The following is a 57,671-nucleotide window of genomic DNA, read 5'->3' on the forward strand; positions in this document are numbered from 1 at the left end:
GCAGGCGCTACCGTTGCTGGTGCTGGCGCTGGTGATGACGGCGGCGCTCGGCCCCTCGCTGCCGAACGTGATCATCGCGATTGCGATTCCGCTCATCCCGACGGTCGCCCGCGTGATCCGCGCCAATACGCTGGCGCTGCGCGAGCAACCGTTCGTCGAGGCTGCCAAATCGATCGGCATGAGCGAGATGCGCATTGCGCTGCGCCACGTGCTGCCCAACACGCTGGCGCCGCTGATCGTGCTGGCAACCGCACAGCTCGGTTCGACCATCCTGACCGAGGCCTCGCTGTCGTTCCTCGGTCTCGGCATTCCCGAACCTTATCCGTCATGGGGCCGCATGCTCTCGGAATCGGCGGCGGAATATGTCCGCGTTGCCCCGTGGCTCGTGATCTTCCCGGGCGTTGCCATCAGCCTGGCGGTGTTCGGCACCAATCTGTTCGGCGATGCGCTTCGCGACATCCTCGATCCGAGGCAGCGCGGCTGATGAGGGAGGGCAAGGACGAGACTATTCTCGAGGTAAAGAACCTGCAGACGGTGTTCTTCACCAATTCGGGACTGTTCCGCGCGGTCGACGATGTGTCGTTCACCGTGCGCCGCGGCGAGACGCTGGCCATCGTCGGCGAGTCCGGCTGCGGCAAGAGCGTGACCGCATTGTCGGTGATGCGGCTGGTGCCAGATCCGCCGGGCCGGGTGGTCGGCGGTTCGGTGACGCTGGAGGGAACCGATCTGCTCGGTCTCGACGATGCCAAGATGCGTGACATCCGCGGCAACCGGATTTCGATGATCTTTCAGGAGCCGATGACCTCGCTCAATCCGGTGATGCGGATCGGCGACCAGATTACCGAAGTGCTTCGCCTGCATCAGGAAATGACGTCAAAGGAAGCCTGGGCGAAAGCGGTCGAGATGCTGCGCCTCGTGCGCATCCCCGAACCGCAGCGGCGGGCGCAGGAATATCCGCACCAGCTCTCCGGCGGGATGCGGCAACGCGCGATGATCGCGATGGCGCTCGCCTGCCGGCCGGCGCTCTTGATCGCGGACGAGCCGACCACCGCGCTCGACGTAACGATTCAGGCGCAAATTCTGGCGCTGATCGTCGATCTGCAGAAGACGCTCGGCACCGGCCTGATCCTGATCACGCATGATCTCGGCGTGGTTGCCCAAACCGCACAGCGCGTCATCGTGATGTATGCTGGCAAGAAGGTCGAGGAAGCGACTGTGGAGGACCTGTTCGAGAATCCGAAGCATCCCTACACCCGCGGGCTGATGGCCTCGATGCCGGCGGTAATCTCGTTTGGCGCCAAGACCGATGCACGGCTGAACGAGATTCCGGGCATGGTGCCGTCGCTGACCAACCTGCCGCCCGGCTGCGCCTTTGCGCCGCGCTGCCGCCTCGCCATCGACCGCTGCCGCGCCGAATATCCGCCGCTGCAGGAAGTCGATGCCAATCATCTCGCAGCGTGCTGGCGCGCGACGGAATTGGTGGGCGCGCCATGACCGATCAACGCCCGCTGCTGGAAGTCACCGACCTCGTCAAGCATTACGCTGTGCGCGGCGGCGTCTTGCGACGTCGGGTCGGCACCGTGCACGCCGTCGATGGCGTCAGCTTCTCGGTCGGCAGAGGCGAAACGCTTGGCCTCGTCGGCGAATCGGGTTGCGGCAAATCGACGGTCGCGCGCAGCGTGCTCCGGCTGGTCGAGCCGTCCAGCGGCGCCATCAGGTTGAACGGCACCGATATTACCGGCCTCAGCAAGGCCGAGATGCGGCCGTATCGCCGCTCGATGCAGATCGTATTTCAGGATCCGTTCGCCTCGCTCAATCCGCGCATGACCGCAGGCGATATCGTCGGCGAGCCGCTTGGCGTGCATGGGCTTGCGACCGGGCGCGCGCAGCAGGAACGCGTCGCGGAGTTGTTCGCGCAGGTAGGCCTGCGGCCCGACCAGATGAAGAATTATCCGCATCAGTTCTCCGGCGGCCAGCGGCAGCGCATCTGCATCGCACGCGCGCTGTCGCTCGGGCCGAGCCTGATCGTGTGCGACGAGCCGGTATCGGCGCTCGACGTCTCGATCCAGGCGCAGGTGATCAACCTGTTGATCGACCTGCAGCGCAAGAACGATTTCTCCTACCTGTTCATCGCCCACGACCTTGCCGTCGTCGCCCATATCAGCCACCGCGTCGCCGTGATGTATCTCGGGCGCATTGTCGAGATCGCCGACAAGACCGAACTGTTCGCCAACCCGCGCCATCCCTACACGCAAGCCTTGCTGGCGTCGGTCCCAATCGCCGATCCCAAGGCCAAACGCCTCGCGCCGATGGTCGACGGCGACGTCCCGAGCCCGATCAATCCGCCCTCGGGCTGCGCCTTCCACACCCGCTGCCGCTACGTGATGGACCGCTGCAAGGTGGAGCGGCCGGCGCTGGAGGAAGCAGGCGAGCGGCACGAAGTGGCGTGCTGGTTGAATGACGGAACGGGGCGGGCAGAGTGACTCATTCGTCGTCCCAGCGAACGAGGGACCCAGAACCACAGGCGATCGAATTGAAGCGAGCTGTGGCTCCAGCTTTCGCAAGACCAGCATTGGTGGTTGTGGGTCCCGGCTCGCGCTTCGCTTGGCCGGGACGACGCGTCAGGCCGCCGCGATCTCCACGACGATCCTGCCCGTCGTCACCTGCTCGCCCTCAGCAACATCGATGGCCGACACCGTGCCGGCAACGCCTGCCGTATGCACGTGCTCCATCTTCATTGCCTCCAGCGTCATCACGGGCTGGCCGGCCGTAACCTGCTCGCCTGGCGTGACCAGCACGGCGACCACGCGACCATTCATCGCCGCGCGCACCTTGCCGTCGCCGCCGCTGCCCGCCGCGGAAACCGGCGATGCTAACGTCAGATCACGCGCGGCGATCGTGGCGCCACGATGCAGGATATGAAGCCGGTCGTCGTCGCGCAGGAACCTGGCTGACTCCATGATGCCGTCGGTACGGAAGCGGATCGTATCGGAGCCGAGCTGCTCGATCTCGAAACGATGCTCGCCGCCGTTGAGGCTCGCCAGGTAACTTCCGTCGCGATTCCGAACGATATCAACGTCGGTCGCACCATGCCCAAGGTCGATCCGCATCGTCAGCGGAAACGTCGCTGCCAGACTACGTCCGCTGCGCCAGGGTGGCGCATGCGGGTTGGTGACGTAAAGCAGCAATGCCGCCAGCCCAGCTTCCGCCTTGTCGTTCGCCCGCCGAGCCAGCAGTTCATCGCGATGACTGCCGATGAAAGAAGTGGTCGCTTCGCCCTTCGCAAAAGCAGGATGGCGCAAACAGGAAATCAGAAATCCCTGATTTGTGGTGACGCCGAATGCGGCAGCCTGCTCCAATCCACAGATCAGCCGGCCCCGCGCCTCGTTGCGGTCGGCACCATGGCTGATGATCTTGGCGATCATCGAATCGTAGAACGGCGAAATCTCCGAACCCGATTGCAGCGCGTGCTCGACGCGGATGCCATCCGGCATCTGCCACAACGCCATTCGCCCCGATTGCGGCATGAAGTCATGGTGCGCGTCTTCCGAGCACAGCCGTACCTCGATGGCATGGCCGGAGAATCTGACATCTTCCTGCCTGAGCCCAAGCGGTTCACCCGCGGCGATGCGCAATTGCAGCTCGACCAGATCGAGCCCGGTAATCGCTTCGGTGACGGGATGCTCGACCTGAAGCCGTGTGTTCATTTCCATGAAATAGAACTCACCGCGCTCATCGAGCAGAAATTCCAGCGTACCGGCGCCTTCATAGCCGATCGATTTGACTGCTGCGACGGCGACGGCACCCATCCGCGCCCGCAGTTCCGACGTCACCTTCGGCGACGGCGCTTCCTCGATCAGCTTCTGGTGCCGGCGCTGCACGGAGCAATCGCGCTCGCCGAGATGGATGGCATTGCCGTAACGGTCGCCGAACACCTGGATCTCGATATGGCGGGGATCGAGAATGGCGCGCTCCAGGATGACGGTTGGGTCGCCGAACGCGCCCTGCGCCTCCGACCTTGCGTTGCGCAGCGCATCGGGAAATGCTGCGGCGTCCTCGACCAGCCGCATGCCGCGGCCGCCGCCGCCGGCGACCGCCTTGATCATTACGGGGAAGCCGATCTTCCTGGCCTCCGCCAGCATCACTGCGTCGTCCCGGTCCGCGCCCTGATAGCCGGGCACCACAGGTACTCCGGCCTTCCGCATGATGTCCTTGGCGCCGGCCTTGTTGCCCATCGCCCGGATCGCCTCCGGCGACGGGCCGATGAAGACCAGCCCGGCATCGCGGCAGGCCTGCGCAAAATCCTCGTTCTCGGCGAGGAAGCCGTAGCCTGGATGCACCGCGGTCGCGCCGCTGGCCTTGGCCGCAGCAATGATCGCATCGATTCGCAAGTAGGACTGCGTCGGCAGTGCCTCCCCAATCCGCACGGCAGAATCCGCCTCGCGCACGTGCAAGGCGTCGCAGTCGGCGTCGGAATACACCGCGACGACCCCATAGCCGAGACGGCGCGCGGTGCGCATGATCCGCAGCGCGATTTCGCCGCGGTTGGCGATGAGGATCTTGAAGAACGGCGTTCGTTTCATCTCAGTCCCGCTCATGGCCGCGCGACCGAGAATTGCATGCGCTGCGGCGAGCGGGCCTCGGCCTCACGGCAGATCGCCAGCACTTCCGCAAGCACGCTGCGGGTATCGCGGGGATCGATCACGCCGTCGTCCAGCACGCGCGCGCTGGTCGAGAACACGTCCATCTGGCCGTCGAACACACCCGTGATCTGCGCCTTCATCGCCTCCAGCTTGTCCTTCTCGATCGGCTTGCCCCGCCGCGCCGCCGCAGCCTCGGTCACGATCGCCATGGTTTCGGCGGCCTGCTCGCCGCCCATCACGGCGGTCTTGGCATTGGGCCAGGAGAAGCAGAACCGCGGATGGAAGCCGCGCCCGCACATGCCATAATTGCCGGCGCCGAAGGAAGCGCCGCAGTAGATCGTGATCTGCGGCACGGTCGCCGACGTCACTGCCTGGATCATCTTGGAGCCGTGCTTGATCATGCCGGCTTCCTCATAGGCCTTGCCGACCATATAGCCGGTGGTGTTGTTCATGTAGAGCAGCGGCGTGCGCGACTGGCAGCAGGCCTGGATGAAATGCGTCGCCTTGTTGGCGCCGGGCACGTCAAGCGGGCCGTTGTTGGTGATGATCCCGATCGCCTGTCCTTCGATCCGGGCGTGGCCACACACGGTGGCGGGACCGTAATTGGCGCCGAACTCGGTGAAATCGGAATCATCGACGAAGCGCGCGATGGCCTGGCGCATGTCGACCGGGCGCTTGTGGTCCATCGGCATGATGCCGAGCAGCTCGTCGGCGTCATAGCGCGGTGGCTTGAATGATACTTGCGCCTGCTTCGGCCGATCCCATTCCAGATTGGCCATGATGTCGCGTGCGATACGAAGCGCGTCGCGATCGTCCTCAGCCAGATAGTCGCCGAGGCCCGAAATGGAGGTATGCATCTCGGCGCCGCCGAGCTCCTCCTCGGTCGCGATCTCGCCCGTTGCAGCCTTCAGCAGCGGCGGTCCGGCCAGAAACGCGCGGGTGCGGCCGCGGACCATGACGATGTAGTCGGAGAGCCCAGTCTGGTAGGCGCCGCCAGCCGTGGACGATCCATGTGTGACGGTAACGACCGGCAAGCCGGCCGCCGAGAGCAGCGCGAGATTGCGAAAGATGTTTCCGCCCCGGATAAAATCCTCGACGCGGTAGCGCAGCAGATTGGCGCCGGCGCTTTCGACCAGCTGCACGTAAGGCAGCTTGTTCTCCAGCGCCAGTTCCTGCACGCGCAACGTCTTGTCGAGGCCGTAGGGCTGCAATGCGCCGGCGTCGATGCCGGAATCATTGGCGCTGACCATGCAGCGGATGCCGGAGACGAAGCCGATGCCCGCGATCACGCCGCCCCCGGGCACGCTCTTCTCCGCATCCGGCACGTCGAACATGTAGCCGGCGAGTGTCGACAGTTCGATGAAGGGCGAGCCGGGGTCGAGCACCAGCGCCACGCGCTCGCGCGGCAGCAGTTGGCCGCGCCTGTGGAACCGATCTTTGGCCGCGGCCGATGCCGTCCGCGTACGATCTTCCAGCGAGCGCATCCGCGCGATCAACGCCAGCATGCCATCGCGGTTGGCCTTGTACCCGGGGCTGCCAGTTGCGATCGTCGATTCGATGACGGCCATCTGCGATCTACTTTCCAGTGAAATGTTCGCTGAAGGCCTGCCGCAATTCGACCTTGCGCAGCTTGCCGGTCGCTGTCATCGGCATTTCGTCGAGGATACGCACCAGCTTCGGGACCTGGAAGCCGCCGAGATGCTTGCGGCAATGTTCGGCAATTCCGGCTTCATCGGCTTGCGCCCCCGGCTTCAACTTGACAAAGGCAGACACTGCCTCGCCCCATTGCGGATGCGGCAGACCGACCACTGCGGCGTTCTGCACGGCAGGGTGGGCAAGCAGCGTCTCCTCGATCTTGACGGAGGCGACGTTCTCCCCGCCGGACTTGATCATGTCCTTCTTGCGGTCCAGGAACAGCACTTCGCCGTGCTCATCGATCAGTGCGAGATCGCCGGTGTGGTGCCAGCCGAACTTGCGCGCCTCTTCGGTCGCCTTGGGATCCTTGTAATACCCCATCATCACGTTCGGCCCGCGATGCACGAGTTCGCCCACCTCGCCACGCGGCAACAGATTTCCGTTGTCGTCCATGATAGCGGTCTCGTTGACGATCAACGATTCGCCCCAATAATTGCCGAAGCGTTGGAGCTGGCGGTCCGGCTGCGACATCGTGGTGGCCGGATACATTTCGGTCTGGCCTGATGTCAGCACGAAGTTCTGACACATGTCGGCCATAGCGCGCTCGAGCAGCGGCCGGCCCATCGGCGCCATGGTATAGATGCAGGTCCGCAAGCCCGAAAGATCGAACTCCTTCCGGCGCGGGTGATCGAGGATCGCCTGGTACATCAGCGACAGGCCGACGAAGACCGTCAGCTTGTCGCGCACGATGGCTTCCATGCAGACCACGGGATCGAAGCCGCGCATCAGCGCCATGCGGCCGCCGACCGACAGATAGCTCAACAGCAGCACATGGCCGGCGCAGTGGAACAGCGGAAACTGCCCGGTGATGCCGTCCTCCCGGCCAAGCTTCATTTCGATGGCGTTGCTCATCACGGCCATGACAACGGCAAGATGACAGTGCATCGCCCCCTTGGGCCGCGACGTCGTGCCTGACGTGTAGATGATCATCGCCAAATCGCGATCGTCGAACTCGATATCGGGCTCGATCTCGGATTGGCCTTTCAGCAGGTCGTTGAAATTCTCCAGGCCCGTCGCAGCGACCTTGCCGGCCAGGTCGATCGCGATCATCTGCATGCCGCGCTTTTCCAGTACAGCGCGGCGGTCGGCCTGCGCATGCATGACGTCGTCGATCAGCGCAAAACGCACCTCGGCATGATCGAGGATGTAATCCATATCAGCCGGGCCGAGCATGGTGTTGATGGGCACCCAGACGAGGCCTGCGCGGTGGATGCCGAACAGCGCTTTGACGAATTCGACCGAATTGTTGCAGATGGTCGAAATCTTCTCACCCGGCTTCAGGCCACGCTGGACGAGATAGTTCGCAAACCGGTTGGCGTCCCGTTCGAGCTCGGTGAAGGTCACGCGACGCGCACCGTCGGTGAGCGCGATGCGGTCGGGAAAGCGCGCCGCGGCGCGCTTCAGGAGATCGCCGATCGCCACCCGCCCGATGCGCCCGGGACCGGGTACGCCGCCGGTCGCTGTCAGATTGGTCATGTGATTCGCCCCTTAGACGACTTGAATGTGACCGGAAGCGCCTGACACGTCGTCATTGCGAGCGAAGCAATCCATGCTTCCTTGCAGTGAAATGGATTGCTTCGCCGCGCTCACAATGACGCGAGACATCAGACGCTCAGTGTTTCGTTCCGAAAATCTTTCGCGCTTCCGCCGGGCTGGCGATCTCACGGCCCGCGCGCCGTGCGCAGGCAGCGATGGCCTCTATCAACTGCCCGTTCGAAGTCACCTTGGTGCCGTCGGCGAGATAGAACGTATCTTCAAGCCCGGTACGCAAGTGACCGCCGAGATCGGCGCAGCGCTGGTGCAGCGGCCAGATTTCGGCGCGGCCGATCGCGGTCACCTGCCAATGCGCTTCCGGCAGCTTCAGCTTCAACAGGATCGGCAGCAGCTCCGGGTCGGCCGGCATGCCTGACGCAACGCCCATCACGAAGTTGTATTCCAGCGGCCCGGAGTACATGCCGGTCTGACGATACATGCCGACGCAGCGTACGATGCCGACGTCGAAACATTCGAATTCGGGAATCGTGCCCGCCTCCTTCATCGCGTCGAGATAGTCCTGCACCTTCTCGACCGCGTTGTCGAACATCATCGGCGGCCAGGCCCAGGTGTTGTCGGCCTTCACCTTGAGATAATTCAGCGAGCCGGCATTGCAGGCGGCGATCTCGGGCCTGGTCTCGCGCACACAATCAAGCGCCCCCTGATATTTCGGACCCGACGTACCCGTGGTGTGATTGATGATGACGCCGGGGCAGGCCTCGCGTATCGCCTGCTGAATCTCCTTGGACACGTTGACGTCCCAGGACGGCAGATGCCCCTTGTTCGGCTCCTGCTGGCGCAGATGGATGTGCATGATGCTGGCGCCGGCGTTGAACGCGGCCCTGGCCTCGTGCGCCATCTGCTCCGGCGTGACAGGCACATTGTGCTGTTTCGGATCAGTCAGCACGCCGTTCAGCGAACATGTAATGACGGCCTTGTCGCCCATGGATCAGCCTTCGATTGCAAGACGCGAAAGATCGCAGAACTATCTTGAGCGATCATGCGTCCGGCATCAGCCGGCTTCTTGCGTCCACCCGCTATTGTCGATGCTGGCGCGTCGGTGGCTATAGATCGCAAGATCGCGCGAGCCGGAGAAGATCGCGCGCGGCTTCAGCCCGTAGAAGCGGCGGATCGAGTGGCTGAAATGCGTGGAATCGGGATAGCCGATGTCCTGCGCCAGATGCGCAAGGTTGATGTCCTGGTTGGCGAAGTGCAACAGATGCCGCGCGCGCTTCCAGGCGCGGAACGAGCGGAAAGAAATTCCTGTCTCCTCCTTGAACAGATGCAGGAAGCGCGACGGCGACAATCCGGCTTCCGCCGCGCAGCTTGCCGCCGTCACCGGCTCGCCGGTGAATTGTCCGATCTGCAGAATCGCGCGCGCCACGCGCGGGTCGACCACCCGCCGCGGCAACGCTTCGCCAAGACAGAGAGTATCGAATTCGGCGCTGGTGAACTCGTCGCCTGCGTGATGCTCGCGCAGTTCGCTATAGGCGGTGCGGATGCGACTGGTGAAAGCTTCGCCCGCAGGCCCCGCGAGGCGGTTGGCAAGGTCTTCGAGCACACCGGGGCGAACGCTCTCCGGTTCGATCACGACGCTCAGCACCGAGCGATAGTCGCTGGCGATGGTGTGCCTGATGTTCGGAAGTACGGCGACCATCTCGCCATGGCTCTCACGGCCATCGGCGGTCGTCAGCCAAAGTCCGCCCTCGATCGAGACGTAGATATTGAATGCCCCCGAGCAGCGTTGCCGCGGACGGCCGAGCAGGCCGGCGTAGAATACGCGCTCCGGGGTGATCAGCATCAGGTGGCCGGATTTGTGGCCGTTGTCGTCCATGGCTCGTCCTCCTCGCGCGGCTCTCTGGCCGCTGCGATGGGAGCAACCATAGCTGAAATTCAGGACGTGGCCATGGCAGAATCCGTCATTCCGGCATGGTCCGAAGGACCAGACCCGGAATGACGCAACCCCTCAGGCCCGGACGCGCGGCGCGACGTTTTGCTCGATGCCTGCCTTGCGCTCAGCCGCAACCGCGCGCTGATAGCCTTCGCGTTCCTGCAGCCGAGCCCAATAGGCCCTGACATTCGGCCCGAAATCCTTGGCCAGGCCGATATTGTCGGCCAGCCGCAGCGCATAGCCGTTGACGATATCGGCTGCGGTGAACCGGCCGGCGCACAGGTTTTCGGCATTGGCGGTCGCTGCCTCGACCGCGCGCAGCCGACCCAGGAACCATTTGGCGTAGTCGCCGGCGACTTGCGGGTTCCGCCGTTCCTCCGGCTCGAGCTGGCTGTATCTCAGCACCAGCGTCTGCGGAAAGGTCAGCGTGGCGTCGCTGAAAAACATCCAGTTCAGGAAGGCGCCATAGGCCGGGTCGTGCAGCCCAACCACCAGCGGCGTCGGGCCGTATTTGGTGCCGAGGTAATAACAGATGCCGGAGGACTCCGTCATCTTGGTCTCGCCGTCGATCATGAACGGAATGGTGCCGAGCGGATTGATGGCGAGATATTCCTTGGCGAACACCCGTGGCGGGAACGGCAGCATCTTCAACTCATACGGCAGGCCCATCTCTTCCAGCATCCAGAGGGGACGGAACGAGCGCGCGCCGTCGCAGTGATAGAGCGTGATCATCAGGCGTCCCCTTTTCTTGATAGCAGGCAGTCTGGAACGCCGGCAGGCCGTCCGCAACGATATCTTCGTACGTTCCGGCGGGCGCCGCGGTCAGAGATCTGCCCCCTCGATGATATTGCCGAACCGGACATAGCCTTTTCCATCCCAGCGCTGCAACTGCATCTGACGCAACGGATGGTGGTTGGTCGGGCTAGTGTTGACACGGACGCCTGGCAACAGCGTCGGGACCTCGACATTCCTGAGGTTGTTCGCCTCCCGCATAATGCTTTCGCGGCTGAAATTCCCCTTGCACTGCTCAAGCAGGACGCGCAGCACCGACGTCACCGTATAGCCGTACGCGTTGAGGAACTCCTTCGGATTCCCTTCGCCGTAGTACTTCGCCATGAATATGAGGTAGTCCTTGATCGCCGGATCTTCCGACCACGCCGGATCGGACGGATCCTTGATATATACCGAGGTGATGACACCGACCGCGCGCTCGGCCCCGACCGGCATGATGGTCGAGGCGACAGAGGCTGCGCCGCTGGTGACGAAATGCATCGGTTTCCAGCCGAGTTCGTAGACCTTCCGGATCGACTGCGCGGCAAACTTCGCCGTGACGCCCGAGATCAGCACATCCGCGTTGCTGGCGCGCAGCGCGACCACCTGCGAATCGATCGTCGGATCGGTGACTTCGTATGACACCGCCTTCACCATGGAATCGTAGCGCGGCCCCATCACGTCGCGCAGACCGTTGACGAAATCCTTGCCGAGGTCGTCGTTCTGGTAGAGCAGGGCAAACTTCGCGTCGGGCTTCTGGCTCAGCGCGTATTTGGCGAAGATCTGCGCCTCGGTTCTCGAACTCGGCGCAAAGCCCATGGTCCAGGGGTAGTTTTGGTAATCGCCCCATTTGTCGCCGTTCACCGACAGGAACAGATGCGGCACCTTCTTTGAATTGACGTACTTGACCACGGCCGAGTTCGGCGCCGTGCCGAGCATCGAAAACAGGAAGGCGACATTGTCACTTTCGATCAGCTTCCTGGTTTGCTCGACGGTTTTCGCCGGATTGAAGGCGTCGTCATAATAGATGAAATTGATCTTGCGGCCGGCGATGCCGCCCTGGTCGTTGATCATACGGAAATAGGCATCCGAGCATTTCGCGATCGTGCCCAACGCCGACACCGGTCCGCTCAGCGAAGTGGTGCAGCCGACCTTGATCTCAGTCGCGGTAACGCCGGGAGTGTCTTCGGCACGGGAGGGGCCCGCAAGCGCCACGACACCGGCCGCTGCCGATCCAGCCAAAAGCGAACGACGGTTGAGCGTGGTCATGCCTTCCTCCCAGGTTACGTTCCCCGGCTGCACTACGCTTCGCGCAGTCGTCGAATGAAACGTAGGAGGCTGCAAGGCTTCCGGTCTTGCGTCTATGTGCTGGCCACAGGCGCGGTGCGTGAACCGCCATTCAGTCTCAGGCGTTGCTGTGTTTCCGCAGTTCGAGGCGGGCAATCTGATTGCGATGGACCTCATCCGGGCCGTCAGCCAGGCGAAGCAGACGCGCGGTAGCATAGGCCGCGGCCAGCCCGAAATCGTTGCTGGTGCCGCCGCCGCCGTGCGCCTGAATAGCCCAGTCGACGACCTGACACGCCATGTTTGGAACCGCGACCTTGATCATCGCGATCTCGGCCTTCGCCGCCCGGTTGCCGACTGTATCCATCATGTGAGCCGCATTCAGGGTCAACAACCGCGCCTGCTCGATCATGATACGCGACTCCGCGATCCGCTCCTGCGTGACAGTTTGCTCCGAAACCGGCTTGCCGAAGGCAACGCGACTGCGGGTCCGGACGCACATCTTCTCGAGGGTCCGTTCGGCAAGTCCGATCAACCGCATGCAATGATGGATGCGGCCGGGACCAAGACGCCCCTGCGCAATCTCAAAGCCCCGTCCCTCGCCGAGCAGCATGTTCGTTGCGGGAACACGCACGTTCTCGAATACGACTTCCGACGCGCGATCGGGCACGCCGTAGAACCCGAACACGGGAAGCGGGCGAAGCACCCGAATGCCGGGCGTATCCATCGGCACCAGGATCATCGACTGCTGGCGATGGCGATCCGGATTGTCCGGATCGGTCTTGCCCATGAAGATACAGATCTTGCAGCGTGGATCGGTCGCGTTGGTCGTATACCACTTGCGGCCATTGATGACGTAATGATCGCCATCGCGAACGATCGAGCTCTCGATATTGGTGGCGTCGCTGGAGGCAACGGCCGGCTCGGTCATGGCAAAGCAGGAGCGGATTTCGCCTTCGAGTAGCGGCCTGAGCCACCGCTCCTGATGCTCCCTGGTGCCATAGCGCGCCAGCACTTCCATATTGCCGGTGTCGGGCGCCGAGCAATTGAACAGCTCCGGCGCGAGATGCGACCGCCCCATGATCTCGCATAGCGGCGCGTATTCGAGGTTGGTCAAGCCGGCACCATGCTCGCTTTCCGGCAGGAACAGATTCCAAAGCCCCTCCTCCTTGGCTTTGGGCTTCAGTTCCTCAACCACGGGGAAAACCTTCCAGGGACCCAGATCTTCCGCCTCGCGATAGTACCGCCCCTCATTCGGATAGACATAGCGGTCCATGAAGGACTGAAGACGATGCGTCAGTTCGACGACCTTCTGGCTCTCCTGATAGAGCATCTCGATTTTCCATTCATGATTGTGGGACTGCGGCACGACCCGCCGATCTCGTTTCGCCGCTATTTCTGCTTCACGCCGGGCAGCGTGCCCATCATCTTGCACAGCACCATCAGCATCACCTCGTCCGCGCCGCCGCCGATCGAGGTCAGGCGACTGTCGCGATAGGCCCGGCTGACAGGCGTCTCGTTCATGAAGCCCATGCCGCCCCAATACTGCAGACAGGCGTCGGTGAGTTCGCGGCCAAGACGCCCGGCCTTGAGCTTGGCCATGGTAGCAAGCCGCGTCACGTCCTCGCCGGCAACAAGCGCTTCGCCGGCACGATAGATCAGCGAGCGCAGCAGTTCGACCTCTGTCTGCATTTCAGCAAGTTTGAAGTGCACGGTCTGGTTATCGAGGATCGAGCCGCCGAAAGCCTTGCGGTTGCGGGTATATTCGATCGTTTCGGCGATGATGTATTCATGCGCCTTGAGGCAGGCCGCCGCGCCCCACAGCCGCTCCTCCTGGAACTGGATCATCTGGTAGGTAAAGCCCTTGCCTTCCTCGCCGATCCGGTTGCGCTTGGGCACCCGGACATTGTCGAAGAAGATCTGCGCGGTATCGGACGAGCGCATGCCCAGCTTGTCGAGCTTGCGCGCCACCTGCACGCCCCTGGCTTTCATCGGCACGCAAATCAGCGACTTGTTGCGGTGGACCTGATCGTCGCTGGTGTTGGCGAGCAGGCAGATCCAGTCGGCCTGCACGCCGTTGGTGATCCACATCTTGCCGCCGTTGATGACGTAATCGTCCCCGTCGGAACGCGCACTCGTCTTGATCGAGGCGACGTCGGAACCGGCACCCGGCTCCGATACGCCGACACAGGCAACCGCATCGCCCGCAATCGCTGGCGCCAGAAATTCGTGGCGCACCTCATCGGAGCCGAACCGCGCCAACGCAGGAGTAGCCATATCGGTCTGCACCCCGATCGCCATCGGCACGCCACCGCATTTGATGGCGCCGAGTTCCTCGGCCATCATCAGCGCGTAGGAATAATCGAGTCCTTGGCCGCCGAACTCGACTGGCTTGTTGAGGCCGAGAAAGCCGAGGTCGCCAAGCTTCTTGAACAATTCATGCGCCGGGAAAATGTCGTTCTTCTCCCATTCGTCAACAAAGGGATTGATCTCGGCGGCGATGAATTTTTGCAGGATGCGGCGGGGTTCGTCGTGATCGGCGGTGAAGAGCATCGTTTCATTTTTCCTTCGTCATTCTGGGGCGTCCGCGAAGCGGGCGAACCACGATGCGCAATTGCGCATCTGAGAATCTCGGTTCACCAGCTCTGGATTCCGGGTTCGCGCTCCGCGCGCCCCGGAATGACGGTGCTTGCCTCACAATCCCATCTGCCGTGAAGCGAGATCTTTCATGATCTCCTCGGTGCCGCCGCCAATGGCGTTGACCTTGACCTCGCGGTAGATGCGCTCGACCTTGACGCCGCGCATGAAGCCGGCGCCGCCGAAAATCTGTACCGCCTCGGAGGCGCAGAACGCCATGGTTTGCGTGGCCTGGTTCTTCATCATGCAGATTTCGGCAACGGGGCTCTCGCCCTGCCCGAGCCGCCACGCCAGCATTTCCAGCATCGCCTGCGACGCCGCAACCTTCTGCGCCATATCCACGATCTTGTGACGAATCACCTGGTGCTGCGCGATCGGCTTGCCGAAGGTCTTGCGCTCCTTGGCATAGGCAATCGCCTCTTCGACGCAGACGCGGGCATAGGCCGTGCAGCTCGCCGCCATGCCCATGCGCTCGCTGTTGAAATTGCGCATGATGATCTTGAAGCCCTGGCCCTCCTCACCGATCAGGTTTTCTACCGGCACGCGGCACTCGTCGAAATGCAGCGTCGCGGTATCCGACGCCCACCAGCCCATCTTCTTGAGCTTCGTGCGCGACAGGCCCGGCGTATCGCCTTCGATCAGCAGGAGGCTGACGCCGCCCGGTCCCTCAGCGCCAGTGCGCACCGCAACGGTCAGATAATCGGCCCGCATGCCGGAGGTGATAAAAGTCTTCTCGCCGCTGACGACGTAATGATCGCCCTCGCGCCGCGCTTTGGTGCGGAGGTTGGCAACGTCGGAGCCGCCGCTCGGCTCCGTGATCGCGAGCGCCGAAATCTTCTGGCCCGCCAGCACCTGCGGCAGCACCCTCGCCTTGACCTCGGGCTTTGCAGCGTGCGCGATCGGCGGCGAACCGATGGTGTGGCTCATCAGGCTCGAGCTGACCCCGCCGGCGCCGGCGCGTGCCAGCTCCTGCGACGCCACGATTTTCATGAACTGGTCGGCAGGCACTCCGCCATATTCTTCCGGGAAGCCGAGCCCGAGCAGCCCGATCTCGGACGCCCTGCGATAGAGTTCGCGGGGAAACTCGCCGGCCTCGTCCCATTCATGAGCAAAGGGTTCGATCTCGCGCGCTACGAAGCGGCGCATCACATCGCGGAACGCTTCATGGTCCGCCGTATAGAACGGGCTTTGCACCATTGTACGCTCCAGCATGCTTTTCCTCCAGGGATCACGATGCCCCGATTTGGCCGGCGCAAACTTGCGTTGAGCGGCTGCGGCCAACTTGGCGCTGCGACCAGCTACACAACGCAAGACATTACGCCGATATGCCGGCTTCATCAGATAAAAATGAGATAAGATCGGCCGATATCAGGCGGCGCAAGACCGCCCTGCCCTGGAGGAAGCATGCCCTCGGTACGCTATTACGACTGGATCGCCCATTTCGGCCGCCGCACGCCGGGCAAGATTGCGGCCATCGACCTCGCGAGTGACCGCCGCCTCTCATACGCAGAGTTCGACGCCCGCATTTCGCGCCTGGCCACTCATCTGCGCGACAAGCTCGGCGTCAAGCGCGGCGACCGCGTGGCCGTGCTGGCACTGAACACGACAGATACGCTCGAAGTGCAGTTCGCCTGCGGCCGGTTAGGGGCGGTCTTCCTGCCGCTGAATACGCGGCTTACGGTTCCGGAATTGCAGTTCATCGTCGGCGATGCCTCGCCGACGGTCATGATCCACGACACCGACCTTGCGGAAGTCGCGCTGACGGTTGCCAAACTCTGCAACATTTCATCGGCGCTGCTGTTCGGCCCCGGCGGTTCCTATGAAGCGGCGATCACGGCTTCGAAGCCGCTCGAACGCTTCGAGAACATCACCCATGATGACATCTCGACCATCATGTATACCTCGGGCACCACAGGCCAGCCCAAGGGCGCGATCATCACCCACGGCATGACGTTCTGGAATTGCGTCAATCTTGGCGGCCCCGCCTATGTCTCGCCGTCGACCGTGCTGCTCACCGTCTTGCCGCTGTTCCACACCGGCGGGCTCAATTGCTACACCAACCCGGTGCTGCATGCCGGCGGCACTGTCCTGATCATGCGTGCGTTCGATCCTGGTCTGGCGCTGCAACTGATCAGCGATCCAGCATACGGCATTACACAATTCTTCGGCGTGCCGTCGATCTACCAATTCATGGCGCAGCATCCCTCGTTTGCGACAGCCGATTTCAGCCGCCTCGTGATCGGCGGCGTCGGCGGCGCGCCGATGCCGGTGCCGCTCCTGAAAGTATGGGAAGAGCGCGGCGTCGCTCTGCAGCAGGGCTACGGCATGACCGAGACGTCGCCGGCCGTGCTGGCGCTCGACCGCGAGGACGCCGCGCGCAAGGCCGGCTCGTCTGGCAAGCCGGTGCTGCATACGGAAGTGCGGATCGTCCGCCCCGACGGGACGGACGCGGATGTCGGCGAGCTCGGCGAACTCTGGGTCAAGGGGCCGAACGTCACGCCCGGCTACTGGAACCGGCCCGACGCCAACCAATCATCCTTCACCGACGGCTGGCTGCACACCGGTGACGCCACGCGCGTCGACGAGGAAGGCTTCTACTACATCGTCGACCGCTGGAAGGACATGTACATTTCCGGCGGCGAGAACGTCTATCCGGCCGAAGTCGAGAGCGTGCTGCATCAGCTCACCGCAATCGCGGAGGCTGCCGTTATCGGCATCCCCGATCAGCAATGGGGTGAGGTCGGCATGGCGATTGTCGCCGTGAAGCCCGGCCACACATTGACATCTGCCGAAATTCACGCCCATTGCGCCGCCAACCTGGCGCGCTTCAAATGCCCGCGGCTGATCGAGTTCGTCGATGCGCTGCCGCGCAATGCCACGGGCAAGATTCACAAGCCGACGCTGCGCAGGCAGTTCAACGCGCCCACAGCGACCGACAAGCTTGCGTCGTGATTATCCCGGCAGAAACAGCGCGAACGGCTCTTCCGTCGTTCGCCGCAAATGCTGGCGGTACTGCACGTAATTGGGATCATCGGCCGAAACCCGGCCGAAGGTCGGGCTCGCGACCATCTTGATCGGCAGATAGGCGATTGGCGCGGCGATCGGCGTCAGCGAGGAGCCGCGGCCTGCGAGCAATGTGGTGATGATGCCGTACATCTCGCCCGAAATCGCCAGCCGCGCCACCGTGATCAGGCGATGCTGGCCATGCCGGTTGGTGACGAGATAGATGTGGCCTGATTGGTTCGGCACCGCCACTTCGCCGAACTGGGTGAAGGCCGCATCCTGCCGCTCGCTCTCGTGAAACACCAGAGATGACGCCGCATTGTCCCAGGTGATCTCGGTGCGGTAGGCGAAGATCGCGTCCTTGTCGCCGAACGAAGGGCGCACCGTGACATAGGTCCCCTCGATCCAGGCGACCGCGCGGCGTGAATAGGCGCCGAGGTCATCGGGAGCGACCTCGCCATTGACGGCAGGCAAGGGCGCCGGCGCCTCTGGCGTCTTGCGCAAGGAAACGCCGAGCGCCTGCTCGAGCCGGACGGTGGTGGCGAGGGTGAACGGGCGGCGGCCGCCCAGCACTTTTTCCAGCGTCGAAAGGCTGAGTTTTGCGAGTTCGGCCAGAGACTGCCGGGAGATGCGGCGGCGGGCGATCTCCTCACGAATCGTGTCGGCAATCTGCCGGCTTTGTTCGGCAGAAAGCTGCTTGTCCGGCGTCGGCATCGTCACCCCTGCTTGCCTCCTTTGGGCATGATCTTTTCCGAAAACCGGTACCCACTTTTCGGGATCATGCTCAGTGTACCAGACGCACAATCCATCACAAACCCGCACAAAGGCGCCCCTACCGCGGCGGGCCGCGCTGGCCGGCGACCGAACAATGCCGATCATTCCGCTCGCGCCAAATCGCTGAATTCCACACCTTCAACGCGGCGAGATCGCCGTTCGGGAGTTAAGCGACATGACGACATGCGACGAAATTGAGGCCGACGAACGCAGCGAGCAGCCCAGCCTGATCAGGCTGGTACTGTTCTTTGTGATGCAAGGCGTTGCCGTAGTTCTGGTCGGGTTTGCGGCATTATTTGTGAGCTTCGAGCCTGTATGGTCGGCGGAGCGCCTGCAATCTAATTTCCTCAAGCCCGGCGATGCACGCGCCGGCTCACTGCTCCTCAAGATCGACGAGGGATATGCCGATGCGTCACGGCTCGGCGTCGACGTCGATCTCACCGTATCCGGCCCCACCGTCCGCGCCCGCGTCACCCAGATCTTCCGTAATCCTTCGAAAGACTGGGTCGAGGCGGTCTACGTCTATCCGCTCCCGGCAGGGGGCGCGGTCGATTCGCTGAAGATGGTAATCGGCGATCGCGTCGTGGTTGCCGACATCAAGGAGCGGCAGCAGGCGAAGGCGATCTATGAACAGGCGAAGCAGAATGGGCAGAAGGCGGCGCTGACCGAGCAGGAGCGGCCGAACATCTTCACCAATTCGGTCGCCAATATCGGCCCCGGCGAAACCGTGCTGGTGCAGATCGAATATCAGGAGCCGGTGCAGCAATCCGGCGACGCGTCCTCGCTGCGGGTGCCGATGGTGGTTGCCCCACGCTACAATCCCGCACCGGTCGTGCAGAGCGTCGATTTCCGGGCCGATGGCGGCGGCTGGGGTTCGGTCAAATCCGATCCCGTTCCGGATCGCGACCGCATCTCGCCCGAAGTGCTCGACTCTGCGACCAACGCGCCGGTCAACCCGACCCGCATCACGGTTCGGCTGCAGGCCGGCTTCCCGCTCGGCGAAATCAAGAGCCACCATCACGCGATCAAGACCGAGAAGCCGGACGCGAATACGAGCATTGTTCGATTGGCCGAAGGCCCGGTGCCGGCGGATCGCGATTTCGAACTGACCTGGAAGCCGGTGGCCGAGACGGCGCCCTCGGTCGGATTGTTCCGCGAGCGCGTCAGCGACAACGATTACCTGCTCGCCTTCGTCACGCCGCCGTCGGTCGAGCAGGCGCAGCAGAAGTCGCTGCCGCGCGAAGTGATCTTCGTGATCGACAATTCCGGCTCGATGGGCGGCGTCTCGATCATCCAGGCCAAGGCGAGCCTCATCTATGCGCTCGGGCGCCTGCAGCCCAATGATCGCTTCAACGTCATCCGGTTCGACCACACCATGGATGTGCTGTTCCCATCAGCCGTGCCGGCCGACAGCGAACATATCAACCGGGCGACTTCCTTCGTCGGCGCGCTGCAGGCCAATGGCGGCACAGAGATGGTGCCGGCGATGCGCGCGGCGCTGTCCGACAAGGCCGGCGATGCCAACTACGTCCGGCAGGTCGTCTTCCTGACCGATGGCGCCATCGGCAACGAGCAGCAACTATTCGAAACCATCAGCGCGCTGCGCGGCCGCTCGCGTATCTTCATGGTCGGCATCGGCTCAGCGCCGAACACCTACCTGATGACACGCGCAGCCGAGCTCGGCCGCGGCACCTTCACCCATATCGGTTCGGTCGAGCAGGTCGAAGAGCGCATGCGCGGGCTGTTCGTCAAGCTGGAGAATCCCGCGGTGACCAATCTGGTCGCAAAATTCTCCGACGCCAGCGCCGACATGACGCCGGCCGCGATTCCCGACGTCTACCGCGACGAGCCGCTGGTGCTCGCGGCCAAACTCGACAAGCTCGCCGGCTCGGTCGAGATCAAGGGCCGCATTGGCGATCGCCCGTGGACTGTCATCCTGCCGCTGGCAAACGCAGCCGAAGGCAAAGGCCTGTCCAAGCTCTGGGCACGCCGCAAGATCGCGGACGCCGAAGTCGCGCGCACTACACGGCAGTCGACGCCGGAAGATGCCGACAAGGCCATCCTCGCGCTGGCGCTGGAGCATCAACTCGTCACGCGGCTGACCAGCCTGGTCGCAGTCGACAAGACGCCGAGCCGTCCGCAGGGCGAGCCGCTCAAGGTCTCGGAACTGCCGATCAACCTGCCCGCGGGCTGGGATCTTGAGAAAGTATTCGGCGATCGCCCACGCGCTCCGGCAACGCCGATGGAACGGCGCGCGGATACGGAGGAGGCGCGGGTTCAGATTGCCGCGCTAAAGCGGGCTCACCCTGTCGTCACCCAGGTGCCGAGCACCGTCACGCTGCCGAGGACGGCGACGGACGCCGAACTGAAGATGATTGCGGGTGTGATCCTGCTCACGTTCAGCCTGATCGTCCTCGTGTTCAATCGACGTCAGATGTCACTGCGTTGACGTCGGCTGAAAGGAGGAGGGACCCCCGACCTCCTCTTTCCAGAGCGCGCGCGGCTTCCACCCGTCCCCCCAGAGCCGCGCGCGCCGCTTTTCTTTCTCAACCACCACGACCGTCATTGCGAGGAGCGAAGCGACGAAGCAATCCATCTATCCCAGCATGGAGAGCTGGCTTGCTTCGCGGAGCCTGTCATCGGGCGCGCATTCGCTCGATCCGTTGGCTCGCAATGACGGGCAGAGTGTCCCGATGTCCCGCTTCATCCTCCCTCTCCTTCTCGCACTCATCGGCCTGATCCTGTTCGGCCAAGGAGCGTACATTCACGCCAAGGCGCTGCTCGCACAGGTCCTGCTGGAGCGAGCCTTTGAGAAAACCATCGCAACCGGGCGTGAGACAAAGCCGTGGTCGTGGGCCGACACCTGGCCGGTCGCCCGTGTCGAGGTGAAGCGGATCGGTGCCAGCGCTATCGTGCTCGCAGGCAGCAGCGGACAGGCGCTCGCCTTCGGCCCGGGTCATGTCGAACAAACGCCCGACGCCGGCGAACGCGGCGTCGCTGTCTATTCGGCGCATCGAGACACGCATTTTGCCTTCTTGAAGAACGTCGTCGTCGGCGACGAGATCGACGTTACCAGACGTGACGGCCGGAGGTTCCGCTATCGGGTGGATACGACTTCGGTCGTGCGCTTCGATGCCTCCGGTATCGATCCGCTCGCGGGCGGGCATGAACTGGTGCTGTCGACCTGCTGGCCGTTCGACGCGCTGACGCAGGGGCCGGAACGCTATCTTGTGCACGCCACGATGATCGGACCCGTATCAAATACGCACTAAATTCTGTGAGCCGGGAAATCTTGCGCGGCGCGAATGGCGCTCATCGCGCAACGCGTGTTGCCACCCTCGCCAAGGCCCAATAAAAAGGTTTCAATCAAAAGAAAGTCATGGCGGGACGATCATTCTCGACTGCCGCGGCCAAGAGCAACAGAGTTAGGGATATCCATGGACGCTCAGGCAAGCACCGCATCGCATCCAGCCGAAAAATGGTCGCCCTCGCCCGACGCCAGCGACATCGTCAAGAGCATCCATGCGATGCTGCACCCGCGCAACATCGTGCTGGTCGGCGCCACCGACAAGCCCGGCAACTATGCCGAGCGCATCTGGAACAATCTGATCAAGTACTGTTACGAAGGCGGACTGTTTCCGGTCAACGCCAAGCGCGAAACGATCTGGGGCGTGCCCTGTTACAAGGATTTTGCAAGCCTCCCCGAAAAGCCCGATCACGTGCTGGTGCTGGTGCCGGCGCGTTTCGCCGTGCAGGTGATCCGCGACGCCGCAGCGGCCGGCGCGCGCTCCGCCACCATCGTCACGTCGGGCTTCAGCGAGTTGCAGGACGAGGACAGCCAGCGGCTGGCGGTTGAGTTGAAGGAGGCGGTGCGCGAGACCGGCCTCGCCGTCACCGGTCCAAACTGCCTCGGCAATCTGAGCGCGGGCGAAAAGCTGTTCACCAATATCGACGATCGCATTGTCACAATGGAGGCCGGTCCTGTCGCGATCGTCGGGCAATCCGGCGCGATCGTGATGGCAATCCGGCAGACACTGGAGGATCGCGGCGTCGGCGTCGGCTACATGGTGACCACCGGTAACGAGACCGGGCTCGAGACGCCGGACCTGATGACTTATTTTGCGGCCGATCCCTCGATCCGCGTCATCGTCGTCTATCTCGAAGGTGTCCGGAACACGAAAGTGTTCCGCGAAGCCTGCAAGGCCGCGCGCGCCGCCGGCAAGCCGGTGATCGCGCTGAAGTTAGGCGCCTCCGAAGGTGGCCGCGCAGCGGCGATGGCGCATACCGGCGCGCTTGCAGGCTCGATCGAAACCTTCGACGCGATCTCGACGCGCGAAGGCGTGATCCGCGTCCGCGGGCTGGACGAATTGATCGAGACCACCGAATGCTTCGTCCATGCCGATCCGCCGAAGGGCAACCGTCTCGCCGCCGTATCGCTCTCCGGCGGCAAGCGTGGCCTCCTGATCGACGCGTTCTATTCGGCCGGCCTGAACTTCGCGCCGCTCAGCCCGAATGCGACGGCGCAACTGGCGCAAATGCTCGGCCCCGGCAGTATCGTCGGCAATCCGCTCGATGCCGGATTTGCCGCGGTCGTGGATCCTTCCGTCTACATCAAGTCGATCAAGATCATGATCGACGATCCCGATACCGACATCGTCATCATCGACGCCGAATTGCCGAAGGCGCCGCACGAATTGCGCGAGCGCAATCTGCGCCTCGTCAACGAGATGGCGGGCGCCGCCAACAAGCCCGTGGTCTATATCAGCGCAATGTCGATCGGGTTCACCGAGTTCACCAAGGCCCTGCGCAAGTCGCTGCCGAACGTCGCTGTGATGCAGGGCCTCGACCGGGCGGTCGGGGCTATCAAGTCGCTGCTCGAATATTCTTCCTTGCGCAAGGAAGTACCCGATATCGTTTCGAGCTCGAAAGCTTCCGCGCGCGCGGTGCTGGAGAAGACGCTCAAAGGTGCCAACGGTGCCGCCGCACTCGACGAGGTCGCGTCGAAAAAGTTGCTCAAGGCCTATGGTATTCCGGTTTCCAAGGAAGAAATCGCGCAGACGGCGGCGGAGGCAATGAAGATCGCCAAGAAGATCGGCTTTCCCGTCGTCGCAAAGGTGGTCAGCGCCGACATCCTGCACAAATCCGACATCGGCGGCGTGGTGCTGAACCTCAACAGCGCGGCCGAGGTGAAGAAGGCGTTCAACGACATCACCGCGCGGGTGAAGAAGATCAAGAGCAAGCCGAAGCTGGAAGGCATTCTGATCGCACAGCAGGTCAAGGCCGATCTCGAACTCGTGGTTGGCGCCTCGCTCGACGCCGAGATGGGTCCGGTGGTGCTGTTCGGGACCGGTGGCGTCGACATCGAACTGATGAAGGACGTCGCGTTGGCCGGCGCGCCGCTGGATGAAGCCGAGGCGAAACAGTTGATCGCCAAGACCAAGGCCGGCGTGAAGATGAAGGGCTATCGCGGCAAGCCGGCGCTGCATGAGCCTTCCGCCGTGAAGGCGCTTGTCGGCCTCTCCAACCTGATGGCAGATGCCGGCAACCGGATCGCGTCGATCGACGTCAATCCGTTCCTGATCAACAGCAAGGTCGGCGTCGCCGTCGACGGCCTGATCGTGCTGAACAACGCCGCTGCAAGCAAGGCGGCTGGGCATTGAGTCACGGAATCCGTAGGGTGGGCAAAGCGAAGCGTGCCCACCATTCAGTCCATCGACTTGGAAAGATGGTGGGCACGGCGCTAGCGCGCCTTTGCCCACCCTACGGCACCGAGCAAGCTACAACCCCGCGCCCCACTTCTGCGCAGTCTGCAAAATCCAGTCCCGATACAGCGTCAGCGGCGTGACGCCGGTCATGCCGCCGCAGCCTCCACTGCCGTTCGGCCCGGTCGACCAGCTCACCACGCCAATGATGACGGGACCACTTGGCTTGTCCTCGAACACCGGCGCGCCGGAATCTCCGGTGCAGGCGCCGAGCCCCTCACGCGTGCCCTGCCCCACCGGATCGACCAGCCTGATCTGCAACGTTCCCGGCCTGCCGGTCGCGACCAGGCCGGCGACGCGGATGGTGCCGCCGCTCTTGCCGTCGCCGCGCACAGTTACGCCGATGCCCGCGATGGTAAAGCGGCTGCCGACGTTGATCGGAATGCTGGGCAATCCCAGCGTGGCCGGCGTCTTCCCCTTGGGCGGGGCGGCTAGCTGCAGCAACGCGACATCCGCCGTCGCGCGGTGTCCCGACATCGCCTGCATATTGAAGCCAGGATGAATGGCGATGCTCTTCACGTCCTTCAGCGAGGGCTGCCTGTCCGCACCATATTCGACGATCTTGTATTCCGCGCCGGGCTGCACGCAGTGCGCCGCCGTCAGCGCCAGCCTTGGGGCAATCAAGGCCCCGGTGCAGAAATTGCCGCGCGAGCCGACGATGGTGACGATCGAGCGGCCGAGGCCCTCGGTCGACGGTGCACCGCCGCCGACGATGGCATGCGCGGAAGTCGAGAGCAGCAGCGTGAGGCCGGTAACGATGCGAGGCAGGATTTTCATCGCCGCAGCAATAGCCCGCGGCGCGCGCATCGCCAAGCGGCGGAACGGGCTGGCTCTCACGGACATTCCGTGTTAGCCGCTGGCAATAGCTATTTCAGGCAGGGAACATGATCGAGGCTGTGATCTGGGATTTCGGCGGCGTGCTGACCACCTCGCCATTCGAGGCATTCACGCGGTTCGAGACCGAGCGCGGGCTGCCGGCCGACATCATCCGGCGTACCAACGCCGCCAATCATCTCGAAAACGCCTGGGCGAAATTCGAGCGCGCCGAGGTCGATATCGAAGCCTTCGACGAATTGTTTGCGGCCGAATCGCTGGCGCTGGGCGCGGCGGTTCGCGGCAAGGACGTGCTGCCGCTATTGTCCGGCGATCTGCGGCCCGAGATGGTCGAGGCGCTCAAGCGCGTCAAGGCAAAATTCAGGACCGGCTGCATCACCAACAACCTGCCCGCCAACGCGATCGGCAGCCACAGCGGCCGTACGCTCTATGTCGCCGAAGTGATGGCGCTGTTCGACCATATCATCGAGTCCGCGAAAATCGGCCTTCGGAAGCCCGATCCGCGCATCTACCGGATGATGGTTGAGACGCTGAATGTCGATCCCAAGAACTGCGTCTATCTCGACGACCTCGGCGTCAATCTGAAGCCGGCGCGCGAGATGGGGATGACCACGATCAAGGTGGTCAGTGCGACGCAAGCGATCAAAGAGCTTGAGGCTGCCACCGGGCTGGCATTGCGCTAGGCGGAAAAAGCCCGAATTTGCGCGCTCCTTATGCCTAAACGACGCTTGTCCTTTGCCGGGAACGCAGGCAGAACACTCTGAAATCTATCGAATTCGGAGTTTAAACCCCGTGGCTGATACCAGGCCTTCGGCCTCGATCGAGGCAGTGGAAAGCGGTCTTGCGGCGCAAGGCTACATTGCGAGCCGCCAGATAGCGACCGCGGTCTATCTGGCGCAGCAGATCGAAAAACCCATTCTGGTCGAAGGCCCCGCTGGCGTCGGCAAGACCGAGCTGGCGAAAGCGATCGCCGCCTGGCGCGGCATGAAGATGATCCGCCTGCAATGCTATGAGGGGCTCGACGAGGCCAAGGCGCTCTACGAGTGGAAGTACGCCAAGCAGCTTCTCTATACGCAGATTCTGAAGGACAAGCTCGGCGAAGTGCTGGGCGGCGCGCCGACGCTGGAGGCGGCGCTCAATCAGCTTCACGATTTCGGCGACGTGTTCTTCTCCAAGGAATTCGTCGAGCCGCGGCCGCTCCTGCAGGCGCTGGAACAGCCCGCCGGCTGCGTGCTGCTGGTTGACGAAATCGACAAATCGGACGCCGAGTTCGAATCGCTGCTTCTGGAAATCCTCAGCGACTTCCAGGTGACGATACCGGAACTCGGCACGGTGGTTGCGGTGTCGCCGCCGACGGTGATCCTGACCTCGAACAGCGAGCGAGACCTCGGCGACGCGCTGAAGCGGCGCTGTCTGCATCTGCATATCGGCTTTCCCGAGCAGAAGCTGGAAGAACGGATCGTCGAGAGCCGCGTGCCCGGCATTTCGCAGACGCTGCGCCGGCAGATGGTGAGCTTCATCCACGAGGTCCGCACGCTCGACCTGAAGAAGCTGCCGTCAGTGAGCGAGACCATCGACTGGGCGCGGGTGCTCGTGCTGCTGCAGGCGCCCGAGCTTGGCCATGAGATGGTCAAGGATACGCTGAACGTCCTCCTGAAATACGAAGCGGATATCGAGGCCACGATGCCCCAGGTCTCTACCTTCATCGCCAAGGCCTCGCGGCAAAACGTCTTCGGGTGATGGGCAAATGCGCGAGAACCTGCATCGCTTCTTTCGTGCGGCGCGGGGCGCAGGCGTCAGGCTCTCGCCGGCGGAAAGCATCGACGCGATGCGGGCTGTCTCCAAGGTCGGCTTCACCGACCGGGCGATCCTGCGTGACACCTTTCTGCTGACGCTCGCCAAAACGCAGGACGAGAAGAAGGCGCTCGGCGATTGTTTTGACCTGTTCTTCGATCAGCCCGAGCCGCAATCGCCGCCCGAAGATGGCAAGGCGGACGAGCAGGATGCGAAGGGCTCCAACGCAGGGTCGGATTCACCGGGCGAGACAAGCGGCGGTGACGAGCAAGCCGAAGGGCTTGGTCAGCTCGCGCAAATGCTGCTGGCGCAGGACCGCAACCAGATTTCGGCTGCGATTGCCAACGCGGCAAGCGCGGCGTCGCTGTCCGACATCCGCTACTTCACGCAGCGCGGTATCTTCTCCGGCCGCATCCTCGACCAGATGGGCATCCAGCGCCTGCGCGACGATCTCGACAATCTCGCGGCGACCAACCCGGCGCTGGCAGAGCGGTTGACCAACGCGCTGGATGGATTGCGCGGCACGGTTCGTGACACCGTTTCGCAGGCGTTGATGCTCTACGGGCGCGAGGAAGCCGAGAACCTGCGCAACGAGATTTTGCGCAATGCGCCGCTGTCGCGGATCGAGCCGCGGCAGGTCGAGCAGATGCGGCATCTAATCCGCCAGATCGCCCGACGCCTCCGCGAGCGCTACTCCAAGCCACGCAAGCGCCAGCGCCGCGGCCATCTCGACGTCCGCCGCACCATCCGCCGCAACGCCGCCTGGGGCGGCGTGCCGTTCCTCACCGCGTGGAAGCGTCGTCATCGCGACAAGCCGAAGATCGTGGCGTTGTGCGACGTCTCTGGCTCAGTGGCGCGGGTTTCGGATTTCTTCCTGCTGTTGATCCACAGCCTGCATGAGGTCGTGGACGACGTCCGCTCGTTCGCGTTTTCCGGACACCTCATCGACGTCAGCGACATCCTGGAATCGAAATCGCCGGAAGAAGCGATGGCCGAGATCATGTCCAAAGTCGGCTTCGGCTCCTCCGACTACGGCAGTTCCCTCGCCGACTTTGAGGATGAGTGGATGGGCGCGATCACGCCGCAGACCACCGTGATCGTGCTCGGCGACGCCCGCAGCAATAACCTCGACCCTCGTGCGGACATTCTGCGCCGCATCGCCGAGCGGTCGAAGCGGCTGGTGTGGCTCAATCCGGAGGGCCGCATGGCCTGGGGCTGGGGCGATTCGGAAATGCTGCGCTATTCGACCTTCTGCACTGTCGTCCGCCAATGCGCGACCGCCAAGCAGCTTGAACGCGCGGTGTCTGACATCGTGGCGAGCTATCAGTAATGTCTTCTCCGGCAGCTCTTCCCCGCGGCAATGCCCCCGACGCGCTGTCCGTCCTGAATTCCGTGTTCGGCCTGCCCGCCTTTCGCGGCGCGCAGGAAGAAATCGTTCGGCACGTGACTGACGGCGGCAATTGCCTGGTGCTGATGCCGACCGGCGGCGGCAAGTCGCTGTGCTACCAGTTGCCGTCGCTGCTGCGCGAGGGCTGCGGCATCGTGGTGTCGCCGCTGATCGCGCTGATGCGCGACCAGGTCGCGGGGCTTCTGGAGGCCGGCGTCAACGCGGCGGTGTTGAATTCGACGCTGTCGTTTGACGAAGCCTCCGAAGTCGAGCGGCGGCTGCTGGCCGGCGACCTCGACCTGCTCTATGTCGCGCCGGAACGGCTATTGACGCCGCGCTGCCTTTCCCTGCTCGGACAAGCCAATATCGCGCTGTTTGCGATCGACGAGGCGCATTGCGTGTCGCAATGGGGGCATGATTTCCGCCCCGAGTATATCGGCCTCTCCGTGATCGCCGAGCGCTTTCCCGACGTGCCGCGCATTGCGCTGACGGCAACCGCCGACGAGATGACGCGCAAGGAGATCGTGACCCGGTTGGGACTTACCGGCGCGCCGAGCTTCATCTCGAGTTTCGACCGCCCGAACATCCGCTACGAGATCGTCGAGAAGCAGAACGCCCCGGCCCAGCTCAAGGCATTCATTGTCGAACGTCACGCCGGCGATGCCGGCATCGTCTATTGCCTGTCGCGCGCCAAGGTCGAGGATACCGCCGAAGCGCTGACCAGTGCCGGCATTCCGGCTCTGCCCTATCACGCGGGGCTCGACGCCAGCGTTCGTGCCCGCAACCAGGACCGTTTCATCAACGAGGACGGTATCGTCATCGTCGCCACCATCGCGTTCGGCATGGGCATCGACAAGCCAGACGTGCGGTTCGTGGCGCATCTCGATCTGCCGAAGAGCATCGAGGCCTATTACCAGGAAACCGGCCGCGCCGGGCGCGACGGCAAGCCATCCAGCGCCTGGATGGCCTATGGCCTGACCGACATCGTGCAGCAGCGCCGCATGATCGACGAATCCACCGGATCCGACGCGTTCAAGCGCGTCTCAATCGGCAAGCTCGATGCGCTGGTGGCGCTGGCGGAAACTGCGGGCTGCCGGCGCAGCCGCCTGCTTGGCTATTTCGGCGAGGCCGTCACGGGTACCAATTGCGGCAATTGCGACAACTGCCTGTCGCCACCGCAGCTTCGCGACGGCAAGATATCAGCGCAAAAGCTGTTGTCCTGCGCCTATCGCACCGGACAACGGTTCGGCGCCATGCATCTGATCGACGTGCTGGTCGGCCGCATGACCGAGAAGGTCACGCAGTTCGGGCACGACAAGCTGTCCGTGTTCGGCATCGGCGGTGAACTTAACGAAAAGCAGTGGCGTGCCGTTATCCGGCAACTGGTCGCGATGGGCCATCTGCGGGCCGATAGCGAGGCCTTCAACGCGCTTAAGCTGACCGAGAGCGCGCGCGGCGTCCTGAGGGGCGAGACCGAAATCATGCTGCGCGAGGCGGCGCCGGGCACGCGCATCCGCTCCAGCCGCGCCAAATCAAGGCGTGGCGATCTTGCGCCGCGCACCGAGGCGAGGCCCGCCCACGCTCCTCTTCAAGCCGCGCTGCGCGCATGGCGCTCGGAGATTGCGCGCCAGCGCAACGTGCCGGCCTATGTCGTACTGCATGATTCCACGCTTGATGGCATCGCCGCCGTGCGGCCGGCGACGCTCAACGAGCTCCGCAACATCCCCGGCATCGGCGACAAGAAGCTCGAACATTACGGCGACAAACTGCTGACGGTGGTGCGCGCAGCCGACGCGTAAGTCTCGACCTATCCGTTACGGAAGGTATAAGCGTAACCGTTGATCGCCGGCGCGCCGCCGAGATGGGCGTAAAGCACTTTCGATTCCTTCGGAAAGTAACCCTTGTTCACGAGGTCGATCATGCCCTGCATGGATTTTCCCTCGTAGACGGGATCGGTGATCATTCCTTCGAGGCGCGCGCACAACCGGATGGCCTTCTTGGTCTCTTCCGAGGGAACGCCGTAGGCTGGATAGGCATAGTCCTCGACCAGAACGACGTCGTCCTCGACGATCTCCTTACCCAGCTCGACGAGATTTGCGGTGTTGCGGGCGATCTCGAGCACCTGGGCCTTGGTCTGCGCCGGGGTGAAGGACGCGTCGATGCCGATCACCTTGCGTTCGCGGCCGTCCTTGGCAAATCCGACCAGCATGCCGGCATGGGTCGAGCCGGTGACCGTGCAGACCACGATGTAATCGAAGGAAAAGCCGAGTTCCTTCTCCTGTGCCCTCACCTCTTCGGCAAACCCGACATAGCCGAGGCCACCATATTTGTGCACGGAAGCGCCAGCCGGAATCGCATAGGGCTTGCCGCCTTTGGCCTTCACATCCGCAATCGCCTCTTCCCAGCTCTGGCGGATGCCGATATCGAAACCTTCATCCACCAGCCGCACGTCCGCGCCCATCACGCGGCTGAGCAGGATGTTGCCGACGCGGTCGTAGACCGCGTCCTCATGCGGCACCCAGCTTTCCTGCACCAGGCGGCACTTCATGCCGATCTTGGCCGCAACGGCTGCAACCATGCGGGTGTGGTTGGACTGCACGCCGCCGATTGAAACCAGTGTATCCGCGTTGGACGCGATCGCGTCGGGCACGATGTATTCGAGCTTGCGCAGCTTGTTGCCGCCGAAAGCCAGCCCCGAATTGCAATCCTCGCGCTTGGCATAGAGCTCGACCTTGCCGCCGAGATGCTGCGACAGCCGCTCCAGCTTTTCGATATGCGTGGGCCCGAAGGTGAGCGGATAGCGTTCGAATTTCTCCAGCATGGTCATCCCCGTTGATGTCTGATGTCGCGGGAATGCCTATCATCGCGCTTCAGATAGGTGTTTTCAAAATTGAGGCAAAGATCGCACTGTTCTTGCACCATTTTGGTATGATGTTGCACTATTTACCGCTATTCGGCGGAAGTACGGAGTAATCTTTCATGGCCGGCAGGCTCGACCGTATCGACCTTAAGATATTGCGATTGCTGCAGAATGGCGGCCGGTTGACCAATGCCGAGCTGGCCGAAATGGCCGGTGTCAGCGCCGCGACCTGTCACCGCCGCACCCAGCGCCTGTTCGACGAGGGGTTCATAGCAGGGGTCAGGGCGTTGGTAGCGCCGCGCAAGGTCGGCAAGGGTGCACTCGTCATGGTCGGTGTCGTGCTCGACCGCTCCACGCCGGAAAGCTTTGCGGCCTTCGAGCGGGCGATCGCACAACTCAAATTCGTGCTCGATTGCCATCTGGTGGCGGGCGATTTCGACTATTTCCTCAAGATCCGCGTCGGCGACATGGAGGATTTCAACCGCATCCATGGCGAACAGCTGATCGCGCTGCCAGGCGTCCGTCAGACCCGGACCTTCTTCGTCATGAAGGAGGTCGTCGACAACGCGCCGCTCGATTTCTGAAAGTGTTCGGCACTGCAAGACGGGGCCATCTTGTTCGGATGGGCTTACCGGAACCTGGCGAGACTCTGGTCACGCAGCCCGTCATGCCCTATCAACCGGGCATGACCATGAACATTTGCCGGCGAGCTTTCGCTCTCGCCACCATTTTCATTGCAATGCCGGCCTTTGCCTCGGACGAACTTCACCGGCAAGAGCCCGATACCGTCATTTTTGCTATGATGTCCGGCAAATGCAGCACGCTTAAAGTGGCGGGACGCGATTTTGCCTGCCGGGCGGTTGCGTTCTTCCAGACGGAAGAAGGCAGGGCGAATTTTACCGTCGCCCTCGACGACCCCGGCGATGACAGCCACATCATCACCTTCTCCGGCGACAACGGGCGGAGGCCAGAGGCCAATCTATACGAATTGCCGATCGACCGGATGCTGCTGAAAACCAAGGACAGGCCGAAGGCTGACGGTCTGCCGGTGCCGGCGGTCGAATCGAGCGCTGGCCTCTGCAAGCAGGTCGGAAACTTCGTGACGCTTGAGCTTTCCTCTATCTCCTGCACCGCCGTCGACCGGAACGGCAAGAAATACGAATTGCAATACCAGTCCGACGGCGCGCCGATGGCGGTGCGCCGCATCAAGCGTATGCGTGTCGGCAGTCCCGCGGTGTCGCCGTTCGACGACGTAAAATGAAAGGCCGCCGGCGGAAAACCGACGGCGGCAGTGTCGATCCACACATCGCTCAAGCCTGCGCGGACAAGCTCAGCCCAAATTGAAAATCCCCTCAAGGGAATGGAGGCGGTTCGTCAAACAAAGTCCAACGATTGCCTTCAACACCGGCTTTACCGTGACCCGCTTCGCTCGCGCCCGCTCCGCGTCGGCAGGATGGCGGCTGCGATATCAAACGCGATCGCCCACCTCGGCTTTTCTTCCTCCGCGCCGGGCACGTTGATCTGAACGCCGCCGCCGTCGCTGACGGTATAGGAGGCGGCCAGTACGGCGGCCTCGAGGGCGGCGCCCCGCGAATCGTAGACGCCGCCGATCTTGACGTTATCGGCAAACACCGACCAGCCCAGCGGCGCCTTCACGACTTCGAACACCGATCGTTCCATCGCATCACCCTGTGTCGCTTCACCTGTATCGCTTGCGCCCTTCGCCGATGTGACGAATCCTGGCGAAGGAAGCGTGGCGCCGGGACGCTGGCTTGTCGCCGGCGGTCTTCGCTCGTCCGTCGGAAGCCCGCAGCCTCGTCAACGAGTTCACCGTCGGTGCCAGCGCGATTTCCTTCCGCACCGCATCGACAATTCGATCGAACTCAACTTCGCTCATCGCACGCTCCATTGCGCCGGGCCGGCATTCAGCCGCCAGGACGATAAGAGGGACCGCGCTGACTACAGATCGCCATGCAAGTTTGTTGTTAGAAGGCTCGCCCGCGGTCGCTTCGATGGCAAAAAAGGGTCGAAATCGGGAAGCGACGCCCCCCGCCCTGCGAAACCGGTGGGCCCCCAATGGCCCTCGCTTGGCCCCCCTTGGCCGAACTTGCCCCATGCGTGCTAGATTCGGCAGCGAATCAGGAGGGTTTGCATGCCGGTAGACAGTGACAGCGCCATTGCGTGGCACCGCGCCCAGCTCAAGAAGCTTCGCGAGACCTTGAAGAGCATCGAGACCTCGAGGTTCATGGTGGGCGAGCCCGCTCAATCGAGCAGGACCGGCAAGACCCAGAAGACGATTGCCGAACTCGAGCAGAAAATCCGTCAGTCGCAGCACATCATCGCTGCCTATGAGCGGCAGACCCGGCGGCCGCTGGCGACCGACCAGCGAAGCCTCGCCAGCGTGAGCTGGAGCGCCTGGAACGCCCAGACGGCGCATGGCCGCGGCAATTCGCGATAGTTCTTTTGCCCGCTCGTTGGTCGGTAGACCTGCGGTCGGCCGAGCGGCGTCAGGCGCGCGATCGTGAAATCCGGAAGGACCGGCTAATTCTTTGCCGTCTCTTTCTCCTTTGCCTTTGCCTTCGCCTTGCAGGAAATCAAGAACGTAAACGCCCGCGCATTGCGGGCGATTTCGGCGGTCTTCAACTCGGCCTTAGCGTCCGAGATCTGATACGGCACCACGCTGTTGTCGAGGAAATCCCGCAAGGCGCCCGTCTTGATGGCGAAATTGATGTTCTCGGGAATATTGCCCGTGGCCCTCGCGAACTTGATGGCATTCAGTTTCGCCGCGACCACGCCGACCACATCGCCGCTTGATGCCAATAGCGGCCCGCCGCTGTTGCCGGGTTGAACGGCAGCACTGATCTGCAGGAAGCGCGTATCGTTCAGGAGGCCGCTGAGCGAGCTCACGATCCCGGTCGTCACCGTGAAATCGGATGTCAGCAACCCATGAAAGGGATAGCCGATCGCGATCACGCTGTCGCCGGACTGGATCGCCTTGTCGCGGATTTTGGCGACGTCCTTGAACGAGCCCGTCACCTGCAGCAGCGCCAGATCATTGGTCTCGTCGCTCGATACCAGGCGCAATTTGGCGGGCGCCTCGCCGGACAGATTGCCCGAAATGTCGCCGACGCATCCGTGCACGACATGGGCATTGGTCACGAGATGTCCGTTCGTGCTCACCAGGAAGCCGGTGCCGGTCTGGTCGAACAGTCTGTCGGGCTTGGCCGGCGCGGACTCCGCCGTCGCCGCTGCGGCGACTGGCTTGGCGGCGGGCAGGACCGAAAAATCGCCGGCACTGGCCAGTCCCGATTGCCTGATCTTGGCGACGCAATTGGCCAATACCGGCAATAGCTGGCCGGTCTGGTCGAGGTTGAACTGGAAGAGCTGTCCCTGCGTATAGGCGGTCATGGCCTTGGCCCGCCGGAACTGGCTGATGAGCGCGGAATTGTTCGGCATCGGCACGCGAACCAGCTTGTCGGCGATCGGGACGCCATGAACGTTGAACGGTTGCTGACCATCGAATGTCAGGGTCAGCGGAAACGCCTGCCCGGTCGTCAGCCTCCATTGTTCGTGCATGAAGCCGAGGCTCCATCCGCTATTGCCGTCGATCATCACGACAAAATAGACGCCGCTGGCGTATTGGGCGCCTGCCGCACAATGCGAGAACGATCCGGTCTGATCGTTGGTATAGGCCCCGCCCTTCCAGTTGCCGACGCTGATCGAGCCATAGGGCCCACGCGCCTCTGCGTTCGAATTGGCAAAAATCGACCACAACAAAGCTGCAACCGCAGCAACACGGCACGTCATCGGCACTTCCCCACATTCGCAAGGCGAGCATATTTGGCTTTGCAACCAGTGTCCATTTGGACTGGCGCGGGAGACCAAAATTTCCTCTCCGGGGAGCGAGCGTTGGGTTCGCCATCGGCGACAGACACGCTGCAGCCGCAGGCGGCCGAGCTGCACAAGTCCACTTTGTTAAGGTCTTTGCCGGATCATTCGGCACATCATTTCGGTCGGCGTAAGATCGAAGCCGATTCGCCTCCCCGTAACAGGCAACTCAATCTCTCAGCAGGTCAAATGATGGACTTGGCCAACGGTGGCGTTGATTTCAACCAGACGGCTGCGCTGCGTCCGCCCGCCGTGGTGCTGATCCCCGGCCTGGCAATGTCGTTCTACGTCTGGCTCAATCTCTTCACGACCATTCCATATCCGGGCAAGATCGGGCTCGACTACAACACGCTTGGCACCGACTGGATGGTCTTCTACGGCGCGATCCGCTCGGTCCTCGACGGCAATGCGCTGCTGATCTTCGACGGCGATCGCTTCACCGACTTCCTCAACACGACGTTCGCAGGCTGGCTTTCCAAGCCGCTGGAATTCCGGCCATGGGCCTATCCGCCGAGTTTCCTGCTGATCCTGCTGCCGTTCGCGCCACTGGGATTCTTCGGCTCCTATGTGGCGTTTCAGATCGCAACCGGCGCGCTGCTGGCGGTCGCGCTGCGAGCGAGTGCGGGAAACACCCTGCCGTCAGGCTTTCTGCTCCTGGCCGCGCTGATTTGTCCGGCAGCGGCCATCAACGCGATCGACGGTCAGGCGGTCTTTCTGATCGCAGCGCTGATCGTCGGCGGCTTTGGCCTTCTCGAACAGCGTCCCTATCTCGGCGGATTGGTGCTGGGGCTGCTGACGTTCAAGCCCCAATTCTGCATCCTGGTGCCGATCGCGCTCGTCGCGGCCGGGCAGTGGCGCGCGCTCCTGGCTGCAGGTCTGTCCGCGCTGGCCATGATGATCGCGAGCGGATTGATTTTCGGATGGGAACTGTGGCTGCGCTGGATTCCGGTCATCCTTGAAAACCTCGTCAGCCCGAATCCGAAGTGGATCGAGTATGGCCGCATGTGGGGCCACAGTGTCTACACCTGCGCGGTTCTGCTGGGCGCACCGGAGCGGCTGGCGTCGTGGGTTCAATTGCTCGCGACGCTCGGCGCAGCGGCATCCGTCGTCATCGCTTTCCGGTCGCGGTTGGGAACGCGGGAAAAAACGGCGGTCTTTCTGGCTGCGACCGTCCTCGCCGCGCCGCATTCCGGCCCCTATGACGCGACGCTACTGGTGATCGCGACGGCGTTCTGGTTGATGGCGCGGGAGGCTCCGCTGCCGCTGTGGTGCTGGACGCTTGCGTTTATGATCTGGCTGATGCCGATGCTGAGCCCGCCTTTGCTGCTTCCCGTCGGCAGAATCGTCCCACTCTTTCCCGTGCTACTGATCGCGCTTTTGCTCGTCCCGGGGTTTCGACCGCCCCGGCGCGATAGCGGGGCCTTTTTTAGTATCTTCGGCGCGGCCGCACGGGAAACGAGCGGTGCCGGTGCCCGTGGGAACGACTATACCCCCTAGGGCTGCCGCCCATTTTCCCCCGGGCCTGCCGCTCATTTTGATGGATTGCGCCTGGCATCTTGCATACGGTGCGGGCTCGTTGCCCTGCCCGTTTCCGGAATAAAGCCGGAATCAGGGAAGTAAAACGACAATCGCGCCGCCGCCGGCGGACGCCAATTTGCAATACCCGGAGGAGAATGCCGTGAAGTCAAGAGTTGTCCGGTACGCCCTGTTTACAGTTCTGGCGGCGGTATCCGCCGTGGCCGGCCAGGCCCAAGCCCAGTCTTGGCCGGAGAAGCCGATCACCTTCATCGTGCCGTTCGCGGCCGGCGGCGGTACCGATGCCTTTGCCCGCCCGTTGGCGGCCCAGCTCGATGCGCAATTGGGCAAGCGCGTGCTGATCGAAAACCGCGCGGGCGCCGGCGGCACTGTCGGCGCTTCCGCTGCGTCCAAGGCCGCGCCCGACGGCTACACCTTCTTCATGGGCGCGGCGCACCATGCCATCGCCCCCTCGCTCTATCCCAACCTCGACTACAACATCGAAAAGGACTTTATCGCGGTGGCGCTGATTGCGCGGCCGCCGCAGGTGGTGGTCGTCAATCCAGACAAGGTCGCCGCCAAGACGCTGGCCGAGTTCATCGCCTACGCCAAAGCCAATCCGGGCAAATTGAACTATGGCTCCGCAGGCGCCGGCACCACGCATCATCTCGCGGGCGAACTGTTCAAGATTCTGACCAAGACCAACCTTCAGCACGTCCCGTATCGCGGGGCCGGCCCCGCGATGCAGGATCTCATCGCCGGCCACGTGCCTGTTGTGTTCGACGGGCTCGGCTCGTCGGCCGCGCCCATCAGGGCCGGACAGTTGCGGGCACTGGCCGTCGCTGCGCCGAAACGCGTGCCCGCGTTCCCCGACCTTCCGACCGCCGCGGAAGCAGGCTTGGCTGGCTATGAAGTGTCGACCTGGTACGGCCTGTTCGCACCAAAAAACACGCCGCCGGCGATCGTCGAGCAGATGGCCAAGGAGTTGCAGAAGGCCATGCAGACGTCGGCCATCAAGGAAGCCTGGGAGCGCAACGGCTCCGACGTGCCGGATGTCGCCGGTCCTGCGTTCGCGAAAATGGTGTCGTCGGAAGTCGAGCGCTGGCGCAAGGTCGCGACCGAAGCGAACGTGAAGCTGGATTAGCCCGGGCAGCCTCGGCGCGGCATCGTTTCATGACGAATTCGCCGCGCCAGGCTCGCCGGCCAGAGCCTTTTCGGTTCTGATGAAACAGAACCGGGCTCTGGATTCTTGTTTTGACGCGTTTTCTTGACGCGAACCGGTGTCCGCCCACGGATCAAGTGCGAGGGCATGCTTCGCTGGAAAACGCTCTAGTTGCCGCCGCGCACGCCATAGCGCATGAAGTCGTCATCGATTCCGGCCCGTAGCGTCTTTGCTGCGGAAATATCGGCGTCGCCGCCAGCCTTATCGCCGCTCTTGAGCCTGGCAAGCCCGCGGCCATAGAACGCACTCGCCAGCCTGGAATCGAAGCGTAGCGCGGCACTGAAATCGTCGATCGCCGCGGCAGCTTTCCCCATCTTCAAGTGAATCAGTCCGCGCGAGTCATAGGTGGCGGCGTCGTTCGGCCATGACTGAAGCACCTTGTTGCAGTCCTCGAGCGCCGCCTGCAAGGAGCCGAGGATGGCCCGGGTCCAGCAGCGTCCGCTCCACGCGGCTTCCAGATTGGGCTCGAGACGAATTGCCTCGTCGTAATCTCGCGCCGCGCGGTCGTATTCGTGCTTTTTCAGGAAGACCCCGGCCCGGTTGACGAAGGCTCTAGCGTAATTCGGGTTGAGCTTGATCGCTTCGTCCAGAGATTTGAGGGCGAGGTCGTATTCGCCCTTCCTCAAGTAAGCTGCGCCACGGTTGTTGAAGGGCTTTGCATAAGTCGGATCGAGCTTGATCGATTGATCGAAATCCATGAGAGCGCGGTCAATGTCGCCCGCTGCCGTATGGCCATTGCCACGATTGTTATAGGCGATCGCAAGCGCCGTCGTCGTACCCTGACCGGAGTCGATGAGTGCCGTGCAACCATTGATTCGGACTGCAAACGACGTGCGGTCCGACCCGTTGCACAACGCAATGTTCTCGAGATAGTCGCTCCTGGGATTCTGCGCGGCAGCCGGCGACCCGAGCAGCAGCAAGGCAAAAGCAGGCGCTAGGCCCTGAATGACGCGCCTGCTTGCATCAATTTCCATGTCAGGCTCTCCGAGCTTGGCACGGGCGATCGGCGGCCGTCGTCCCGAATTCTTGGACCCCGGCCGACAAGTCTCTCGCACTGCGAACGAGCCTAGCATCCCCGGCAGATATTCAGCTTTGACCTTGGATACGGCTTCTGATCGGATTGCTGTGCCGCAGGCGCTGGCGGCGTTCGGGTCGCGCCGCGCTTGCCTTCCTCGATGAGCGTCGAAAATCTGACTGTCCCATCATCCGAAATTTCGACGCGTGGCGTCGTGCCCCGAACGCCCATGGTCGCGACCGGGGTGTCGACTTTCATATCGCCGGTCTTCGCGACTTTGCCCGCGACAAAGGTGACGGTACCTTTGGTTAAACTGATCAAGGTGGAGTTGGACAGACTATTTGGATCGTACACGAACTCGTTCAATTCCATGCGCGCGTTGTTCGACAGATTGAAGGACGTGCCGTCGGTGAAGTTGATACCAACCCGGCCGTCGGCACCGGTTGCAACGACATCACCCTGATAGACGAGATCACCTACCTTGGCCTGACCGGCTTGACCCGTGGTGCTTGCCTGAATGACCACAGCGCTCGCACGCTCAATTGTGACCAAGCCGGTGGCAACAACGACTTTGCCAATTGGTTTTGACGCGAGTTCCTGAACGGCGGGCCTGGCGACATCGCGTTGCGCGTGAGCTGGCCCGGCAAAAAGCCCGGCGGCCGACAGAAGGAGACCTATCACCAACACGGCAACCGCATGCGTGTACATGATCCCCCCTTCCTGAGAAGATCTTGTTCGAGTGAGCGTTCACGGGCCTTTTGAACCGTCGGTGAAGGCGACATTAGACCCGATGTCGGCAGGAAGGCACCATCTAATACCCGTTCAAAAGGATTACTCCCTTTGAGCCTAAAGCCTAACGGTCATGGGTTGGGGTAGCTTGAAGCGGGAACTCTCGGCGGCTGGCCGACCAGGCTGGCAGCAATGCGATTTGTTGACCTCATGGGCTGGGCGCGGCCAGTCCACGCGAGGTGAGTGGCAGGCGGGGTTCGAACCATGCTCGTCGGGTCTCACGCCGAGACCGGGGATGAACGCAGGGCCGCTTCGGTCCCGCTTCCCCACGTCATCGGCAACGTTCAGAGCGCGGCCGGTCCCGGCACCCACAGGCATGCAACCTGCGTTGCCGCTCAAGCCGCGGTTAGCGATCCGCCAACCCGGGCTCATGCCGGCAGATTCGGCATGCTGTGGCTCACGGCGCTGACCTTTTCGCTTGTGAAGGAGGCTAAGGCCGCCGATCCGAACGTCACGTTCCTGGACGACGGCAATATTACGTACAAGGACCTTGAACATGGCTCATTCGAGCTGGTCACCAAGGAGGTGGTTCCTCGAAGCTTCCTCGTCGACGATCCTGGACAGACCATCATTCTACGCCCGCAAGGGTCCTCGGTCAGCATAACTGAGAGCACGAACTCCGCTGCACGAATGGCCGAATTGCAGGCGGCCCAGCAGGAGGCGCTCGCGACCTACGAGAAGGGGCTGGGGTCGACCGGATCGAGCACACCGCCTCCCCTCGAGCGGCTGCCGGTACAGCCGATCAATTTCATTCAGATTGATGATTCTTCCCCGGCGCAAGATTTGCCTGCCTTGCCCGCGGTGATCCTCGCATCAGCCCCGGAGATGATCATCGGACAGTTGCCGCCTCCGCCGCCGACGCCACCGACGCCACCGACGCTGAATGCGGTGGCCGGACCGACCGAAATCGACACCAGTGTCTTTGACGTCTTCACCGCGACAAGCGGCACTTTCCTTGCCAGCAGTCCCAACGCCGACGCTACACTGACATTCGGCATCAGCGGGGGAACCGCCGGTAGCACCGTCATCGACGGCGTCACATACGATGTATCGAACGCTGGTCCCTACGGTACGCTTTACGTCGACAGCGCGACCGGCGCCTATGCGTTCGTTCCGGACAATGACGCGATCAATGCGCTCACGGAGCCCACGACCACGGACTTCACGATCACCGTTTCCGACGGGACGCTCTCGGCCAATCAAACCTTCACGATTGCCATCAACGGAGCCAACGACGCGGCCATCATCTCCGGCAATTCCAGCGGCACTGTGATCGAGGCCAGCGGCCTCGCCAACACTGCGCCCGGCACGCCGAGTGCCACCGGCACGCTCACCAGCGCCGACGTCGACAATGCGCCCGATACTTTCACCGCGGTTAGCACTCCGACCGCGAGCTCGCGCGGCTTCGGTACCTTCACGATGACGACGGCTGGCGTGTGGGCCTACTCCATCGACCAGAGCAACAGCACGGTGCAGGCGCTCAACGTAGGTGACACGCTCACCGACACCTTCACAGTTACCACCATCGACGGCACCGCGCAGGTGGTCACGGTCACCATCAAAGGCGCCAACGACGCGGCCGTCATTACCGGCGCCACGGCCGGTTCAGTGACCGAGGACAGTGGTGCCAAATGCGATAAGCCTACGGCGACCGGCACTCTCACCGCTAGCGATGTCGACAACGCGCCTGGCTTTGCGGCGGTCAACTGCCCGACGGCCAGCGATGCCGGCTACGGCACCTTCACGATGACGGCGGATGGGGTGTGGACCTACGAGCTCGACGACAGCAACTGCGCGGTGCAGGCGCTGGACGACGGCGACACGCTGACCGACACCTTCACGGTGACGACCATCGATGGCACGGAACAAGTGATAACAATCACGATCCATGGCGCCAGCGATGCGGACCCCAATGATTTCGACTACCTGGCGACAGGGAAGACCGTGATCTGCGATCTGCCCTACGTTTACGGCACCCCTAGGGGCGACAGCATCGCGGGCGGCGGTCATCATGGTCAGATCATCTATGGAGGTGCCGGCAATGACACCATCAACGGTACCGGCAAAGGCGATCTGATCTACGCCGGCTCCGGCGATGATACGGTCAAGGGCAACGACGGGGACGACAGGATCTACGGAGGCTCGGGAAGCGATACGATCAACGCCAACAACGGCTGCGATACCATCATCGGCGGATATGGCGCGGACAAACTCACAGGCGGCAATGGTGAGGATCGTTTCGTTTATTTGTCCGTAGCGGATTCCCGCGCAGGCCGGTTCGACGTTATCACCGATTTCAGATCGGGATCTGACAGGATCGACCTGACGGCTCTCGGAGCCCTTGCCTTTCTGGCGTTGACGTCCACAAGCACAGCCGTACCGGCACATACGATCGCCTGGCTCTACGATAGCGCGACGAATCAGACCATTTTGTACGTCAATCCGACCGATCAGACCCTTGATATCGGCGATTCCACTCTGATGGAAATTCACCTGGAAGGACTTGTAACCATTCAGGCGTCGGATTTCGTCCCCGAGCCGACGGAGGCGCCAGTCGTGATCGCCACCGAGGCTATCAGTCCCGAGCTGGTTGCGGCGGCGGAAACCGACACGGCTGTCACGACGCTCGCCGCCGATGCTTCACTTGACGGGGCCGATGGCCACGGCGCGCAGAACAACATCGAAAGCTGGACGTTGCGAATAGCCGGGAACGGCGACAGCTTCGACTTTTCCCACCTTGACGAATCGCCGACGCAACACACGACAAACTCCAATGACGATGAAGCGATCGCCCCGACAAGCGGACCATCGATCGAACCGCAGCGGGTTCATGTTGCAGCATCAGCGGACCATGGCCCCACGTTGGATCAGGCCGAGGCGATCGATACCAGCGTGCACAGCACGAATTGCGATGACTGGTTCCCACCATCTCACACCGAGTGGTCTTTCAATGCTAAAAGCCACTTCAGCGTCCAGTGGAGCAGCGAAGATCACGGACCGCGGGACGACCACACGAAGGAAGCCTGGCGCACTGACGATGCTCACTTGTGGAAGGGCAACGGACACGGCCACCATCAAAGTCCAGGCAAGCATGATACTGCGTCCAAGTATGGAGCCTCTGACCTCGATCCGCTAACTGCCTATGTAGCATTTGATTCAGCGGCGGCGCACACGCATGGGCATGAGCACTCCTTCCACTTTGAGGACAAGATCTCCGCGCTTCCAGATGTTTCAGACTTGGCCCACTATCCCACCTCGCTCGGTCACCACGAACACACCGCACCAACCAGCGAGCCGCCGGCGGTTTCAGGGCCAGCACAGGCGATTGAAATCACTTCATCGAAGCACCATTCGTCCGGCAATTTGAAGTCTCACTGGTTTGACAATTTCAATAACAATGCGGACCATGCGTGGAGCGGCGCTGGCATCCATGCGCCGCACGATCTGATCGTGTGATGGACGGTGCGCTGTTTTCAACGCAGCCATTCCACGCCGCACAAGGTCGCCTACTTCGCTTCGCTCGCCTTGATTCCTGAGCTTTCAACGAGCTTGGCCACCCGTGTCAGGTCGCTGGCGAACAGGCGCGCGTGCGCCTCGGGTGACAGTTCGTTTTCGGGAAACGGCAGGGTGCCGAGTTGCTTCAGCTTCTCCAGCAGGGGCGGGTCGGCCAGCGCTGCACGAAGCGCCGAATTCAGCGCGCCGATGGTTTCCTTGGGCGTGCCCTTCGCGACGTAGAGCCCATGCCACATCGAGTAGCTGACCTCGGGCATACCGAGCTCGGCGGTGGTCGGCACGTCCTTCAACTGTTCGAGCCGTTGCGGCGAGGTGATGGCGATGCCGTGAAGCGTTCCGGCCTGGATCTGCGGCAACGCGTTGGTGACCTGGTCCCACAAAAGATCGATCTGCCCCGCCAGCAGATCGGAGATCGCCGGCGCCGATCCGCGATAGGCCGCGACCGTCGGCTTGAAGCCGAGCACATTGCCCATCATCACGGCGCACAAATGACTGTTGGTCCCGAGGCCGCCATGCGCGAAGTTCGCCTTGTCGCCCTGCGCCTTGATCCAGTTCACAAAATCCTTCGGCCCTGCGCCGGGGATCGACTTGCGGCCAATCAGAACCATCGGCGCATTGTTGACGAGGCCGACTGCTTCGAACGCCGTTTTCGTATCGTAGCGAAGGTTGGTGAACAGGCTGGGTGCCGCGAGCAGCGCGACGTGATTGATGAGGATCGTGGTGCCGTCAGGTGCCGATCGGGCCACGCGATCATTGGCCAGCGTGCTACCGCCTCCCACCACGTTCTCGATGATCACGGTCTGGCCAAGCGTGCGCGACATCCGCTCGCCGATCAGACGGGCGACGGTGTCGGTGCCGCCGCCGGCCGCAAAGGGCACCACCAGCGTCACCGTCTTGGCGGAGGATTGCGCGTGCGCCTGCGGCGAGAGCGCCGCAACCAGGAGGCCAACGCCTGCAATTGCGCATCTGAAGGGAAAATTGATCAAGACGGCGTCCTCCCAGGTCATTCTTTTGTTGTCATGCCGCGTTGTTGCGGACGTGTGCTCGTTGGCGAAGCCGCGTCGCAGCAAACGGCGTGGCATCGCTGGCCTCAGGATCATGCTGATTGCGCTTCCGCAAATCAAATGGAAAGCGGACGTAGCTCGCCGGCGGATCGGCGTGGTACGATGTCCTCAGGACGCTGATACTATCGGGACGGATATAGATGAGTGAGGCTGCATATGTTGCGGTCGATTGGGGCACGAGCAGTTTTCGGCTTTGGCTCGTCGACCGGACCGGCAGTGTGCTGGGGGAGCGGCGCAGCCACGAGGGCATGATGGTGGCAGGCAAGCATGGCTTCGCAGCCGTGCTGCAATCGCATCTTGAAGCCGTCGGCGCCGCGGATGGGCTGCCCGTTGTCGTCTGCGGCATGGCCGGTGCCCGCCAGGGGTGGGTCGAAGCCGGATACGTCGACACGCCGGCGCAACTCTCATCCATCCTGAAGCAGGCCGTGGCAGTGCCGGGACAGGATCGTGATATCCGGATCCTGCCGGGAATCGCACAACGAGACCCCAAGGCGCCGGATGTCATGCGAGGCGAGGAAACACAATTGCTCGGCACCTTGGGCATGGATGCGGCCGACGACGTGCTCGTCTGTATGCCCGGCACCCATTCGAAATGGGTCAGGGCGAGTGGCGGGACCGTCGAGCGCTTCGCCACGTTCATGACGGGCGAGCTGTTCGACGTCGTCTCGCGCGAAACGATCCTGTCGCACGCGGTGGCCGGCGCCGATGCAGCCGAAGATGTCGACGCATTCAAGTCAGCGGTCGTTGCCGCCTTTGAGGCGCCAGCGTTCGCCGCCAATCGGCTATTCCAGGTGCGATCGGGTCAGCTCCTCTACGGCGGCAAGCCGTCCTCGGCCCGCGAAAGAATATCGGGAACGCTGATCGGACTTGAACTGGCCGCGGGGCTCACGGGCGAAGCACCCAAGGCTGGCATCACGCTGGTGGCGTCAGGGAGGCTCCAGATGCTCTACCAATTGGCGTTTGACACGGTTTCTGTTCCTGTCCGATCAATCGGTGCCGAGGATGCGGTCCGTCGTGGCCTTGCGATGGCCGCTCGCTCGATTTGGAACGTATGAAGGATCAGACGATGAGCGTTGTCCCATTTCCGCCGATGAAGCGTCCGCTGGTCGCGATCCTGCGCGGCGTGAGGCCCGAGGAGGCGGAGGATATCGTCAGCGTGCTGATCGACAGCGGCATGACGGCGATCGAGATTCCGCTCAACTCGCCGGACCCGTTCCGCTCCATCGAGATCGCCGTCAGGAAGGCGCCCGCTGGAATCCTCGTTGGGGCCGGCACGGTCTTGACGTTGGAAGCTGTCGAGCGGCTTCACGACATTGGCGGCCGGCTCCTGGTGACCCCCAATGTCGACGCCGAAATCATCGCCGGAGCCCGGGCGCGCGGCATGGTCACGATGCCCGGCGTCTTTAGCCCAACGGAAGCGCTGCTGGCCGCCAAGGCGGGCGCCTCGAGCCTCAAATTCTTTCCCGCGAGCGTGCTCGGCGCAGCCGGAATTACCGCGATCCGCGCCATGCTTCCCGCAGACCTGATTATCGCCGCCGTCGGCGGCGTCTCCGATAAAAATTTCGCGGATTACACGAAGGCCGGCATTCTGGCGTTCGGCCTCGGCAGCAGCCTCTACAAGCCCGGCATGACGGCGGCGGAAGTGGCTGATCGCGCCAAGGCGACGATCGAGGCGTATGACGCGGCCATTCAGCGGGCGGGGTAGATCAGCGAGAGTCGGACCCGCACGCCTTCGCTTGCTCTCCGTAGTGCCCAGAACCAGACATTCGGCCCCTGCGCGACGCCTAACCAGCAGGGACTTCTGTTCATCTGTGTGTCGCCTTCGGATTGTGCATCGCAATCCTGACCGGATCGCCGCGGCCATTCATCCGCTGGCACCCGGACGGCCGCTAAGCTAACATGGGGATTATTCGAGAGGAGCGGTGGGTCGCACTGGACGGTTTACTCTCACGGGAAGTCCAAGCCGGGCGCCGTCTGGGCATACAGCAATGGCCAACATTTCTGCTCCACAAAAGCCCATGCCACCCCGGAGCTATTTGGCCATCATCCGTAGCATCGACAAGTTCACGGAATTGACCGGGTATCTCTTCGTCCTCTCTATCATTCCCCTGATTTGCGCCAATGTGGTCGAGGTTTTTGCCCGCTACGTCCTGGCGAATCCGACGATCTGGGCCCTCGATGTGACCACGATGTCCTACGCAACCTTGTTCATGCTGGGCTCGGCATTGGCGCTCCTGAAGGGCGCTCACATCCGCACGGATGTACTGTGGGAAGCATTCTCGGATCGCACGAAAGGCATGATCGACAGCCTGGCGTTCCTGCTGTTCTTCCTGCCGACAATGGTCGTGCTGTTCTTCCTCTCGATAGACGATTTCCTGTACTCGCTCTCGATCGACGAACGCGGAAGCTCCGGCGCGTGGACGCCGGTCCTGTGGCCGCTGCGCGGGGTCATTCCGCTGACGGCCTTCATGCTGTTCTTGCAGGGTATCTCGGAGCTGATGAAGAGCCTCTGGGCTTGGCGAACCGGCGCATTCTTGGCCAGGCACGAGAAGATCGAGGTCTGAAGAACCATGACCCCCTCCGAATCTCTCGGACTTGCCATGCTCGTCGGTATGGTCTTCGTCATTTTCATCGGCTTCCCGATTTCCTTCACCCTGCTGTTTCTCGCGCTTGTTTTTGGTGGCGTTGGCCTCGGATGGGAGCAGACGTTCAATCTCGGCTACCTGCAAATCTGGGGCACGATGAAAGACGAGATCTTTCCCGCCGTGCCGCTGTTCATCTTCATGGGTTACATGACCCAACAGGCCGGTCTCATGGAGCGGCTGTTCGTGGCTTTGCGCAGCGTTCTCGCGCCGGTGCGCGGATCGCTCTATTTGGCCGTGATTCTAACGGCGACTATTTTCGCGATGGCGACCGGCATCGTGGGCGCTGCGGTGACCGTGCTCGGCATCATGGCCGGATCGATGATGATCAAAACCGGCTACGACGCGCGGCTGTCAGCGGGTGCAATCGCCGCCGGCGGTACGCTCGGCATTCTGGTCCCTCCGAGCGTAATGCTGGTAGTCATGGGCCCGGTCATGGGCGTGCCCGTCAATCTTCTTTATTCGGCGGCGTTCGGCCCGGGCTTTCTGCTAGCTGGCTGTTATATTGCCTATGCGCTCGGCCGCAGCTTGATCAATCCGAAGCTCGGTCCAGCCATGACAATGGAGGAGCGCACAGCCACCTACGACGCGATGACCACGGAAAAGGTAGGCGCTCCTGTAGTCGGATTGGGCCTCGCGTGCCTGGTCGCATTGGCGTATTTGCTGCTCGATTTGTTGTTGAGCCAAGCGCGTGTGCCGCGTCCGGCGTTTGCGATCGGGCCGTTTAGCCTATCGGCCATCGCTTCGGTGTTAGCGATTCTGACGGCCTACCCCTACTTCCGGAACGCGTACTTCCGCGCCGTCATGCTTGGTATTGCGCCCCTCAGCGCGCTGATCGGATTTACCCTCGGGACCATCGTCGGTGGAGTAGCCACGCCGACCGAGGCAGCCTCGTGCGGGGCTTTCGGCGCCATCCTCCTTGCACTCTTTTACGGCCGGCTCAGCATGCAATCGATCACCAACGCGGCGATCGGCACGATGGTGACCTCGGCCATGGTGCTGTTTCTGGCGGTGGCCTCGACGGTGTTCGGCGCCGTCTTCACCAAGCTAGGGACGGCGAACTTGATTACCAGCTATTTGCTCGCCCTTCCGCTGAGTGACTGGTGGAAGCTGGCGTTGATCATGGTGATCTTTTTCGTCCTCGGCTGGCCATTCGAATGGCCGGTGATCATCCTGGTCTTTCTTCCGATCGTTTTGCCGGTTGTCGAGAAACTTCAGTTCGGTTTGAACAAGCTCGACCTGCTGATCTGGTTTGGCGCACTGACCGCCGTCAATATGCAGACGTCGTACTTGAGCCCACCCGTTGCAATGTCGGCGTACTACCTGCGGAACGTCGTTCCACAATGGAGCTTGGGCGCGATTTACCGGGGCATGTCCGACTATATGGTTATTCAGGTCATAGTCCTGGCGCTGCTGCTGTTGTTCCCGCAAATCGCACTGTGGTTGCCGAGCCTTGTCAGGTAGGCGCGATCGGCAGCCGATTTATATCAAGAAGGGCGGCGCGGCCGCCCTTCTTGATATGTCCCCCCTTCGCCAGAGCATGATCCCGGAAAGTGCGTACCGTTTCTCCCGCGGGACAAACGCGAAGCGTTTGCCCAGAGATCATGCTCGATCAAAAACCTGGAGCGCGATGGCGATTCAAATCTAATCCCATCGCGTTCAAGGCCGCCTTATTCTTTAACGGGCCAATAGTGGTCCGCCTGCAAAGCGTAGGGTGGGAACATGAAGCGCTTGGCGGGCACGACCTTGGCGGCGTAGGCCTTCTGAGATTCGTAGACTTTCTTGAAGAACGGGTTCTTCGCGGCCTCCGCCGTGGCAAACTCATCCCAGACCTTGAGGAAGGCCTGATTGACCTCGGGCGGTGTGGTCAGGAGCTTAACTCCGTGCTTCTCCTTAAACTCTGCGATCGCGTCCGCGTTTTGTCTCTGGAAGCTGGCCCACCAGCGCAGGAACGTCTCCGATGTGGCCGACTTGATGGCTTCCTTGTTCTGATCCGGCAAGCTGTCCCACACGTCCTTGTTGATCGCGATCTCAGCGACAGAGGCGCTCTCGTGCATGCCGGGCGTGTAGTGGTATTTCCAGACCGTATGCAGGCCGAGGCGCTGATCCTCAATTCCGCCGACCCACTCGGCACAATCGATCGTGCCGCGCTCTGCGGCGGGCAGGATCTCACCACCCGGCATGTTGACGACCGCCATACCCATTTTGGCGTAGAGCTGGGAGACGATGCCGGTCTGGCGGCACTTCATTCCCTTGAAGTCCGGCAGGTCCTTGATCGGACGCTTGAACCAGCCGAGCGCCTGCGGGCTCGGCGGAATGCTCGGAAATGCCACCAGATTGAGCTTGAGCTCCTTCTGATAGAACTCGTTCCACAGATCGAGGCCGCCGCCCTCGTAAACCCATCCAATGAAGTCGACGGCATCCATGCCGAAAATGCCCGCCGGTGTATTGGCGAACAGCGTGGCGGTGACGCTCTTGCCATACCACCAGTAGGAGATGCCATAGGCACCGTCGATCACCTTCTTGTGCGTGGCATCCAGGATTTCGAACGGCGGAACGACCGCGCCGCCCGGCAGCGCCTCGATCTTGAGATTGCCGCCGGTCAGCTTGTCCACGCGGTCGGCAAAAAACTTGAGAGCATCGTGCGTGGTGGATGACGGCGGAACCGCCGATTGTATCTTGAGGACCCGAGGCTGTTGAGCGAGCGCTGTGCCCGCGAACGCCAACGTGGCGGAGATTGCTGCGAATAGAGCGACTTTCCTAAGCGAACTCATTTTCATCGGACGTTTCCCTCCCTTTTGCTTTTTCTCCCTTTGGCAGAGTGCGGGGGCGAGCCCGGAGGCTGGCCAGCACACGAATAGCCTACAGCGGTAAGGTGCTGTCAGCCAGTGCGGCCCTCTGGAGTCGTTGGCCGCAGGCCGTTAAGGCAGCCGTCCGGCCACCCTGGTTCGTGATGAGGCTAGACAGCCGCTTGCGGTGGCAAAAAGGGCCCTCCGGGCAGCGGCAAAGCTGTTCGAAAAGATGGGCTGAACAATTTGAGGGCTGGCGGAGAGAATGTCAGTCAATCCCCATTGAAATACAAAGCATTTTTGGCCTCCCGAGACCAAAACCCACCATTTGAGCTACGACCGAAAACCGGGGTTTCGCCATCTCCGATCGTGGCTCATCATCAAGTTCTGGCCAAGCTCTTCAATTTCCGTCGGCGGTCGACGGCAGGGGTTGTTCCTGGGCGTTTGCTCTCCGAAGGTGGAGGTCATACGTTCGAGTCGTGTCGGGTGCGCCATCAGGCGCTTTCCCATGCGGACCACGATTTTCTGCGCTTGCTTCCGGTCCGGCGCTCCCATTTCCGCAAAGATCGGGCGTTACCGACTAATCCGTTGCTGCGTGCGCGCTCTTCCGTAGCCGGAGGGCACCAGATACCCATTCGATGATTTTCTGAGCCTTCCTATTCCGCGTGCTGCTGACATTCCGATATGGCGCATCAGGTTCAGTTGGTGGTAATCGCTCTACTACCATCCGGCATACCGGCGTGCCTGCGGCGATTAGCTATGTTAGCGTGATGAAAATGGGGATGGTGCAGCTTAGGCCTTGTTTGGTCGTTCCATCGCCCAGGACCACACAAGACAGATACACTGCAATACTGAGGTTCGTGCAGCGGGATTAGATGCTCGTCGATGTCTGTATTGCAGTCATTTCCCTGGGCAAGACGTGCGGAGCAGTTCGCTTTCGCCGCGATAGCGTTGCTGCTCATCGTTGCTGGTTCCTACTTCGCCCAAAGGGTCTGGCGCGAGAACGGCTTACGAGCACTGCAGGCGGTGAACGAACCCCGCATTCAGCTTGTCGCCAACGCGATGAAGGCGGAGATCAGTCGGCAAGATCACCTACCCGTAGTGTTGGCGTTTGATCCGGATGTGCGGGCTGCCTTGGCGACGCCGTTGGATCAAGTCTTACGTGATGGGCTCAGCGAGAAACTAAAGCGAGTTGGTCGCGAGGCGGACACGCGCGCTCTTTACGTCATATCACCTTACGGGAAGGTGTTCGCGTCATATGACGACACGGCGTGGGAGACCCGAACGGAAAGTGATTTTAGCGATCGTCTGTATTTCCGTAGCGCCATGAAGGCCGGACGCGGCACTTATCTCGGCGTCGACCAATCTTCCGAGCGAGTCAGGTATTATGTCGCGCATGCGGTTGGCGGCACGCCAGTGGCGGGTGTTGCAGCTGTGCGGATTGAATTCGATCGTATCGAGGCTGACTGGGAGAAGGCTGGCGAGCGCGTGCTGGTTAGCGATGCCAGCGGAACTGTGTTTCTTTCGAGCGACGCGTCCTTCAAATACCGGCGAATCAAAGCGGCGCTCCCGGACGGAACGGACGAACTGCCATCCGGAGATGGCGCGTATCCCGTAAACCATAGCGGGCCAATCGACTTCAAAGTGGTCGAACATCGTGGCGACGGCCGGATCGTCCAGGTGCAGACGCCATTCGGCCTCCATTCGTATCTTTATCACACGATGCGCCTGCGTGAATACGGCTGGACAATCCATCGCCTGTCGGACATGGCAACCATTGAAAGCGATCAGCGCGACGGCGCCATCATCGGCGCGGCTGTTTCCCTGATCGCAGTGTCCGCGCTGCTTTATCTCCGGCAACGGCAGGCCGCGCTCGTCGCCGCGCGCAAGGCTAGCGCGAAGCTATCGTCAGTGGTAGCCGAACGGACGCTCGAACTTCGCGAGACCAATTCGGCCTTGAGATCGGAGATTGAGGAGCGGCGGCGAACTGAGGAGCAGCTTCGCGACACGCAGAACTCGCTTATGCAGGCAGGGAAGCTCGCTGCACTCGGACAAATGTCCGCGGCGATCGCGCACGAGATCAACCAGCCGCTGGCGGCAATTCGCACCTTTATCGCAAGCACCAAGGTCTATTCAGACCGTGGAGACGCCAAGAAGGTGGCGACCAATCTCGACTTGATCAATGGCCTTGCGGAGCGCATGGCCAACATCACCTCACATCTTAAGACGTTCGCGCGCAAGAGCGAGCCGGGTAAGAGAGAACCTGTCGACGTCGAGCGTGCCGTGGAAGGCGCGATGCTGCTGATCGAAAGCCAGATCGGTCTGTCCGGCGCCGCGGTTGAAACGAACGTCCCGCACCACGTTTTCGTCAGAGGCTACGCCGTGCAGTTGGAGCAGGTTATCGTCAACCTGTTGCAGAACGCCTTGCATGCTGTCGTCGACGTCGCGAACCCTACGATCCGACTCCAGGTCGAGATCAATAACGAGATCGTCAGCATCAGAGTTATCGACAACGGGGCGGGAATCCCGAAAGAGCATCTCGACCAGGTGTTCGATCCCTTCTTCACGACTAAAGCAATCGGCAAGGGACTTGGCCTTGGCCTATCGATTTCCTACGGTATTGTCCGTGACTTCGGCGGCCAGATTCGCGCGGGCAACCGGGAGGAAGGCGGCACCGAAATGATCATCGAATTACCGATTTACCAGCCCGAAAACGCATCGATCCATGCCTGACCACAATCGCGTCCTGCTTGTCGACGACGAATCCGCCATGCGGCAGGCGATCGGCCAGTGGCTTGATATTGCCGGGCTTGAGGTCGACGCGCACGCTTCGGCAGCCTCCGCCATCGACCGGCTCAACGCCGATTTCGATGGCGTTCTTGTTACCGACCTCAAGATGGAGGGCTTGGATGGAATGGCGCTGCTTCGGCACACGCAGGAGCTGGATCCGGATCTGCCCGTCGTGATGATCACCGGCCACGGCGACATTCAGATCGCTGTCGAGGCGATGCGACTTGGCGCCTATGATTTCGTTGAAAAGCCATTCGAGCCGGAGCGGCTGCTCGACATCGTCCGTAGAGCCGGCGAGAAGCGGAGGCTGGTGCTGGAAAACCGGAAGCTACGCCAAGCTGTTATTGCGCCGACGCTTGCCTCGCGCATCATCGGCGTCTCGCGGGCAGCCGACGCGCTGCGCGCCCAGGTGACGGAGCTGGCGGCTACAGACGTCAGCGTCGTCATCTATGGCGAGACCGGCGCGGGCAAGGATTTGATCGCGCGCTGCCTTCACGATTTGGGTAGCCGCGCCAAATGCAACTACGTCGCTGTCAATTGCGCGGCGATCCCGGAGACGATGGCGGAAAGCGAGTTCTTCGGCCATGACGCCGGCGCCTTCACCGGCGCGACAAAAGCGCGCCCCGGCCGGATCGAGCATGCGCACGGCGGCACGTTGTTCCTCGACGAGATCGACAGCATGCCGATTGCCACACAGGGCAAGCTCCTGCGCGTGCTGCAGGAGCGGCAGCTCGAACGGCTCGGTTCGAACCGCAGCATCAGCGTGGATTTCCGGCCTGTCGCCGCGAGCAAGATCGATCTGAGGGCGGCGCAAAGCCGTTTCCGTCCCGATCTCTACTTCCGGCTATGCGTGGCCGAGCTGCATGTGCCGCCGCTGCGCGAACGTCGCGACGACATTCTCTTGCTGTTCGACTATTTCGCCGCGGCTGCCGCAAAAGCCTATCAGCGCGACGTCCGTCCGCTCACTGTCGCCCAATCCGACAAGCTGATGCGTCACGACTGGCCGGGCAACATTCGCGAACTGCGCAACGCGGCGGAACGTCATGTTCTTGGACTTGATCGTGCCACGTTGGCTCCTGCAGGCGCCGCGCAAAGCCAAACGCTCGCCGAGCAGGTCGATGAATTCGAGAAGGCGACAATTGAGCAGAGCCTGATCGAAGCGGGCGGCCGCATCAATGTGGTCATGGAGAAGCTCGGAGTTCCGCGCCGCACGCTGGCCGACAAAATGGCCAGGTTCGGGCTGGACCGGAGGCGCTATGCGGAGACTGATGAGCAGAAATCCGCAAGCGATTTTGAGGCGGCGGGCGGAAAGCCGCCAATCCGCTAGAGCGGGCCGTCAGCAGCGATTACAAGCCATTGAATCAACTGCGAAAAGTTGCAGGCCTGAGATGCGGCCGCTGGCACGCTGATTGCTGGCGGTGTTCCTAAGTTGAGCGGCGCTGAAATCGGCTTCCGGCCAACCTCCAACTGGCTGAAGTGCATCGCGCTGATGATAGACCCGTTCAGGAGCATCGATCTTGTCGACCGGGCGAATCTTCGCCGCGTCTCCATACGATCGCGATACATCGCGGCGTTCAGCGCAGTCGCGTCGGCTCTCATGCTGAGCGCATGCGCCGTCGGGCCGGACTTCAACCTGCCGGAGCCTCCGCCCGCCGCTGGATACTTCCCCGGTCAGGTGATCAGGCAATCCACCGACATCCCCGGCAACTGGTGGGAGCGCTTATCCTCGCCGCAGCTTAACCGGCTGATCGATGAGGGCATCGCGCACAACAGCGACCTGCGGGCCGCCGAGGCTGCGGTGCGCGTCGCGCAGGCCAACGCGCTGGCGCAGCGCGCGTCGCTGTTCCCGGTGTTCAGCGCGAGCTTCGACAGTAACCGCCAGCAGGTGCCGACCGCGACGCTCGACACGAACTCGGCAGCCGGCAAGAGCATCTACAGTGTGCAGACCCCGCAGGTCAGCGTCGCCTTCGTACCCGACGTGTGGGGCGGCGCGCGACGGCTGATCGAATCCGCCGAGGCACAGGCCGAGGCCCAGGCGTTCCAGCGCGAGGCGACGTTCGTGACGCTGTCGGCCAACATCGCGCTCGCTGCCATTCAGGAAGCGTCGCTGCGCGGGCAGATCGCCGCTACGCGGCGACTGATCGATATCCAGAACCAGTCGCTGAACGTGCTGAAGCTGCAGAACGAGCGCGGGCACATCGCATTGCCCGATGTCGTGGCGCAGGAGACGGCGGTGGCGCAGGCGAAGCTTCTGTTGCCGACGCTGGAAAAGCAGCTTGAGCAGCAACGCAATCTGCTGGCCTTCCTCACGGGTCGGCTGCCGAGCGACGGCGTGTCGGCGACCTTCCAGCTTGCCTCGTTCCGCTTGCCGCGGCCGCTGCCGAGCAGCCTGCCGGCGGACCTCGTCCGCCAGCGGCCGGACGTGCGCGCAGCCGAAGCCAATTTGCGCGCGGCAAATGCGCAGATTGGCGCGGCCATCGCCAACCGCCTGCCGCAGATCGCGCTCACGGCAAACGCCGGAAGCAGCGCGGAGACGCTCGCGGGACTGTTCACGCCACATACGGCATTCTGGACGCTCGCCGGCAACGCGGCGCAGATCGTGTTCGATGCAGGCGCCCGCGAACAGAAGCAGCGCGCGGCGGAGGCCGCGACCGAGCAGGCAGTCGCCCTCTATCGCACCGCCGTGCTGGCCGGCTGCCAGAACGTTGCCGACGTGCTGCGCGCGCTTGCTGCCGACGAGCGCGCGCTATCGGCTGCCGTCGCCGCCGAACGCTCGGCCAGCCGCAGCATCGAGCTTGCACGTGCGCAGATCGATCGCGGGCAGGTGAGCATTGCCGTACTGCTGACGGCGCAGCAGGCGTACCTGCAGGCCTCGCTCGCCCGCGTGCAGGCCCAGGCCGCGCGCCTTGCCGATACTGTGGCGCTGTTTCAGGCGCTCGGCGGTGGCTGGTGGAACGGACTTCCCGCAACCTCCGTAAACGATGCGCTGAACGAGACGCGCACCGATGCGAATATGCCTTCCAAACCGGTGAGCCTGCAATGAATGTTGAGTTTGAAACCTTGCGCCGCCAGCCGGCATCGATTCGCCAGATGGCTTTCGTCGTGGCGCTGGCGGTATCGTCGCTGACGCTGTCGGGCCCTGCGTGTGCGGTCGATACCGATGGTCCGACGGTCAGCCGTGTCATGGTGACCGGCGACCAGATGCACCAGCTCGACATTGCGCCAGCAACAGCAAAAGCGTTGGTCCGGACGAAATCCGCGATCGGTCAGATCGCCTTCAACGAGGATGCAAGCACGGCGGTGCTGTCGCCGTTCTCAGGCCGCGTGACGAAGGTTTTGAAGAAGATCGGCGAGGATCTGAAGCACGGCGAGCCGTTGTTCGAGATCGACAGCCCCGAAGTGGCGCAAGCACAGACCGATTTCATCAGCGCGCTGCAGACGCTGGAAAAGGCGAAATCGCAACTAAACCTAGCCAAGCGCACGCTGGACCGGCAGCTTTCGCTGATGACCGACAAGGTGACCGCACAACGCGACGTCGATCAGGCGCGCAACGAACACGCGGCCGCCGAATCCGATTTCGCGACGGCGCAGGGCGCGGTACAGGCGGCGCGCAATCGCCTGCGCGTGATCTTCGGCCGCGACGGGCAGGAGATCGAGCGGATCGAGCGCGAGCGCATTATCAATCCATTGATCACGATCAATGCGCCGATTGACGGCACTGTGGTGAATCGGAAGATCGGCCCGGGCCAGTTTATCCGAGCCGATGCGGCCGAACCGCTCTACTCGATCTCCGATCTGTCGATGATGTGGCTGAAAGCCTTCGTGCCCGAAAGCGACATTGCCTACATCCGCGTCGGCCAGGAACTGCAGGTGAAGGTCTCAGCGTTCCCGAACCAGATGTTTACCGCGCGCATTACCAGCGTCGGCGCCTCGTCGGACCAGCAGACCCGGCGCATCGTCGTGCGTTCTGAAATCGACAATCCGGGACGGCTTTTGAAGGCCGACATGTTCGCAACCTTCCGCATCGCCACGGGGGACCGGGCGAGCTTACCTGTGGTTCCGGTCGCTTCGATCATCCGCAATGGCGATGCAGCGAGCGTCTGGGTTGAATGCGAGCCGAGCGTGTTCGAGCGGCGCAAGGTTCTGCTCGGCAGCGAGACCAATGGTCTGGTGCAGATCGTCTCGGGGCTAAAACCCGGGGAGCGGGTTGTTGGGCGCGGCGCCATCTTCATCGGCAACGAAGTGAAATAGGGCGGCGCGTTCATGCTGCGCGGCCTGCTTGGATTCTGCCTCGCCCGGCGCTCGCTGGTGCTGATCGCGTTTATGGCCTTCATTGGCGCCGGAGTCGCTGCCTTCAAAGCGCTCAACATCGAGGCCTACCCCGATCCGGCGCCGCCGATCATCGAGATTATTGCGCAATGGCCGGGGCAGTCGCCGGAGGAGGTCGAGCGCTATGTCACCATCCCGATTGAAATCGCCGTTTCTTCCACGCCCGGGTTGAAATTCACCCGCTCCAACACGGTGTTTGCGCTCGGATTCATCCGGCTGCAGTTCGAGTATGGCCGTGACTATCATTTCGTGCGCCAGCAAGCCGTGAACCGATTGAAGGATGTGCAGCTCCCGCCGGGCGTGCAGCCCGTGATCTCGCCGGCCGGAGGCATCAGCGAGATATTCCGGTATCAGCTCACCGGTCCGCCTGGCATGGACGTGATGGAGCTGAAGACGATCCAGGACTGGGTCGTTGAACGCAAGCTGCGTATCGTGCCTGGCGTTGCCGACGTCGCCGTTATGGGCGGCAATTCCAAGGAGTACCAAGTCGAGATCGATCTCAACCGAATGATGTCGTTCGGCCTGACGCTCCCCCAAATCATCAGTTCGATCTCAACCGGCAACGCAAACGTCGGCGGTCGCACCATCAGCATCGGTGAGCAGTCGGCCAATGTGCGCGGCATCGGCGTCATTACCTCACTCGATGATATCGGCAATATCGTTTTGAGTCAGCAGAATGGTGTGCCGGTGCTGCTGTCCGACGTCGCAAAGATCGGAATCGGATTCCGGCCACGCATCGGAATGTCGGGCCGCGACGGCGTCACCAACACGGTTACCGGCATTGTGTTGATGCAGAAGCTCGAGCGCACCATGGAGGTGGTGCAACGCGTGCGCGCTGCAGTCGCCCGGATCAATGCGGACGGCAGCTTACCCGCCGGCGTCAAGATCGTGCCGTTCTATGACCGCGGCGATTTGGTGGCGATCACGGTCGAGACCGTGCTGCACAATCTGTTATTCGGAATCGCGCTGATCTTCCTGATTCAGTGGGTGTTCCTAGGTAATCTCCGCTGTGCGCTGATTGTTGCCGCGACCATTCCAGTGGCCTTGTTTCTGGCCGTCATGATCACGGTTGCACGCGGCGAGTCGGCCAACCTGCTGTCGGTCGGTGCTATCGATCTCGGGATTATAGTCGACGGCACGGTCATCATGGTGGAGAATATCTTCCGGCACCTGGCGCACTATGATCCTCATACAGAATGCAAGGATGCTCGTTTCACGGGTCGGTTGAACCGGATCCTCACCGCTGC

General features: G+C 62.4%; 46 protein-coding genes (2 of these 46 running past the window's edge). 26 read left to right on the forward strand and 20 right to left on the reverse strand.

The window, feature by feature from the left end; all coding sequences use genetic code 11:
• The 3 genes in view from LMTR13_RS36810 to LMTR13_RS36820 are tightly spaced (each overlapping or abutting the next) and all read left to right on the forward strand, a layout consistent with a single transcriptional unit that may run on beyond the window.
• On the forward strand, positions 1–484 hold the 3' portion of the coding sequence (locus LMTR13_RS36810) for an ABC transporter permease (protein ID WP_065732010.1). 410 nt of this gene lie to the left of the window's left edge; only the last 484 of its 894 coding nucleotides appear in the window; its start codon lies beyond the left edge, outside the window; its stop codon occupies positions 482–484.
• Positions 484–1,494, forward strand: a complete 1,011-nt coding sequence (locus tag LMTR13_RS36815; protein WP_065732011.1) for an ABC transporter ATP-binding protein — start codon at positions 484–486, stop codon at positions 1,492–1,494. The genes LMTR13_RS36810 and LMTR13_RS36815 overlap by 1 nt, the downstream gene beginning before the upstream one ends.
• Positions 1,491–2,483, forward strand: a complete 993-nt coding sequence (locus LMTR13_RS36820) for an ABC transporter ATP-binding protein (RefSeq protein ID WP_065732012.1) — start codon at positions 1,491–1,493, stop codon at positions 2,481–2,483. The genes LMTR13_RS36815 and LMTR13_RS36820 overlap by 4 nt, the downstream gene beginning before the upstream one ends.
• 138 nt (positions 2,484–2,621) lie before the next feature.
• On the opposite strand, the gene LMTR13_RS36825 is transcribed toward LMTR13_RS36820, so the two are convergent.
• From LMTR13_RS36825 to LMTR13_RS36870, 10 genes are all read right to left on the reverse strand, one after another.
• Entirely contained in the window at positions 2,622–4,583 is a 1,962-nt protein-coding gene (locus LMTR13_RS36825) for an acetyl/propionyl/methylcrotonyl-CoA carboxylase subunit alpha (RefSeq protein WP_197520973.1), read from the reverse strand.
• 11 nt (positions 4,584–4,594) lie between these two features.
• Positions 4,595–6,211 (reverse strand): acyl-CoA carboxylase subunit beta, encoded by a 1,617-nt coding sequence (locus tag LMTR13_RS36830; RefSeq protein ID WP_065732014.1) that lies wholly within the window; start codon positions 6,209–6,211, stop codon positions 4,595–4,597.
• Positions 6,212–6,218: 7 nt separating this feature from the next.
• Entirely contained in the window at positions 6,219–7,814 is a 1,596-nt protein-coding gene (locus LMTR13_RS36835) for an AMP-binding protein (protein ID WP_065732015.1), read from the reverse strand.
• A gap of 136 nt (positions 7,815–7,950) precedes the next feature.
• Positions 7,951–8,817: a beta-keto acid cleavage family enzyme gene (locus tag LMTR13_RS36840; RefSeq protein WP_065732016.1), complete on the reverse strand. Its 867-nt coding sequence runs from the start codon at positions 8,815–8,817 to the stop codon at positions 7,951–7,953.
• A 66-nt stretch (positions 8,818–8,883) separates the two neighbouring features.
• Positions 8,884–9,705, reverse strand: a complete 822-nt coding sequence (locus tag LMTR13_RS36845) for a helix-turn-helix domain-containing protein (RefSeq protein ID WP_065732017.1) — start codon at positions 9,703–9,705, stop codon at positions 8,884–8,886.
• Between the two features lie 132 nt (positions 9,706–9,837).
• Positions 9,838–10,494, reverse strand: a complete 657-nt coding sequence (locus LMTR13_RS36850; protein ID WP_065732018.1) for a glutathione S-transferase family protein — start codon at positions 10,492–10,494, stop codon at positions 9,838–9,840.
• Between the two features lie 90 nt (positions 10,495–10,584).
• Positions 10,585–11,802, reverse strand: coding sequence for an ABC transporter substrate-binding protein (locus tag LMTR13_RS36855; protein WP_065732019.1), 1,218 nt, complete (start codon positions 11,800–11,802; stop codon positions 10,585–10,587).
• Positions 11,803–11,938: 136 nt separating this feature from the next.
• Entirely contained in the window at positions 11,939–13,150 is a 1,212-nt protein-coding gene (locus tag LMTR13_RS36860) for an acyl-CoA dehydrogenase family protein (protein ID WP_065733281.1), read from the reverse strand.
• 59 nt (positions 13,151–13,209) lie between these two features.
• Positions 13,210–14,370: an acyl-CoA dehydrogenase family protein gene (locus LMTR13_RS36865; RefSeq protein WP_065732020.1), complete on the reverse strand. Its 1,161-nt coding sequence runs from the start codon at positions 14,368–14,370 to the stop codon at positions 13,210–13,212.
• A 141-nt stretch (positions 14,371–14,511) separates the two neighbouring features.
• Complete coding sequence (locus LMTR13_RS36870) at positions 14,512–15,651, reverse strand: acyl-CoA dehydrogenase family protein (RefSeq protein WP_065732021.1); 1,140 nt, start codon at positions 15,649–15,651, stop codon at positions 14,512–14,514.
• A 207-nt stretch (positions 15,652–15,858) separates the two neighbouring features.
• Between LMTR13_RS36870 and LMTR13_RS36875 the strand changes: the two genes are divergently transcribed.
• Entirely contained in the window at positions 15,859–17,406 is a 1,548-nt protein-coding gene (locus tag LMTR13_RS36875; protein WP_065732022.1) for an acyl-CoA synthetase, read from the forward strand.
• On the opposite strand, the gene LMTR13_RS36880 is transcribed toward LMTR13_RS36875, so the two are convergent.
• Complete coding sequence (locus LMTR13_RS36880) at positions 17,407–18,171, reverse strand: helix-turn-helix domain-containing protein (protein ID WP_065733282.1); 765 nt, start codon at positions 18,169–18,171, stop codon at positions 17,407–17,409. It lies immediately after the preceding gene.
• Positions 18,172–18,406: 235 nt separating this feature from the next.
• On the opposite strand from LMTR13_RS36880, the gene LMTR13_RS36885 reads away from it, so the two are divergent.
• The 3 genes from LMTR13_RS36885 to LMTR13_RS36895 all read left to right on the forward strand — a co-directional run bounded on the left by LMTR13_RS36885 (position 18,407) and on the right by LMTR13_RS36895 (position 23,891).
• On the forward strand, positions 18,407–20,680 hold the full coding sequence (locus LMTR13_RS36885) for a marine proteobacterial sortase target protein (protein WP_065732023.1): 2,274 nt from the start codon (positions 18,407–18,409) through the stop codon (positions 20,678–20,680).
• Between the two features lie 244 nt (positions 20,681–20,924).
• Positions 20,925–21,503, forward strand: a complete 579-nt coding sequence (locus tag LMTR13_RS36890; protein WP_065733283.1) for a class GN sortase — start codon at positions 20,925–20,927, stop codon at positions 21,501–21,503.
• A 165-nt stretch (positions 21,504–21,668) separates the two neighbouring features.
• Entirely contained in the window at positions 21,669–23,891 is a 2,223-nt protein-coding gene (locus LMTR13_RS36895) for an acetate--CoA ligase family protein (protein ID WP_065732024.1), read from the forward strand.
• Between the two features lie 117 nt (positions 23,892–24,008).
• Here LMTR13_RS36895 and LMTR13_RS36900 read toward each other — a convergent pair whose 3' ends face one another.
• On the reverse strand, positions 24,009–24,770 hold the full coding sequence (locus LMTR13_RS36900; protein ID WP_197521193.1) for a S1 family peptidase: 762 nt from the start codon (positions 24,768–24,770) through the stop codon (positions 24,009–24,011).
• A gap of 107 nt (positions 24,771–24,877) precedes the next feature.
• Here LMTR13_RS36900 and LMTR13_RS36905 point away from each other — a divergent pair, with 107 nt between their 5' ends.
• The 4 genes from LMTR13_RS36905 (at position 24,878) to recQ (ending at position 29,807) form a co-directional block, all read left to right on the forward strand.
• The gene (locus LMTR13_RS36905; RefSeq protein WP_065732025.1) at positions 24,878–25,510 is read left to right on the forward strand and encodes an HAD-IA family hydrolase; all 633 of its coding nucleotides are present in this window, start codon (positions 24,878–24,880) and stop codon (positions 25,508–25,510) included.
• A gap of 109 nt (positions 25,511–25,619) precedes the next feature.
• Complete coding sequence (locus LMTR13_RS36910) at positions 25,620–26,567, forward strand: AAA family ATPase (RefSeq protein ID WP_065732026.1); 948 nt, start codon at positions 25,620–25,622, stop codon at positions 26,565–26,567.
• Between the two features lie 7 nt (positions 26,568–26,574).
• Positions 26,575–27,951, forward strand: a complete 1,377-nt coding sequence (locus LMTR13_RS36915; protein WP_065732027.1) for a vWA domain-containing protein — start codon at positions 26,575–26,577, stop codon at positions 27,949–27,951.
• Entirely contained in the window at positions 27,951–29,807 is a 1,857-nt protein-coding gene (recQ, locus tag LMTR13_RS36920) for a DNA helicase RecQ (protein WP_065732028.1), read from the forward strand. The genes LMTR13_RS36915 and recQ overlap by 1 nt, the downstream gene beginning before the upstream one ends.
• A gap of 8 nt (positions 29,808–29,815) precedes the next feature.
• Here the strand turns inward: recQ and LMTR13_RS36925 are convergent, their stop codons facing one another.
• Positions 29,816–30,829, reverse strand: a complete 1,014-nt coding sequence (locus LMTR13_RS36925; protein ID WP_065733285.1) for a 1-aminocyclopropane-1-carboxylate deaminase — start codon at positions 30,827–30,829, stop codon at positions 29,816–29,818.
• 158 nt (positions 30,830–30,987) lie between these two features.
• On the opposite strand from LMTR13_RS36925, the gene LMTR13_RS36930 reads away from it, so the two are divergent.
• Positions 30,988–31,452 carry an Lrp/AsnC family transcriptional regulator gene (locus LMTR13_RS36930; protein WP_065732029.1) on the forward strand — a complete coding sequence of 155 codons (465 nt, stop codon included), beginning with the start codon at positions 30,988–30,990 and terminating at the stop codon, positions 31,450–31,452.
• Positions 31,453–31,535: 83 nt separating this feature from the next.
• The gene (locus tag LMTR13_RS36935; protein ID WP_236843240.1) at positions 31,536–32,129 is read left to right on the forward strand and encodes a hypothetical protein; all 594 of its coding nucleotides are present in this window, start codon (positions 31,536–31,538) and stop codon (positions 32,127–32,129) included.
• Between the two features lie 149 nt (positions 32,130–32,278).
• On the opposite strand, the gene LMTR13_RS36940 is transcribed toward LMTR13_RS36935, so the two are convergent.
• Together LMTR13_RS36940 and LMTR13_RS36945 are read right to left on the reverse strand one after the other, a co-directional pair.
• Positions 32,279–32,548, reverse strand: coding sequence for a hypothetical protein (locus LMTR13_RS36940; protein WP_065732030.1), 270 nt, complete (start codon positions 32,546–32,548; stop codon positions 32,279–32,281).
• Positions 32,549–32,567: 19 nt separating this feature from the next.
• Positions 32,568–32,765 carry a hypothetical protein gene (locus LMTR13_RS36945; RefSeq protein WP_156795928.1) on the reverse strand — a complete coding sequence of 66 codons (198 nt, stop codon included), beginning with the start codon at positions 32,763–32,765 and terminating at the stop codon, positions 32,568–32,570.
• A gap of 255 nt (positions 32,766–33,020) precedes the next feature.
• Between LMTR13_RS36945 and LMTR13_RS36950 the strand changes: the two genes are divergently transcribed.
• The gene (locus LMTR13_RS36950; RefSeq protein WP_065732032.1) at positions 33,021–33,326 is read left to right on the forward strand and encodes a hypothetical protein; all 306 of its coding nucleotides are present in this window, start codon (positions 33,021–33,023) and stop codon (positions 33,324–33,326) included.
• Between the two features lie 83 nt (positions 33,327–33,409).
• On the opposite strand, the gene LMTR13_RS36955 is transcribed toward LMTR13_RS36950, so the two are convergent.
• Positions 33,410–34,675: a S1C family serine protease gene (locus tag LMTR13_RS36955; RefSeq protein ID WP_065732033.1), complete on the reverse strand. Its 1,266-nt coding sequence runs from the start codon at positions 34,673–34,675 to the stop codon at positions 33,410–33,412.
• 270 nt (positions 34,676–34,945) lie between these two features.
• Here LMTR13_RS36955 and LMTR13_RS36960 point away from each other — a divergent pair, with 270 nt between their 5' ends.
• The gene (locus tag LMTR13_RS36960; RefSeq protein ID WP_065732034.1) at positions 34,946–36,253 is read left to right on the forward strand and encodes a glycosyltransferase family 87 protein; all 1,308 of its coding nucleotides are present in this window, start codon (positions 34,946–34,948) and stop codon (positions 36,251–36,253) included.
• A gap of 181 nt (positions 36,254–36,434) precedes the next feature.
• Positions 36,435–37,415, forward strand: coding sequence for a Bug family tripartite tricarboxylate transporter substrate binding protein (locus LMTR13_RS36965; RefSeq protein WP_065732035.1), 981 nt, complete (start codon positions 36,435–36,437; stop codon positions 37,413–37,415).
• Between the two features lie 185 nt (positions 37,416–37,600).
• Here LMTR13_RS36965 and LMTR13_RS36970 read toward each other — a convergent pair whose 3' ends face one another.
• Positions 37,601–38,467, reverse strand: coding sequence for a tetratricopeptide repeat protein (locus LMTR13_RS36970; RefSeq protein ID WP_065732036.1), 867 nt, complete (start codon positions 38,465–38,467; stop codon positions 37,601–37,603).
• Positions 38,468–38,559: 92 nt separating this feature from the next.
• The gene (locus tag LMTR13_RS36975) at positions 38,560–39,216 is read right to left on the reverse strand and encodes a FecR family protein (RefSeq protein WP_065732037.1); all 657 of its coding nucleotides are present in this window, start codon (positions 39,214–39,216) and stop codon (positions 38,560–38,562) included.
• A 468-nt stretch (positions 39,217–39,684) separates the two neighbouring features.
• On the opposite strand from LMTR13_RS36975, the gene LMTR13_RS36980 reads away from it, so the two are divergent.
• A complete protein-coding gene (locus LMTR13_RS36980; RefSeq protein ID WP_065732038.1) occupies positions 39,685–42,753 on the forward strand; it encodes a VCBS domain-containing protein in 3,069 nt (1,022 codons plus the stop codon).
• 50 nt (positions 42,754–42,803) lie between these two features.
• Here LMTR13_RS36980 and LMTR13_RS36985 read toward each other — a convergent pair whose 3' ends face one another.
• Complete coding sequence (locus LMTR13_RS36985) at positions 42,804–43,796, reverse strand: Bug family tripartite tricarboxylate transporter substrate binding protein (protein WP_197520974.1); 993 nt, start codon at positions 43,794–43,796, stop codon at positions 42,804–42,806.
• 218 nt (positions 43,797–44,014) lie between these two features.
• Here LMTR13_RS36985 and LMTR13_RS36990 point away from each other — a divergent pair, with 218 nt between their 5' ends.
• The 4 genes from LMTR13_RS36990 (at position 44,015) to LMTR13_RS37005 (ending at position 47,980) form a co-directional block, all read left to right on the forward strand.
• A complete protein-coding gene (locus LMTR13_RS36990; protein WP_065732039.1) occupies positions 44,015–44,929 on the forward strand; it encodes a 2-dehydro-3-deoxygalactonokinase in 915 nt (304 codons plus the stop codon).
• Positions 44,930–44,940: 11 nt separating this feature from the next.
• Positions 44,941–45,579 carry a 2-dehydro-3-deoxy-6-phosphogalactonate aldolase gene (locus LMTR13_RS36995; RefSeq protein ID WP_065733288.1) on the forward strand — a complete coding sequence of 213 codons (639 nt, stop codon included), beginning with the start codon at positions 44,941–44,943 and terminating at the stop codon, positions 45,577–45,579.
• 331 nt (positions 45,580–45,910) lie between these two features.
• A complete protein-coding gene (locus tag LMTR13_RS37000) occupies positions 45,911–46,438 on the forward strand; it encodes a TRAP transporter small permease subunit (RefSeq protein ID WP_197520975.1) in 528 nt (175 codons plus the stop codon).
• Between the two features lie 6 nt (positions 46,439–46,444).
• Positions 46,445–47,980 (forward strand): TRAP transporter large permease, encoded by a 1,536-nt coding sequence (locus LMTR13_RS37005; RefSeq protein ID WP_083219379.1) that lies wholly within the window; start codon positions 46,445–46,447, stop codon positions 47,978–47,980.
• Positions 47,981–48,186: 206 nt separating this feature from the next.
• Here the strand turns inward: LMTR13_RS37005 and LMTR13_RS37010 are convergent, their stop codons facing one another.
• A complete protein-coding gene (locus LMTR13_RS37010; protein ID WP_236843241.1) occupies positions 48,187–49,131 on the reverse strand; it encodes a TRAP transporter substrate-binding protein in 945 nt (314 codons plus the stop codon).
• Positions 49,132–50,190: 1,059 nt separating this feature from the next.
• Here LMTR13_RS37010 and LMTR13_RS37015 point away from each other — a divergent pair.
• The 5 genes from LMTR13_RS37015 to LMTR13_RS37035 form a co-directional block, all read left to right on the forward strand.
• Entirely contained in the window at positions 50,191–52,038 is a 1,848-nt protein-coding gene (locus LMTR13_RS37015; RefSeq protein ID WP_083219381.1) for a sensor histidine kinase, read from the forward strand.
• A complete protein-coding gene (locus LMTR13_RS37020) occupies positions 52,031–53,422 on the forward strand; it encodes a sigma-54-dependent transcriptional regulator (protein WP_065732044.1) in 1,392 nt (463 codons plus the stop codon). Before LMTR13_RS37015 ends, LMTR13_RS37020 begins: the two co-directional genes overlap by 8 nt.
• Positions 53,423–53,692: 270 nt before the next feature.
• A complete protein-coding gene (locus LMTR13_RS37025) occupies positions 53,693–55,138 on the forward strand; it encodes an efflux transporter outer membrane subunit (RefSeq protein WP_236843242.1) in 1,446 nt (481 codons plus the stop codon).
• On the forward strand, positions 55,135–56,346 hold the full coding sequence (locus tag LMTR13_RS37030) for an efflux RND transporter periplasmic adaptor subunit (protein ID WP_065732046.1): 1,212 nt from the start codon (positions 55,135–55,137) through the stop codon (positions 56,344–56,346). Before LMTR13_RS37025 ends, LMTR13_RS37030 begins: the two co-directional genes overlap by 4 nt.
• A 12-nt stretch (positions 56,347–56,358) precedes the next feature.
• Positions 56,359–57,671: the 5' portion of an efflux RND transporter permease subunit gene (locus LMTR13_RS37035; RefSeq protein ID WP_065732047.1), read on the forward strand. 1,852 nt of this gene lie beyond the right edge of the window; the window shows 1,313 of its 3,165 coding nt (coding positions 1–1,313); the start codon lies at positions 56,359–56,361; the stop codon falls past the right edge of the window.

Source organism: Bradyrhizobium icense (genome assembly GCF_001693385.1).
GTDB lineage: Bacteria > Pseudomonadota > Alphaproteobacteria > Rhizobiales > Xanthobacteraceae > Bradyrhizobium > Bradyrhizobium icense.

Bases quoted from the DNA above. Each gene is read 5' to 3' on its own strand.
- LMTR13_RS36880 (WP_065733282.1), bottom strand. From the start codon at position 18,171: ATGCCGACGCCGGACAAGCAGCTTTCTGCCGAACAAAGCCGGCAGATT.
- LMTR13_RS36825 (WP_197520973.1), bottom strand. From the start codon at position 4,583: ATGAAACGAACGCCGTTCTTCAAGATCCTCATCGCCAACCGCGGCGAA.
- LMTR13_RS36865 (WP_065732020.1), bottom strand. From the start codon at position 14,370: ATGCTCTTCACCGCCGATCACGACGAACCCCGCCGCATCCTGCAAAAA.
- LMTR13_RS36980 (WP_065732038.1), top strand. From the start codon at position 39,685: ATGCTGTGGCTCACGGCGCTGACCTTTTCGCTTGTGAAGGAGGCTAAG.
- LMTR13_RS36855 (WP_065732019.1), bottom strand. From the start codon at position 11,802: ATGACCACGCTCAACCGTCGTTCGCTTTTGGCTGGATCGGCAGCGGCC.
- LMTR13_RS36900 (WP_197521193.1), bottom strand. From the start codon at position 24,770: ATGAAAATCCTGCCTCGCATCGTTACCGGCCTCACGCTGCTGCTCTCG.
- LMTR13_RS36850 (WP_065732018.1), bottom strand. From the start codon at position 10,494: ATGATCACGCTCTATCACTGCGACGGCGCGCGCTCGTTCCGTCCCCTC.
- LMTR13_RS36835 (WP_065732015.1), bottom strand. From the start codon at position 7,814: ATGACCAATCTGACAGCGACCGGCGGCGTACCCGGTCCCGGGCGCATC.
- LMTR13_RS36895 (WP_065732024.1), top strand. From the start codon at position 21,669: ATGGACGCTCAGGCAAGCACCGCATCGCATCCAGCCGAAAAATGGTCG.
- LMTR13_RS37015 (WP_083219381.1), top strand. From the start codon at position 50,191: ATGTCTGTATTGCAGTCATTTCCCTGGGCAAGACGTGCGGAGCAGTTC.
- LMTR13_RS36935 (WP_236843240.1), top strand. From the start codon at position 31,536: ATGCCCTATCAACCGGGCATGACCATGAACATTTGCCGGCGAGCTTTC.
- LMTR13_RS36930 (WP_065732029.1), top strand. From the start codon at position 30,988: ATGGCCGGCAGGCTCGACCGTATCGACCTTAAGATATTGCGATTGCTG.
- LMTR13_RS36940 (WP_065732030.1), bottom strand. From the start codon at position 32,548: ATGGAACGATCGGTGTTCGAAGTCGTGAAGGCGCCGCTGGGCTGGTCG.
- LMTR13_RS36840 (WP_065732016.1), bottom strand. From the start codon at position 8,817: ATGGGCGACAAGGCCGTCATTACATGTTCGCTGAACGGCGTGCTGACT.
- LMTR13_RS37020 (WP_065732044.1), top strand. From the start codon at position 52,031: ATGCCTGACCACAATCGCGTCCTGCTTGTCGACGACGAATCCGCCATG.
- LMTR13_RS36820 (WP_065732012.1), top strand. From the start codon at position 1,491: ATGACCGATCAACGCCCGCTGCTGGAAGTCACCGACCTCGTCAAGCAT.
- LMTR13_RS36925 (WP_065733285.1), bottom strand. From the start codon at position 30,829: ATGCTGGAGAAATTCGAACGCTATCCGCTCACCTTCGGGCCCACGCAT.
- LMTR13_RS36970 (WP_065732036.1), bottom strand. From the start codon at position 38,467: ATGGAAATTGATGCAAGCAGGCGCGTCATTCAGGGCCTAGCGCCTGCT.
- LMTR13_RS36950 (WP_065732032.1), top strand. From the start codon at position 33,021: ATGCCGGTAGACAGTGACAGCGCCATTGCGTGGCACCGCGCCCAGCTC.
- LMTR13_RS36960 (WP_065732034.1), top strand. From the start codon at position 34,946: ATGATGGACTTGGCCAACGGTGGCGTTGATTTCAACCAGACGGCTGCG.
- LMTR13_RS36995 (WP_065733288.1), top strand. From the start codon at position 44,941: ATGAGCGTTGTCCCATTTCCGCCGATGAAGCGTCCGCTGGTCGCGATC.
- LMTR13_RS36885 (WP_065732023.1), top strand. From the start codon at position 18,407: ATGACGACATGCGACGAAATTGAGGCCGACGAACGCAGCGAGCAGCCC.
- LMTR13_RS37025 (WP_236843242.1), top strand. From the start codon at position 53,693: ATGCTGAGCGCATGCGCCGTCGGGCCGGACTTCAACCTGCCGGAGCCT.
- LMTR13_RS36905 (WP_065732025.1), top strand. From the start codon at position 24,878: ATGATCGAGGCTGTGATCTGGGATTTCGGCGGCGTGCTGACCACCTCG.
- LMTR13_RS36945 (WP_156795928.1), bottom strand. From the start codon at position 32,765: ATGAGCGAAGTTGAGTTCGATCGAATTGTCGATGCGGTGCGGAAGGAA.
- LMTR13_RS36845 (WP_065732017.1), bottom strand. From the start codon at position 9,705: ATGGACGACAACGGCCACAAATCCGGCCACCTGATGCTGATCACCCCG.
- LMTR13_RS36860 (WP_065733281.1), bottom strand. From the start codon at position 13,150: ATGCTCTATCAGGAGAGCCAGAAGGTCGTCGAACTGACGCATCGTCTT.
- LMTR13_RS37005 (WP_083219379.1), top strand. From the start codon at position 46,445: ATGACCCCCTCCGAATCTCTCGGACTTGCCATGCTCGTCGGTATGGTC.
- LMTR13_RS36915 (WP_065732027.1), top strand. From the start codon at position 26,575: ATGCGCGAGAACCTGCATCGCTTCTTTCGTGCGGCGCGGGGCGCAGGC.
- LMTR13_RS36955 (WP_065732033.1), bottom strand. From the start codon at position 34,675: ATGACGTGCCGTGTTGCTGCGGTTGCAGCTTTGTTGTGGTCGATTTTT.
- recQ (WP_065732028.1), top strand. From the start codon at position 27,951: ATGTCTTCTCCGGCAGCTCTTCCCCGCGGCAATGCCCCCGACGCGCTG.
- LMTR13_RS36890 (WP_065733283.1), top strand. From the start codon at position 20,925: ATGTCCCGCTTCATCCTCCCTCTCCTTCTCGCACTCATCGGCCTGATC.
- LMTR13_RS36815 (WP_065732011.1), top strand. From the start codon at position 484: ATGAGGGAGGGCAAGGACGAGACTATTCTCGAGGTAAAGAACCTGCAG.
- LMTR13_RS36830 (WP_065732014.1), bottom strand. From the start codon at position 6,211: ATGGCCGTCATCGAATCGACGATCGCAACTGGCAGCCCCGGGTACAAG.
- LMTR13_RS36975 (WP_065732037.1), bottom strand. From the start codon at position 39,216: ATGTACACGCATGCGGTTGCCGTGTTGGTGATAGGTCTCCTTCTGTCG.
- LMTR13_RS37030 (WP_065732046.1), top strand. From the start codon at position 55,135: ATGAATGTTGAGTTTGAAACCTTGCGCCGCCAGCCGGCATCGATTCGC.
- LMTR13_RS36990 (WP_065732039.1), top strand. From the start codon at position 44,015: ATGAGTGAGGCTGCATATGTTGCGGTCGATTGGGGCACGAGCAGTTTT.
- LMTR13_RS36870 (WP_065732021.1), bottom strand. From the start codon at position 15,651: ATGGTGCAAAGCCCGTTCTATACGGCGGACCATGAAGCGTTCCGCGAT.
- LMTR13_RS36875 (WP_065732022.1), top strand. From the start codon at position 15,859: ATGCCCTCGGTACGCTATTACGACTGGATCGCCCATTTCGGCCGCCGC.